At 60.2% G+C, this 41,559-nt stretch carries 38 protein-coding genes; 11 read left to right on the top strand and 27 right to left on the bottom strand.

Annotation, left to right across the window (positions count from 1 at the left end):
* The first annotated feature begins 237 nt into the window (after window positions 1–237).
* The 5 genes from lon to cmoB all read left to right on the top strand — a co-directional run bounded on the left by lon (window position 238) and on the right by cmoB (window position 5,799).
* Window positions 238–2,661, top strand: a complete 2,424-nt coding sequence (gene lon / locus ACW9HX_RS23960) for an endopeptidase La (RefSeq protein WP_457382497.1) — start codon at window positions 238–240, stop codon at window positions 2,659–2,661.
* Between the two features lie 316 nt (window positions 2,662–2,977).
* Window positions 2,978–3,370: a protease inhibitor I42 family protein gene (locus ACW9HX_RS23955; protein ID WP_457382496.1), complete on the top strand. Its 393-nt coding sequence runs from the start codon at window positions 2,978–2,980 to the stop codon at window positions 3,368–3,370.
* Window positions 3,371–3,372: 2 nt separating this feature from the next.
* Window positions 3,373–4,017 (top strand): lysoplasmalogenase, encoded by a 645-nt coding sequence (locus ACW9HX_RS23950; RefSeq protein WP_457382495.1) that lies wholly within the window; start codon window positions 3,373–3,375, stop codon window positions 4,015–4,017.
* A gap of 121 nt (window positions 4,018–4,138) precedes the next feature.
* Complete coding sequence (gene cmoA, locus ACW9HX_RS23945) at window positions 4,139–4,846, top strand: carboxy-S-adenosyl-L-methionine synthase CmoA (RefSeq protein ID WP_457382499.1); 708 nt, start codon at window positions 4,139–4,141, stop codon at window positions 4,844–4,846.
* Window positions 4,843–5,799, top strand: a complete 957-nt coding sequence (cmoB, locus tag ACW9HX_RS23940; protein ID WP_457382494.1) for a tRNA 5-methoxyuridine(34)/uridine 5-oxyacetic acid(34) synthase CmoB — start codon at window positions 4,843–4,845, stop codon at window positions 5,797–5,799. The genes cmoA and cmoB overlap by 4 nt, the downstream gene beginning before the upstream one ends.
* A gap of 166 nt (window positions 5,800–5,965) precedes the next feature.
* Here the strand turns inward: cmoB and tadA are convergent, their stop codons facing one another.
* Both tadA and ACW9HX_RS23930 read right to left on the bottom strand, forming a co-directional pair.
* Window positions 5,966–6,466, bottom strand: coding sequence for a tRNA adenosine(34) deaminase TadA (gene tadA, locus ACW9HX_RS23935; protein ID WP_457382493.1), 501 nt, complete (start codon window positions 6,464–6,466; stop codon window positions 5,966–5,968).
* Entirely contained in the window at window positions 6,466–7,842 is a 1,377-nt protein-coding gene (locus tag ACW9HX_RS23930; RefSeq protein WP_457382492.1) for a multicopper oxidase family protein, read from the bottom strand. The genes tadA and ACW9HX_RS23930 overlap by 1 nt, the downstream gene beginning before the upstream one ends.
* Before the next feature lie 150 nt (window positions 7,843–7,992).
* Here ACW9HX_RS23930 and ACW9HX_RS23925 point away from each other — a divergent pair, with 150 nt between their 5' ends.
* Window positions 7,993–11,133, top strand: a complete 3,141-nt coding sequence (locus ACW9HX_RS23925) for a membrane-targeted effector domain-containing toxin (protein WP_457382491.1) — start codon at window positions 7,993–7,995, stop codon at window positions 11,131–11,133.
* A 208-nt stretch (window positions 11,134–11,341) separates the two neighbouring features.
* On the opposite strand, the gene guaA is transcribed toward ACW9HX_RS23925, so the two are convergent.
* From guaA to ACW9HX_RS23905, 4 genes are all read right to left on the bottom strand, one after another.
* On the bottom strand, window positions 11,342–12,919 hold the full coding sequence (guaA, locus tag ACW9HX_RS23920) for a glutamine-hydrolyzing GMP synthase (protein WP_197868453.1): 1,578 nt from the start codon (window positions 12,917–12,919) through the stop codon (window positions 11,342–11,344).
* Between the two features lie 99 nt (window positions 12,920–13,018).
* Window positions 13,019–14,488, bottom strand: coding sequence for an IMP dehydrogenase (guaB, locus tag ACW9HX_RS23915; RefSeq protein WP_085709413.1), 1,470 nt, complete (start codon window positions 14,486–14,488; stop codon window positions 13,019–13,021).
* Window positions 14,489–14,603: 115 nt separating this feature from the next.
* Window positions 14,604–15,152: a sugar ABC transporter ATPase gene (locus ACW9HX_RS23910; protein WP_192558923.1), complete on the bottom strand. Its 549-nt coding sequence runs from the start codon at window positions 15,150–15,152 to the stop codon at window positions 14,604–14,606.
* 163 nt (window positions 15,153–15,315) lie between these two features.
* Window positions 15,316–16,083: a sulfite exporter TauE/SafE family protein gene (locus ACW9HX_RS23905; RefSeq protein ID WP_457382490.1), complete on the bottom strand. Its 768-nt coding sequence runs from the start codon at window positions 16,081–16,083 to the stop codon at window positions 15,316–15,318.
* A gap of 100 nt (window positions 16,084–16,183) precedes the next feature.
* On the opposite strand from ACW9HX_RS23905, the gene ACW9HX_RS23900 reads away from it, so the two are divergent.
* The 4 genes from ACW9HX_RS23900 (at window position 16,184) to leuA (ending at window position 21,441) form a co-directional block, all read left to right on the top strand.
* Window positions 16,184–17,071 (top strand): LysR family transcriptional regulator, encoded by an 888-nt coding sequence (locus ACW9HX_RS23900; protein ID WP_457382489.1) that lies wholly within the window; start codon window positions 16,184–16,186, stop codon window positions 17,069–17,071.
* Window positions 17,072–17,081: 10 nt separating this feature from the next.
* Entirely contained in the window at window positions 17,082–18,461 is a 1,380-nt protein-coding gene (gene xseA, locus ACW9HX_RS23895; RefSeq protein WP_457382488.1) for an exodeoxyribonuclease VII large subunit, read from the top strand.
* A 3-nt stretch (window positions 18,462–18,464) separates the two neighbouring features.
* The gene (locus ACW9HX_RS23890) at window positions 18,465–19,286 is read left to right on the top strand and encodes a peptidoglycan DD-metalloendopeptidase family protein (RefSeq protein ID WP_457382487.1); all 822 of its coding nucleotides are present in this window, start codon (window positions 18,465–18,467) and stop codon (window positions 19,284–19,286) included.
* A gap of 475 nt (window positions 19,287–19,761) precedes the next feature.
* Window positions 19,762–21,441: a 2-isopropylmalate synthase gene (leuA, locus tag ACW9HX_RS23885; RefSeq protein ID WP_096818584.1), complete on the top strand. Its 1,680-nt coding sequence runs from the start codon at window positions 19,762–19,764 to the stop codon at window positions 21,439–21,441.
* Between the two features lie 202 nt (window positions 21,442–21,643).
* On the opposite strand, the gene ACW9HX_RS23880 is transcribed toward leuA, so the two are convergent.
* The 21 genes from ACW9HX_RS23880 to trmJ form a co-directional block, all read right to left on the bottom strand.
* On the bottom strand, window positions 21,644–22,435 hold the full coding sequence (locus tag ACW9HX_RS23880) for an amidohydrolase (protein ID WP_102620820.1): 792 nt from the start codon (window positions 22,433–22,435) through the stop codon (window positions 21,644–21,646).
* A complete protein-coding gene (locus ACW9HX_RS23875) occupies window positions 22,423–23,571 on the bottom strand; it encodes a pyridoxal phosphate-dependent aminotransferase (RefSeq protein WP_457382486.1) in 1,149 nt (382 codons plus the stop codon). The genes ACW9HX_RS23880 and ACW9HX_RS23875 overlap by 13 nt, the downstream gene beginning before the upstream one ends.
* A 154-nt stretch (window positions 23,572–23,725) precedes the next feature.
* Window positions 23,726–25,198 carry a ribosome biogenesis GTPase Der gene (der, locus tag ACW9HX_RS23870; RefSeq protein WP_457382485.1) on the bottom strand — a complete coding sequence of 491 codons (1,473 nt, stop codon included), beginning with the start codon at window positions 25,196–25,198 and terminating at the stop codon, window positions 23,726–23,728.
* A 141-nt stretch (window positions 25,199–25,339) separates the two neighbouring features.
* Complete coding sequence (bamB, locus tag ACW9HX_RS23865) at window positions 25,340–26,491, bottom strand: outer membrane protein assembly factor BamB (protein WP_096818592.1); 1,152 nt, start codon at window positions 26,489–26,491, stop codon at window positions 25,340–25,342.
* Window positions 26,484–27,125 carry a tetratricopeptide repeat protein gene (locus ACW9HX_RS23860; protein WP_457382484.1) on the bottom strand — a complete coding sequence of 214 codons (642 nt, stop codon included), beginning with the start codon at window positions 27,123–27,125 and terminating at the stop codon, window positions 26,484–26,486. Before ACW9HX_RS23860 ends, bamB begins: the two co-directional genes overlap by 8 nt.
* A 41-nt stretch (window positions 27,126–27,166) precedes the next feature.
* A complete protein-coding gene (gene hisS, locus ACW9HX_RS23855) occupies window positions 27,167–28,456 on the bottom strand; it encodes a histidine--tRNA ligase (RefSeq protein ID WP_192558927.1) in 1,290 nt (429 codons plus the stop codon).
* A 22-nt stretch (window positions 28,457–28,478) separates the two neighbouring features.
* Window positions 28,479–29,588 (bottom strand): flavodoxin-dependent (E)-4-hydroxy-3-methylbut-2-enyl-diphosphate synthase, encoded by a 1,110-nt coding sequence (gene ispG, locus ACW9HX_RS23850; protein ID WP_457382483.1) that lies wholly within the window; start codon window positions 29,586–29,588, stop codon window positions 28,479–28,481.
* A gap of 3 nt (window positions 29,589–29,591) precedes the next feature.
* Complete coding sequence (locus tag ACW9HX_RS23845) at window positions 29,592–30,641, bottom strand: RodZ domain-containing protein (protein WP_457382482.1); 1,050 nt, start codon at window positions 30,639–30,641, stop codon at window positions 29,592–29,594.
* Complete coding sequence (pilW, locus tag ACW9HX_RS23840; protein ID WP_457382481.1) at window positions 30,641–31,399, bottom strand: type IV pilus biogenesis/stability protein PilW; 759 nt, start codon at window positions 31,397–31,399, stop codon at window positions 30,641–30,643. The genes ACW9HX_RS23845 and pilW overlap by 1 nt, the downstream gene beginning before the upstream one ends.
* A 12-nt stretch (window positions 31,400–31,411) precedes the next feature.
* Entirely contained in the window at window positions 31,412–32,560 is a 1,149-nt protein-coding gene (gene rlmN / locus ACW9HX_RS23835; protein WP_096818602.1) for a 23S rRNA (adenine(2503)-C(2))-methyltransferase RlmN, read from the bottom strand.
* Window positions 32,561–32,589: 29 nt separating this feature from the next.
* Complete coding sequence (gene ndk / locus ACW9HX_RS23830) at window positions 32,590–33,015, bottom strand: nucleoside-diphosphate kinase (RefSeq protein ID WP_007916882.1); 426 nt, start codon at window positions 33,013–33,015, stop codon at window positions 32,590–32,592.
* An 88-nt stretch (window positions 33,016–33,103) separates the two neighbouring features.
* Window positions 33,104–33,304, bottom strand: coding sequence for a Fe-S cluster assembly protein IscX (iscX, locus tag ACW9HX_RS23825; RefSeq protein ID WP_027619659.1), 201 nt, complete (start codon window positions 33,302–33,304; stop codon window positions 33,104–33,106).
* Window positions 33,305–33,318: 14 nt separating this feature from the next.
* Window positions 33,319–33,660: an ISC system 2Fe-2S type ferredoxin gene (gene fdx, locus ACW9HX_RS23820; protein WP_003227897.1), complete on the bottom strand. Its 342-nt coding sequence runs from the start codon at window positions 33,658–33,660 to the stop codon at window positions 33,319–33,321.
* Complete coding sequence (gene hscA / locus ACW9HX_RS23815) at window positions 33,660–35,525, bottom strand: Fe-S protein assembly chaperone HscA (protein ID WP_457382480.1); 1,866 nt, start codon at window positions 35,523–35,525, stop codon at window positions 33,660–33,662. Before hscA ends, fdx begins: the two co-directional genes overlap by 1 nt.
* Window positions 35,526–35,576: 51 nt before the next feature.
* Window positions 35,577–36,098 carry a co-chaperone HscB gene (hscB, locus tag ACW9HX_RS23810; RefSeq protein ID WP_457382498.1) on the bottom strand — a complete coding sequence of 174 codons (522 nt, stop codon included), beginning with the start codon at window positions 36,096–36,098 and terminating at the stop codon, window positions 35,577–35,579.
* Window positions 36,099–36,106: 8 nt separating this feature from the next.
* The gene (iscA, locus tag ACW9HX_RS23805) at window positions 36,107–36,430 is read right to left on the bottom strand and encodes an iron-sulfur cluster assembly protein IscA (RefSeq protein WP_003227904.1); all 324 of its coding nucleotides are present in this window, start codon (window positions 36,428–36,430) and stop codon (window positions 36,107–36,109) included.
* Between the two features lie 34 nt (window positions 36,431–36,464).
* On the bottom strand, window positions 36,465–36,851 hold the full coding sequence (gene iscU / locus ACW9HX_RS23800) for a Fe-S cluster assembly scaffold IscU (RefSeq protein WP_003227907.1): 387 nt from the start codon (window positions 36,849–36,851) through the stop codon (window positions 36,465–36,467).
* 101 nt (window positions 36,852–36,952) lie between these two features.
* The gene (locus tag ACW9HX_RS23795) at window positions 36,953–38,167 is read right to left on the bottom strand and encodes an IscS subfamily cysteine desulfurase (RefSeq protein ID WP_007956689.1); all 1,215 of its coding nucleotides are present in this window, start codon (window positions 38,165–38,167) and stop codon (window positions 36,953–36,955) included.
* Window positions 38,168–38,217: 50 nt separating this feature from the next.
* The gene (iscR, locus tag ACW9HX_RS23790) at window positions 38,218–38,709 is read right to left on the bottom strand and encodes a Fe-S cluster assembly transcriptional regulator IscR (protein WP_007956690.1); all 492 of its coding nucleotides are present in this window, start codon (window positions 38,707–38,709) and stop codon (window positions 38,218–38,220) included.
* 169 nt (window positions 38,710–38,878) lie between these two features.
* Window positions 38,879–39,655 (bottom strand): serine O-acetyltransferase, encoded by a 777-nt coding sequence (gene cysE / locus ACW9HX_RS23785; RefSeq protein ID WP_085699842.1) that lies wholly within the window; start codon window positions 39,653–39,655, stop codon window positions 38,879–38,881.
* Between the two features lie 2 nt (window positions 39,656–39,657).
* Window positions 39,658–40,428, bottom strand: coding sequence for a tRNA (cytosine(32)/uridine(32)-2'-O)-methyltransferase TrmJ (gene trmJ / locus ACW9HX_RS23780; RefSeq protein WP_457382479.1), 771 nt, complete (start codon window positions 40,426–40,428; stop codon window positions 39,658–39,660).
* 145 nt (window positions 40,429–40,573) lie between these two features.
* Here trmJ and suhB point away from each other — a divergent pair, with 145 nt between their 5' ends.
* Window positions 40,574–41,392, top strand: a complete 819-nt coding sequence (suhB, locus tag ACW9HX_RS23775; protein ID WP_085709393.1) for a type III secretion system regulator SuhB — start codon at window positions 40,574–40,576, stop codon at window positions 41,390–41,392.
* Window positions 41,393–41,559 lie beyond the last annotated feature (167 nt).

Here is a 41,559-nt window from a genome sequence, read left to right as displayed (position 1 = left end):
TGGTTCCTTTGGGGCGTTTGCCAAAGGGACTCGCCGTAAGGGCGAAACCGCCAGCGGCAACACCCGCAGAAACGGATATTCACCCGAAACCCAGGAGCATGGCCGGCCCAAAGGCCGCCAAGCCCAACCCCAAAACCCTGTCAAAACCCTGAACACACAAGCAGAAACACCCACCCCCATTGAAACCACCCAACCCCTGCCCCATCTAACACCCATACCCAATTGCGCAGGTGCCCCATGAGCGACCAGCAAGAATTCCCCGAGAACCCCGACGACATCACCGAAACCCAGGCCGACCAAATCGAACACCACGTCCCCGGCAAAGGCTTGGCCCTGCCCGGCCAGAACCTGCCGGACAAGGTCTACATCATCCCGATCCACAACCGCCCGTTCTTCCCGGCCCAGGTCCTGCCGGTCATCGTCAACGAAGAACCCTGGGCCGAAACCCTAGAACTGGTCAGCAAATCCGAACACCACTCCCTGGCCCTGTTCTTCATGGACACGCCCCAGGAAGACCCGCGCCACTTCGACACCAAGGCACTGCCGCAGTACGGCACCCTGGTCAAGGTGCACCACGCCAGCCGCGAAAACGGCAAACTGCAATTCGTCGCCCAGGGCCTGAGCCGTGTGCGCATCAAAACCTGGCTCAAACACCATCGCCCGCCGTACCTGGTGGAAGTCGAATACCCGCACCAGCCCACCGAGCCGACCGACGAAGTCAAGGCATACGGCATGGCGCTGATCAACGCGATCAAGGAACTGCTGCCACTCAACCCGCTGTACAGCGAAGAACTGAAGAACTACCTCAACCGCTTCAGCCCCAACGATCCGTCGCCGCTGACCGACTTCGCCGCCGCCCTCACTTCCGCTACCGGCCCGGAGCTGCAGGAAGTGCTCGACTGCGTGCCGATGCTCAAGCGCATGGAAAAAGTCCTGCCGATGCTGCGCAAGGAAGTCGAAGTCGCGCGCCTGCAAAAAGAAATCTCCGCCGAAGTGAACCGCAAAATCGGCGAGCATCAGCGCGAGTTCTTCCTTAAAGAACAGCTCAAGGTCATCCAGCAGGAACTCGGCCTGACCAAGGACGACCGCAGCGCCGACCTCGAACAGTTCGAGCAGCGTCTGGAAGGCAAGGTCCTGCCGACGCAGGTGCAGAAGCGCCTCGAAGAAGAAATGAACAAACTGTCGATCCTCGAAACCGGGTCGCCGGAATACGCGGTCACTCGCAACTACCTCGACTGGGCGACCTCGGTGCCGTGGGGCGTGTACGGCGAGGACAAACTCGACCTCAAGCACGCGCGCAAGGTGCTGGACAAACACCACGCCGGCCTCGACGACATCAAGGACCGGATCCTCGAATTCCTCGCCGTCGGTGCCTATAAAGGCGAAATCAGCGGCTCCATCGTGCTGCTGGTCGGCCCGCCGGGCGTGGGCAAGACCAGCGTCGGCAAATCCATCGCCGAATCCCTCGGCCGGCCGTTCTACCGCTTCAGCCTCGGCGGCATGCGCGATGAAGCCGAGATCAAGGGCCACCGCCGCACCTACATCGGCGCGCAACCGGGCAAACTCGTGCAGGCGTTGAAAGACGTCGAAGTGATGAACCCGGTGATCATGCTCGACGAGATCGACAAGATGGGCCAGAGCTACCAGGGCGACCCGGCCTCGGCACTGCTGGAAACCCTCGACCCGGAACAGAACGTCGAATTCCTCGACCACTATCTGGACCTGCGGATGGACCTGTCGAAAGTCCTGTTCGTCTGCACCGCCAACACCCTGGATTCGATTCCCGGCCCGTTGCTGGACCGGATGGAAGTGATTCGCCTGTCGGGCTACATCACCGAAGAAAAAGTCGCCATCGCCAAGCGCCACCTGTGGCCGAAACTGCTGGAAAAAGCCGGCGTGTCCAAGGGCAGCCTGAGCATCAGCGACAGCGCCCTCAAGGCCTTGATCGACGGTTACGCCCGTGAAGCCGGCGTGCGCCAGCTGGAAAAACAGATGGGCAAACTGGTGCGTAAAGCGGTGATGAAGCTCATCGATGATCCGAAAGCGGTGATCAAGCTTGGGCCGAAAGACCTAGAAGCGTCCCTCGGTCATCCGGTGTTCCGCAACGAGCAGGTGCTATCCGGCACTGGCGTGATCACAGGGCTTGCCTGGACCAGCATGGGTGGCGCGACACTGCCGATCGAAGCGACGCGGATCCACACCCTGAATCGCGGTTTCAAACTCACCGGGCAACTGGGCGATGTAATGAAGGAGTCGGCGGAGATCGCCTACAGCTACGTCAGTTCGCACCTCAAATCCTTTGGCGGCGATCCGAAATTCTTCGACGAGGCATTCGTCCACCTGCACGTGCCGGAAGGCGCCACACCGAAGGACGGCCCGAGCGCCGGCGTGACCATGGCCAGCGCCTTGCTCTCCCTCGCCCGTAATCAGCCGCCGAAAAAAGGCGTGGCAATGACCGGCGAGCTGACACTGACCGGGCATGTACTGCCGATTGGCGGAGTGCGCGAGAAGGTGATTGCGGCGCGGCGGCAGAAGATTTTCGAGCTGATTCTGCCGGAGGCGAACCGGGGTAACTTCGAGGAACTGCCGGATTACCTGAAGGAAGGGATCACCGTGCATTTCGCCAAGAAGTTTTCGGATGTGGCGAAGGTGCTTTTCTGATTTCGTCTTGAGCTATCGAGGGGGGCTGGCATCGCTACCCCCTCACCCCAGCCCTCTCCCCGAGGGAGAGGGAGCTGACCGTGCGATGCTTCAGCCATACACCGACCTGAACGTTATGCGTTGAATCCATAATCGCCTCGATCTAACAGGTCGATGTAACTCGAAATACACCTCGGTCGGCTCCCTCTCCCTCCGGGAGAGGGCTGGGGTGAGGGCCGGCGATGCTGAAGAATGACGCCAAGCCTGGCGTTGTCACACTTTGTCTCATCTTCAGTTATGCTCGCCGTTCGTCGCCAATGCCGGAGCCACTGAATCCATGTCCCCCCTTCGCCTGTTTGTCCCGCTGTCCCTCGCCCTGCTGGCCGCCTGCGCCACGCAACCGAAAACCAACGTGACCGTGGAAAAACAGAGCGAATGCCCGGTACGGCTGACCAACGGGCAAAACCTGATCGTCATGCTGCCGAGCAACCCCACCACCGGCTACCGCTGGGCCATTCAAGACTCGGCCGGCGGCGTGCTGCATGCGCTGAGCCCCGAGGTCTACAGCAGCCCGAAAGATTCCGGCATGGTCGGCGCGGGCGGTTTTTCCACTTGGCGCTTCCAGGCGTTCGCCACGGGCACCGGGCGCCTGCGTCTGACGTCGCAGCAACCCTGGGAGCCTGAAGTCGAGCCGGTGGAAACCTTTGACTGCGCGATCTCGGTGAACTGATCGTGGGCTGGCTGATCCTGGCCCTGATGGGGGCGGTGACCTTTCTTTATGGCGTGAGCACCCATGCGGCGTTGCTGTGTCTGTTGGTCAAACCGCTGCCGGTGCTGGCGCTGCTTGGCTGGCTGCACGATGCGCCGCCAAGCGATTATCGGCGCTGGATCAGCCTCGGTCTGATCTTCTCTGTGCTCGGCGATGTGCTGCTGGCGTGGCCGGGGGATCTTTTTGTGTTTGGCCTGGGTGCGTTTCTGGTCGCTCATCTGGCGTATCTCAAGGCATACCTGAGCGATTGCCGGCGCCTGGCTCTGCTGCCGCTGGTTCTTGCGCTTGGCGTTGGCGCCGTGCTGTTGGGCATATTGATCAGCAGCGGACTCGGGCCGTTGACTGTGCCGGTGATCGTCTACGGCACAGCCATCAGCGCCATGCTCTGGCGCGCCCTGGCCCGCCTCGGCAGCGGCGTACCGCAACGTTCGGCGCTGCTCGCGGCCGGCGGAGCGGTGGCGTTCGTGTTCTCCGACAGCGTGATCGGTATCGACCGGTTTGTCGCACCGTTCCACGCCGCGCCGTACGTCATCATCCTCAGTTACTGGCTGGGGCAGTGGGGCATTGCCGCCTCGGCATTTTCCCAGAGCAAACGTCCGGTCCTTTGATCGGGCGGTTTATCAGACAACCCGCGCATCTGCGCGCCAGTTTGGCTAAAATGCCGGCCTTTTCATCGACACCGCCGGAACCGCCGTGAGCAAAGAACCCGATCGCATTTTCGCCCAGCCGATGGCCCAGGTGCCTGACTTCGCCTTCAACGAAGACGTGGTGCGGGTGTTCCCGGACATGATCAAGCGTTCGGTGCCGGGCTACCCGACCATCGTCGAGAACCTCGGCGTGCTTGCGGCGCAGTTCGCTCAGCCGAACAGCGTCCTTTACGACCTCGGCGCTTCGCTGGGTGCCGTGACTCAGGCCCTGCGCCGCCACGTGCGCACCGACGGTTGCCGAGTGATCGCGGTGGATAACTCGGCTGCGATGGTCGAGCGCTGCCGCGAATACCTCAATGGGCAGGATTCGATGTTCCAGGAGTTATTGCCGGTCGAGGTGATCGAAGGCGACATCCTTGCCCTCGACTTCAAACCGGCTTCGGTAGTGGCGCTGAACTTCACCCTGCAATTCATCGCCCCGGAGCAGCGTTCGGCATTGCTCTCGCGTATTCGCCAATCGTTGCTGCCAGGCGGCGCGCTGATTCTGTCGGAGAAGCTGCGTTTCAACGATGCCGAAGAACACGCGCTGCTGACCGACCTGCACGTCGCGTTCAAGCGCGCCAACGGCTACAGCGAACTGGAAATCGCCCAGAAGCGCAGCGCCATCGAAAATGTCATGAAGCCCGACAGCCTCGAAGAACACCGTGAGCGCCTGCTGGCTGCCGGGTTCTCGAAAGTCGTGCCGTGGTTCCAGTGTCTTAACTTTGCCTCGTTGATTGCCTTGCCATGATTGATCTGTCTCCCCTCGCCCGCCGTCTGGCCGGCACGCCTCTGGCCGAATGGGCCACCACCCTGCAAGCGCAACTCGACAAGAAGATGGAGAAAGGTCACGGCGACCTGGAGCGCTGGCAAAGTGCGCTGGATGCCTTGCCGAAGATCCAGCCGACCGAAGTCGACCTGCTCGACGGCCTGAAACTGGACACCGATTGCGACGACGAAACCCGTGTACAGATGCGCACCGCGCTGATGGGCCTGTCGCCATGGCGCAAGGGGCCGTTCGACCTGTTCGGCGTGCACGTCGACACCGAATGGCGCTCGGACTGGAAGTGGTCGCGGGTCTCCCCGCATCTGGACCTGAAAGGTAAACGCATCCTCGATGTCGGCTGCGGCAACGGCTACTACATGTGGCGCATGCTGGGTGCCGGCGCCGACAGCGTGATCGGCGTTGATCCGAACTGGCTGTTCTTCTGCCAGTTCCAGGCGGTACAGCGTTATCTGTCGGAGCCGAACGCCTGGCACTTGCCGTTCCCGTTCGAAGACCTGCCGCCGAATCTGGAAGGCTTCGATACAGTATTTTCCATGGGTGTGTTCTATCACCGTCGTTCGCCGATCGAGCATTTGCTGGCGCTGAAAGATTGCCTGGTGAAAGGCGGCGAACTGGTCCTGGAGACGCTGGTGGTCGAAGGCGACAAGCATCAGGTGCTGGTGCCGGAAGACCGTTATGCGCAGATGCGTAATGTGTGGTTCCTGCCATCGGTGCCGGCGCTGGAATTGTGGCTGCGTCGTGCGGGGTTCACGGATGTGAAGTGCGTGGATGTGAGCACCACCACCGTTGAAGAACAGCGCGGGACCGAGTGGATGAAGTATCAGTCGCTCAGTGATTTCCTTGATCCGGAAGATCACAGCAAGACGATCGAAGGGTTGCCGGCGCCGATGCGGGCGGTCATCGTCGCTCGTAAGTGACCCAAACGCCCAAACACCGCGGTGAGCCTACCCCTCACCCCAGCCCTCTCCCCAAGGAGAGGGAGCCGATCTTGGAGCTTTTCAAAACTTAAGTTCGACTCGATAACTCAGGTCGGCGGATCTCGCCCATCCAATCCGGTCAGTCCCCTCTCCCTCCGGGAGAGGGTTAGGGTGAGGGGCTTTTTGCTCTGCGGGCACGGAAAAACTCAGTCAACACCGCCCCGCACTCCTCCGCCAACACCCCGCCTTCATACAGCACTCGATGGTTGAGAAAGCCCTGAGTGAAGAACTGCCCCTGACTCTGCACAATCCCGGCCTTGGGCTCCAGCGCGCCGTACACCACGCGGGCAATCCGCGAGTGCACGATCAACCCTGCGCACATACTGCACGGCTCCAGCGTCACATAGAGTGTACTGCCCGGCAGTCGATAGTTGCTCACGGCCTGGGCGGCGGCGCGAATGGCGACCATTTCCGCATGGGCACTCGGATCACTGGCGCTGATCGGGCAATTGAAACCACGACCGATGATCTCGCCATCCTGCACCAGCACCGCGCCCACCGGCACTTCGCCGAGGGCCGCGCCTTTTGTCGCCAGCTCTAGAGCCTCGCGCATGAAATCGCGATCACGGCTGCGGTCGATGATCGCGGCGGGGCGAATCTGGCGCATCACTTCACCTCGATGGCGGCCATCAGGCCGGTTTCCATGTGGTCGATCACGTGGCAGTGGAACATCCATACCCCCGGGTTATCCGCCACCAGCGCCACTTGCGCGCGCTCGTTCTTGCCCAGCAGGTAAGTGTCAGTGAAGTACGGCACGATCTTGTGCCGGTTCGACGCAATCACCTTGAAGCTCATGCCGTGCAGGTGGATCGGGTGCTGGTACTGGGTCATGTTCTTCAATTCGAAAATATAGCTCTGACGCAGTTTCAGGCTGGCGATCGGCCGGTCGGCGCAGGTCTTGTCGGTGATATCCCAAGCCTTGCCGTTGATCTGCCACAGGCTCGGTGGCTTGCCATTGTCGACGTTGACCGACACCGAACCGACCCATTCGAAATTGAAGTTGAGTTTCTCGGCATTGGCCAGGTCCGGCTCCGCCACCGGGTTGGCTGGCAGTGCTTTCGGCCAGTCGGTCGGCGCGTCAGTGTTGGCCACCGAACGCAAGGTTCCCAGACGCACCGGACCGTTGCGCAGCGACAGTTCCTCTCCGGCCGGCGGTGCCTTGATCGCCAGGCAGATGCGCATGCCGGGGCCGAGCCAGTATTCCTTGCCCAGCGGGCGCGGCTCGACCGGGTTGCCGTCCAGCGCATAGATCTGCGCTTCGACGCCGGGAATGTTGATGCGATAGGTCAGGGTGTTGTCGAGGTTGAGCAGACGTACGCGGGTGATCTGCCCGGCCGGCAACTCGATGACCGGCGCAGGCACGCCGTTGATGGTCGACAGCCGCCCCGCCGTACCGCCCCGGGCCGCTTCGCGCGGGATGCTGAACTCGACGAAGTTGCCCTCGTCGTCGATGTGCCAGTTCTTCAGGCTCAGGGTCTTTTCGTATTTGAACCCGGTCGGCTCGCGTTCCTCGACGATCAACGGCCCGACCAGCCCGCGACCGAGTTCCTCGCTGCTGCTGACGTGCGGGTGATACCAATAGCTGCCGGCGTCCGGCACACGGAACTTGTAATCGAAGTATTCGCCCGGCAGCACCGGCAATTGCGACACGTAGGGCACGCCGTCCATCTCCAGCGGCAGGCGGATACCGTGCCAGTGAATGGTCGTCGCCACCGGCAAATGGTTGATGAACCGCACACGCAGCCACTCGCCCTGACGCACGCGCAACTCGGTGCCTGGCGCCGAAGGGCCGAATGCCCAGGCTTCGGTCTTGTGCCCCGGCACCAGTTCGACGTCCAGCGGTGCCGCGATCAACTCGTAGTCATGGCCCGCGTTGGCATCGGCCACTTTGCCCAGCCAGTAACGCGTCGCACCACCGGCTCCCGCGCCAACCACTGCCAGACCGGCCAGGCCACCGAGAATTTGTCGACGGGTAAAGGACATGGACACAACTACCTCACGTATCAGCCGCAGGCCAGAGCGCCCGCAAAAGGCGAATACGATACACCTGCGCTTGCGAAACAGTAAGGGTGACGCGGCGGATGGCCGCAGATCGAGCCGGTGGGTGGTACATAGATACCGCACACTCCTTGAGTGAATGGGCCAACCTGCCAGCCTCTCTCTCAAGGATTAGAGCGAATGACCCCAGCAGAACTCCGTCCACTGCCCGATGCCGCCGACAAGGCCGCCCTCAGGAACATGGCCCTGCAAGTCGTCACGGCTTGCCCGAGCCTGAACGATACAGCCCGTCAGGTTGCCGCCGAAGTACTCGCCAGACACGGGATTACCGGTCTCGACCCCGACCACATCTATTTCCACAGATTCAGAACCGCCCAGAGCCTGTCCGTATCATTCACCGGTTGGCAGCACTATGGCGAAAGACCCTACGAAAGCCTGACCCTGACGCAACTGGTGATTCACCGTTTCCGCGCCACGGATCAGGACAACGCCGACCTGCTGGATCTATACGGCGGTTTTTACACCTCGGGGCCGGAAGCCGAAAACTTCGATGCAACCAATGAAGTGCGCCTGCACGGCAACGAAGTTTTGAATGACTTCTGGAACATCAACTTCAGCGAGCGTTACCGCAACGAGCTGCACACCTACTGGAGCAATCACTCCAGCGAGTTCCGCACTCTGGCCAAATGCAATTTCCTCGTTAAAGCTGTCGAAGCGCGAGAGCTCGGCCACCTGAGCGACGAAGATTTTCAGTCTGCGACCAATGCGCTCACCGGCCCGCTGACCTGGCCAGTCACCCTGCTCACCCTGCAAAACGAATCCAAAGCCGGTCATGGCCTTCGGGTCTGCACGCTGGAGATCGACGGTCATGTCGCCACGAGCATCCTGCGCATCATCGACTCCAAGGGGCGGCAGATCGTTTATGTACCTGGCGACAGCGAGGCGTTCCATGTACTGGACACGCCTGCCGACCTGCACTGGTGGGCCTTGCAACAGTTGAAGGAGAGCGTGCCCCGTGAGCGGTTTCTCCAGCACTTCCCGCTGGCCGACCGGCAATCGATTACCGAGAACATCAGCGATCTGGTCAATCGGCTGGTCAGTACCTGGAGCCACAGCGATCATCACTTGATCAATCCGAATGATCGGGTGCTCACAGAGGATGCGTTCACCTGGCTTCGCAATTCCACCCGAGATGCGATGTTCGCCGAGGCCGACCTTGCCCTGACATCGAATGGTGATCTGCGCAAGAAATTGTGGATCGGCTATCTCAGTGCCGGCCTGAAAGTCTTCGGACCGATGGCCATGGTGGGCTGGCCGATAGCACTGCCGGTGATCGGCGCCAGTCTGGCGAACATGGGGCTGAACATTGACCAGGCCGTCAATGCCAAGACAGCCGAAGAGCGCAAGGCAGGCGTACTCGGGGCGATCCTCAGCGGTATCGATGCGCTGCTCAACATTCCATTTCTGAAGGGGACCGGAACACTGGCGGAGTTCGGTGAGTCTTCGCAAGCGACCGAGGCAGGCGAATTGACTGAAGCCGGCACGGCATCAGAGCTGGAGGCGGAACATCCGAACGAAATCGTCCCGGCAATGGAGGCGTTGCCATCAGAGCCATCCGAAACTGTGCAGATGCCGAGGATTGCGCAGCGCTATCAATCCAACGAAGTGCTGGATGGGCTGACTCCGGTATCGGAGCCTGGCAAGTTCCAAGGGATCTACCGGCTGAACGCCGAGCCTTCCTGCGCCATCGTGATGAACGACACGGCCTACTACGTGCGCTACTTCAATGATTCACAGGGCGGCGGATTCTGGGCGATCGTCGACCCGGTGAAACCCAACCAGCTGATTCATGCATTGCCGGTGCGCTTGAACAGCCAAGGTATCTGGGAGCGGATGACACAACTGGGGCTCAAGGGTGGTGGTCAATGCCTGGGCAAACCATGCATCGTGGAAGTGGCATTGGAACTCGACGCACACGAGCCAGCACCCGAAGAAACGCAACAACCCGTGGAGCAACCCACACCACAGACTTCACTGGCTGCCCATCCTCAGCCCTCGAGTTCGAACGACATCCGCCTGGTCAGGACGCCTTATGCCGTTGATGCAACCCGTCAACAGGAACTGAAGCGGTGGGCCATGCAATTGCGCGAAACGCACATCCAGCTTCAGGTGGGTCCGGATGGTGGGTTAGTCGCACTGGATCAATATGCCCTTAACTTCGCCGACAAGGCCAGAACGCTCCTCGCTTCCGCGAGACGCTTCTACCGGAATCTTTCATGGGCGAGTCTGCCACCACGCCCGCCGATTCCTGCTGTCACCCCCTCTACGACTTTTGCGGATTTTGCAGCGAAGGCACTTGAAGAAGCACCGGGCCTGGTCATCGGCGAAACTCCGGGGCGCATCACCAGTATGCGACTGATGATTCAAAACATGCCCGCCCTGGCGCGCCAAGGGGTCAAGACCCTCTACGTGCGGCGGTTGCTCAGCGACTTCGCCCAGGCTGATCTGAACAGTTACTTCAAGACCGGCGTCATGTCCGATGACCTGCAACAGTACCTGAGCCGCCTCGGCACCGACCCCGCACAGAGATTCGACGAACTGGCGCTGGTGAAAAGTGCCAGACAGAACGGCATTCGGGTCCAGGCCACTGACTGCGCGGCAATGTATCGAAAACCCATTTCACTCACACGGCCTGAAGAACAGATCGCCACCAACCACCTCACCGCCGAGATCATGTTCATGGACAAAAACCTGAATGACGTCGGCAAATGGGTGGTACTGACAGAGGTGGAAAACACCAACACATTCAGGGGCTATGCCGGTATCAGTGAACTGGAAGGTGGCATCGGAGTGCGGATTGAAGAGGTGGCTCCAGGGCAAGCCGAGCGCTTGGCGACGGACCCGGGCATTGACATCGAACGAGGCCCACACACACAGACAGCAATGATGCGCGGGAGCTTCGACACTCAGAACGCCGATGTGCTTCTGCAAATGGAAGCATTGCCGGTGAGCCGGAGCGAGTTGCAAATACATCGCCTGCTTTACCGAGCAGGCATGTATGTGTTCGAACGTTTCCAGGGCACCTACCGCTTGTTTCACCGCAGCGTGAATGGTGAGATCGTGCAAACGCCGGTCCAGACGTACGCCGATGGGCGCTACTACATTGATCGCCCCTCCTGGGGTTCGATCCATCGCATTCCCTACGACAATCTTGAACAGTTATCCGATGCGCTGAAACAAATGGGTCTTCAACTCCAGAGTCGCCTTCCGGGTTGATCGAGCGCCGTGGAAATAGTTTTCAAGACACCGGACAGGTCTCATTCGGCCGGCCCGGATACATACATCACGGCCTTATTGGGGGAGACTCTCGGCACTTTCCACCCAAAAACAAAAATGCCAGTCAGATTAACTGACTGGCATTTTCTATAACCCCTTTTGCGCCTCTGCGAATCCAACCTTGAATTCTAGAAGGCGCGGCGCAGGATCATTCCCACTCAATGGTCGCCGGCGGCTTGCTCGACACGTCGTAGGTGACGCGGGAGATGCCTTCGATTTCATTGATGATACGGCCGGAAACGGTTTCCAGCAGTTCGTAAGGCAGGTGCGCCCAACGTGCGGTCATGAAGTCGATGGTTTCCACGGCACGCAGGGCCACGACCCAGGCGTATCGACGACCGTCGCCAACCACGCCAACCGATTTCACCGGCTGGAACACTACGAAGGCCTGGCTGACCTTGTGGTACCAGTCGGCCTTGCGCAGTTCTTCGATGAAGATGTGGTCGGCACGACGCAGCAGGTCGGCGTATTCCTTCTTCACTTCACCGAGGATCCGCACGCCCAGGCCCGGGCCCGGGAACGGGTGACGGTAGACCATGTCGTACGGCAGGCCCAGTTCCAGGCCCAGACGACGGACTTCGTCCTTGAACAGTTCGCGCAGTGGCTCGACCAGTTTCAGGTTCATCTCTTCCGGCAGGCCGCCCACGTTGTGGTGCGACTTGATCACGTGAGCCTTGCCGCTTTTCGCGCCAGCCGACTCGATCACGTCCGGGTAGATGGTGCCTTGGGCCAGGTACTTGATGTTGTCCAGCTTGCAGGATTCGGCATCGAAAACGTCGATGAAGGTACGACCGATGATCTTGCGCTTCTTCTCCGGATCGGCTTCGCCGGCCAGGTTGTTCAGGAACTGCTCTTCGGCGTTGGCGCGGATCACCTTGACGCCCATGTTCTCGGCGAACATGGCCATCACTTGCTCGCCTTCGTGCAGACGCAGCAGGCCGTTGTCGACGAATACGCAGGTCAACTGGTCGCCGATGGCCTTGTGCAGCAGCGCCGCAACTACCGAGGAGTCCACACCACCGGACAGACCCAGCAGCACGTTGTCGGTGCCGACCTGTGCGCGGATGTTGGCGATAGCATCTTCGGCAATCTTCGACGGAGTCCACAAGGCTTCACAGCCGCAGATGTCGAGGACGAAACGCGACAGGATGCGACCGCCTTGCTTGGTGTGGGTCACTTCCGGGTGGAACTGCACGCCGTAGTAAGCACGCTCGTCGTTGAACATACCGGCGATCGGACAGCTCGGGGTGCTGGCCAGGATGTGGAAGTCGCTCGGCATTTTGGTGACCTTGTCACCGTGGCTCATCCACACGTCGAGGCCGAACAGGCCGTCGGCGTCGATGTGGTCTTCGATGCCGTCGAGCAGACGGCTCTTGCCGACTACATCAACGCGGGCATAACCGAACTCACGCAGCTCGGAACCTTCAACCTTGCCGCCCAGTTGCTCTGCCATGGTCTGCATGCCGTAGCAGATACCGAAGACCGGTACGCCCAGGTCGAACACCGCTTGGGGGCAGCGCGGGCTGTTGGCTTCGTGCACGGACTCGGGACCGCCGGCGAGGATCACGCCTTTTGGCGCGAATTCGCGGATCGCATCTTCGTCCATGTCGAACGGGTGCAATTCGCAGTACACACCGATCTCACGTACGCGACGGGCGATCAGTTGGGTGTATTGCGAACCGAAGTCGAGGATCAGGATGCGGTGAGCGTGAATGTCGAGGGCCATGATTCAGTCTCGTCTAAGTAATTCAGAAACAGTCTTGATTCAGAAACGACTCGGGGCTGAATAAAACAGCCCCGGTCATTTAACGTTTTGCTTGAAGCCTCAACCTACGCGGTAGTTTGGCGCTTCTTTGGTGATCTGCACGTCGTGGACGTGGGATTCGGCCATGCCGGCACCGGTGATCCGCACGAACTCAGGCTTGGTGCGCATTTCTTCGATGTTGGCGCTGCCGGTGTAACCCATCGAGGAACGCAGACCGCCCATCAGCTGGTGAATGATCGCACTCAGGGTGCCCTTGTAAGGAACACGGCCTTCGATACCTTCCGGAACGAGCTTCTCGGCGCCGGCCGAGGAGTCCTGGAAGTAACGGTCGGAGGAACCTTGAGCCTGGGACATGGCGCCCAGCGAACCCATACCGCGATAAGCCTTGTACGAACGGCCCTGGAACAGTTCGATCTCGCCTGGTGCTTCTTCGGTACCGGCGAACATCGAGCCCATCATCACGCAGGAAGCACCGGCAACGATGGCCTTGGACAGGTCACCGGAGAAACGGATGCCGCCGTCGGCGATCAACGGAACACCGGTGCCTTCAAGGGCAGCGGCGACGTTGGCGATGGCACTGATTTGCGGAACGCCGACACCGGCGACGATACGGGTGGTGCAGATCGAGCCAGGGCCGATACCGACCTTGACGGCGTCGGCGCCGGCTTCGGCCAGGGCCTTGGCGGCTGCGCCGGTGGCGATGTTGCCGCCGATCACCTGCACTTCAGGGAAATTCTCTTTGACCCAGCGAACGCGATCGATCACGCCTTTGGAGTGACCGTGAGCGGTGTCGACCACCACCACGTCCACACCGGCATTGACCAGCGCGGCAACGCGGTCACCGGTGTCTTTACCGGTACCGACTGCAGCGCCGACACGCAGACGACCTTGGTCGTCCTTGCTCGCCAGCGGGTAGGCCTTGGCTTTTTCGATGTCTTTGACGGTCATCATGCCTTTGAGGGCGAACTTGTCGTCAACAATCAGGACTTTTTCCAGGCGGTGCTTGTGCAGCAGCTCGCGGACTTCGTTCTTGTTGGCGCCTTCGCGAACAGTGACCAGACGCTCTTTCGGCGTCATCACTTCACGAACGGTGGCTTCCAGACGAGTTTCGAAACGCACGTCACGGGAAGTGACGATGCCGACCAGGTCGCCATCGTGCAGGACCGGAACGCCGGAAATGTTGTGCATGCGGGTCAATTCGAACAGATCACGTACCGTGGCGTCAGCCTCGATGGTGATTGGGTCCTTGACCACACCGGCTTCGAACTTCTTGACCTTGCGGACTTCGGCAGCTTGCTGCTCGATGGTCATGTTCTTGTGGATAATGCCGATGCCACCTTCCTGAGCCATGGCGATTGCCAGACGGGCTTCAGTAACGGTGTCCATGGCGGCAGAAACCAGAGGAATATTCAGTTCGATGCCACGGGTGAGGCGGGTCTTGAGACTGACTTCGTTAGGAAGCACCTCGGAATAACCAGGCACTAAAAGAATGTCGTCGAAGGTCAGAGCTTCTTGGCTGATACGCAGCATCGCGGGGGCTCCCGAGCGGGAAAATGGAAGCGCGCCATTATAGTCAGACACCCCTTCGGGTTCAATGTAAAACTTGTCTTATATCAATGTTGCTGATGTACGGGAAAAGCGGCCCCTACAACTCGACCTTGACCCAGCTCACCGGTTGATCCAGCCAGTCGGCAAATTCATCGATGAAACTCTGCTTGAACCCCGCCTCCAGCCAGTTGTTGAAAATGAAACCGAGGTTGGAAAATCCGCATTCCTGCAAATACAGAAAACCGTTGATGTCGTCTTCATGCCCGCACTCGGGGCAGGTGAAATTGTCGGTGCGACCGGGCATCCAGTCTTCCAGGCTTTCAAACAGCGCTTCGCCGATCTCCTGGCGGCACTCGGCGCAACCGGCCTCTTCGAGAAAGCCTTTGGCCGGGGTGTAGATGCAGCGTTTGGTAACGACCTCCAGGCCATTGATCGGCTCACCGAACGGCAGCGCCTCGGGGTGCAGCACCACCGCGCGGGCACCATCGGCGATGGCGTAGGCCATGCGATTGCCGGTGCGTCCGCAGGTGCTCAGTTCTTCCTTGACGATGTTCTTGCGCACCAGCCAGCGCAGGATCGCCCGGGCCCGGGGTTCGTGCACCGGCAGGTTGGAGATTTTCGGGACGATGATGCTCTGCGAATTCATGAAAAGTCCTGCGGTATGGCTTCTGACGCCTTCGCGGGCAAGCCCGCTCCCACAAGGTTCTCAGTCGCTCACACATCCTGTGTACATCTGAGAAATCTGTGGGAGCGGGCTTGCCCGCGAAGAGGCCCTAAAGGCCGGCAGCTTAATCCCTGAGACAATCCGGTCAAGTGCTTAAATATCGACCGATCAGCGCCAGACCGCTCGCCAGCACCAGCCAGGTCACCAGCCGCACGAAGGCTTCGCGGGACAATCGCATGGTCAGTCGACGTCCAATCCACAGCCCCAGCGCCATGGCCGGCAAAAGGCACAGCGCGAGCATCAACAAGGGTAGCTCGGCATACACCCCGGCGATGGCGAACAGACTCAAACGCACCACCGTGCTGCAACTGATCAGTGCACTTTGCGTGGCTCGTGCCGCCTCTTTGGGCAGTCGACTGTTGAGATAGATCGCATAGAGAAAGCCGCCGCTGCCAAACAGCGCCCCGAACAGCCCGCCCACCGTGCCCATCGGCAACGCCCACGCCGCGGACAACTGCGCCGGCCGGGTCTTGATCCACAAGCTGTAGACCGCGTAGGCACTGATGAACAGTCCCATCAACAGCAACAACAGATCGGACTTGAGGTTAAGCAGGAAAATCACCCCCAACGTGCACCCCACCGCCATGCACGGCAGCAGCCGCAGCAACTCCGGTTTCGCCACGTCGCGCCGCGACGGCAGCAGATTGCCGAACGCGGCGACGAAATCCAGCAGCACCAGCAACGGCACGATCTTCGACAGCGGCATGAACAGAATCAGAATCGGCCCCGCCACCAGCGCGGTGCCGAAACCGGCAATCCCGAACACGATGTAGGCCAGGGCGATCGCCAGTCCGATCACCACCCAGCCCTGCGCGCCCCACGACCATTCGCTCAACAACCCCGCCACACTCATTCGCTCGCTTCCTTTATAAGCCTGCGATGACTTTAGCCAGCGTCGAGAGTTGCGACTAATATCTTCGAAACCGTCAAGCCATCTCGAAAAGGCATATCTTGTGCTTTCAACCCGTCAATTGCGCTACTTCGTGGAAATCGCCGAGTGCGGCAGCTTCAGCGCTGCGGCCGAACGCCTGTTCATTGCCCAGTCGGCGTTGAGCCGGCAGATCAAGGACATGGAAACCCGCCTGCAAACGCCGCTATTCGAACGCACCGCCCGCCAGCCTCGGCTTACAGCCGCTGGCGAAGCATTCTTGCCCCGAGCCAGAAATCTGCTCAACGAACTGAACAAGGCCAGTACCCTGGCCACGGAAATCGGCCAGGGCCAGCGCGGCACCTTGCGCCTGAGTCACTCCAGCACCGTGCCGATCAGTGGCCGATTGTTGCGCGACATGAGCGCTTACCTGGAGCAACAGCCCGGGGTTTCGCTGGACATCGGCACGTTGCCTTCGGAGGCACAGCTTGAAGAACTGGACGAGGGTCGACTCGACATCGGCTTGCTGCGCCTGCCGGTGCTGCGCCAGCGCGAAGGTGTCCAGGTTGTTCCGCTTTACATCGAACGCTTGCTGCTTGCCGTGCCGGCGGGTCATCGACTCGCATCGGCTGATGCAGTTGATCTGGCGCAATTGAAGGATGAAGCATTCATTTCCATCCCGCATCCGCAACGCGGCGGGCTGAACTATTTGTGCGCGGACCTGTGCATGCGTCATGGTTTCTTCCCTCGGGCTGCGCGAGTGATGTCGCGCAAGACCACACAGCTGCAATTGATCCAGGCCGGGTTCGGCATTGCTCTGCTACCAGAATCGATGCAGGACATCGCGCCCGCCGGTGTGAGATTTGTGCCGCTGACCGGCGATTGCCAGAGCACTGTCGCCCTCGCCTTTCGGCAGAATCCCACACCGTTGGTGCAACACTTCCTCCAGACATTCACCGGCGAAAGCCTTTAAACTGCGCCCCATGATTAAAGATCCCTTTGCAAGACTCGGCCTGGACCGCGAAGTCCTGACCGTCAGCCAGCTCAACGGCCGCGCGCGGGTGTTGCTCGAAGACGTGTTCAGCAACATCTGGGTCGAAGGCGAAATCTCCAACCTCGCCCGCCCGGCGTCCGGTCACGTGTACTTCACTCTCAAGGACAGTGGCGCACAGGTGCGTTGCGCGCTGTTCCGCCAGAATGCCGCGCGGGTGCGTCAGGCGCTGAAGGACGGTCTGGCGGTCAAGGTGCGCGGCAAGGTCTCGCTGTTCGAAGGGCGTGGCGACTATCAGCTGATTCTCGACACCGTAGAGCCTGCCGGCGACGGTGCGTTGCGCCTTGCCTTCGATGCCTTGAAGGAAAAGCTCAGCGCCGAAGGCCTGTTCAGTGCCGAGCGCAAGGTGCCGCTGCCCGCGCACCCGCAGCGCATCGGCATCATCAGTTCTCCCACCGGTGCGGTCATTCGCGACATTATCAGTGTGTTCCGACGCCGTGCGCCGCAGGTGCAACTGACGCTGATTCCCACCGCCGTTCAGGGCCGCGAAGCCACCGCGCAGATCGTCCGCGCCCTGAAACTGGCCGACGCCCGTGGCTTCGACGCGCTGATCCTGGCCCGTGGCGGCGGCTCGCTGGAAGACCTCTGGTGCTTCAACGAAGAGGCCGTGGCCCGGGCGGTGGATGCCTGTGTGACGCCGATCGTCAGCGCGGTCGGGCATGAAACCGACGTGTCGATCAGCGACTTTGTGGCGGACGTGCGTGCACCTACACCGTCCGCAGCGGCCGAATTGCTCGCACCGGATTCCAGCCACCTGATCCGTCAGGTCGAAAGCCTGCATCGCCGACTGGTAATGCGCATGCGTGACCGCCTGATGCGCGATCGCCTGCGCCTTGAGGGCGTGGCCCGCCGCTTGCGTCATCCCGGCGAACGTCTGCGCCAGCAGGCACAGCGTCTGGATGATCTGGACATGCGCATGCGCCGGGCGTTCGAGCGCCAGCTCAATACCCGTCGCGAACGCCTGATACGCCTGGAAACCCGCCTCGCCGGGCAACACCCGGGACGTCAACTGGCCCTGTTGCGCCAGCGCCTCGACAGTCTTGCCGAGCGCCTGCCTCGCGCGATCAACGAAGGTCTGAAACGCCGACGCCTGCAATTGCAAAGCCAGATGCAGACCCTGCACGTGGTCAGCCCGTTGGCGACCCTCGGTCGTGGTTACAGCATTCTGCTCGACGAGCGTGGCAACGCGATCCGCGACGCGGCGCAAACCCACACCGGCCAGCGTCTGAAGGCCAAACTGGGCGAAGGCGAACTGCAAGTGCGCGTCGAGGACAACCACCTGACGCCCGTCACCCTTTCTTTACTGGACTGATCCATGCCGCGTTTTCTAGCTCCGCTGTTGTTGCTGTGCCTGACCTTCAACGCCCACGCCGACAGCTACATCACCCGTCTGTTGAACAAACCGGTGCCTGGCGGCGTCGCGGTCATCGATCTGGGCACCGCCGCGCAAGCGCCGAAAGCCACGTACCAGGGCAAACCGGTGCTGGTGGTCAAGGAACAGAACAACTGGCTGGCGATTGTCGGCGTTCCGTTGACCGTCAAACCCGGCACCCAGCAAATCAGCAGCGGCGGCAAGAATCTGAACTTCACCGTTGGCAACAAGAAATACCCGGAACAGCACATCACGCTGAAGAACACTCAGCAGGTCAATCCGAATCCGGCGAACCTCAAGCGCATCGAGGGCGAACTGGCCGAGCAGATCAAGGCTTACCGCAGTTTCAGTCCGAACACGCCGAGCAACCTGCTACTGGACAAACCGGTCAACGGGCCGCTGTCGAGCAAGTTCGGCGTGCGCCGTTTCTTCAACGGTGAAGAGCGCAATCCTCACGCAGGTCTGGATTTCGCGGTGCCGGCCGGCACGCCGATCAAGACCCCGGCGGCGGGCAAGGTGATCCTGATCGGCAATTACTTCTTCAATGGCAACACCGTGTTCGTCGACCACGGCCAGGGCTTTATCAGCATGTTCTGTCACATGTCGAAAATTGACGTGAAGGTCGGCGATCAACTGTCCCGCGGAGCAGTGGTCGGCAAGGTTGGCTCGACCGGCCGGGCCACTGGGCCGCACATGCACTGGAACATCAGCCTGAATGATGCGCGGGTCGATCCGGCGATCTTCATTGGCGCATTCCAACCTTGAATCTGTATTGAGGCCACTGGCCTCTTCGCGGGCAAGCCCGCTCCCACAGGGATCTGAGTCGCTCACAAAACTCGCGTTCACCAGAGAAATCGTGGGAGCGGGCTTGCCCGCGAAGGCGGCCTCAATAGCGCTGAAACCCTCGAAAGCCCTACAAAATCGATTGCGCCCCAATCAAACCTCACGCAAACATCCGAAAGATCACCGGCATATTCCACAATAAAATCTCGCAAAATCCCGCTTTCCGGGTATTTCTCTCAATTTTTTTCGACTGCTTGCCATCCTAATCCCCCGCGGTTAGGGTTGAAGGCATGAAAACCTCTCACACCCTTATTCAGCTTCGCCAGCACCGCAGCCTGTGCCTCGTCAGCGCACGACTGCCGGGCTGAATCGCTGCGCCTCGTCCCAAGCTTCTCCCCGAACATTCGTTCCACCGGCAGGCCGCCTCTTTTCGGCCCAGACAATAAGGAATTTCCCGATGAGCATGCTCAAAGACCCGTCTTCGAAATACCGCGCGTTTCCAGTGATCAATCTGCCGGATCGTACCTGGCCGTCGAAAACCATCGATGCCGCGCCGATCTGGTGCAGCTCCGACCTGCGTGACGGCAACCAGTCGCTGATCGAGCCGATGGACGCGGTGAAAAAGCTGCGCTTCTGGAAAACCCTGGTGCAAGTGGGCGTGAAGGAAATCGAAGCGTCGTTCCCGGCCGCATCGCAAACCGACTTCGACTTCGTGCGTACCCTGATCGAAGAAGGCCACATCCCGGACGACACCACCATCCAGGTGCTGACCCAGGGCCGTGAAGATTTGATCGAACGCACCTTCGAATCCCTGCGCGGGGCGAAGAAGGCGATTGTTCACCTGTACAACGCCACCTCCCCTTCTTTCCGTCGCATCGTATTCAACCAGGACAAGGACGGGATCAAGGCCATCGCCGTGAACGCCGCCAAGCTGTTCGTCAAATACGCAGCGATGCAGCCGGACACCGAGTGGACCTTCGAGTACTCGCCGGAAACCTTCAGCGCCACCGAGCTTGAGTTCGCCAAGGAAGTCTGTGACGCCGTGATCGAGGTCTGGAACCCGACGCCTGAGCACAAGATCATCCTCAACCTGCCGGCCACCGTTGAGTGCGCGACCCCGAACGTCTACGCCGACCAGATCGAGTGGTTCCACCGCAACATCAACCGTCGTGACAGCGTGATCATCAGCCTGCACACCCACAACGACCGTGGCACTGGTGTGGCCGCCACCGAACTCGGCCTGATGGCCGGCGCCGACCGCGTAGAAGGCTGCCTGTTCGGCAACGGCGAGCGTACCGGCAACGTCGACCTCGTCACCGTGGCGCTGAACATGTACACCCAGGGCCTCGACCCGCAACTGGACTTCTCCGACATCGACGGCGTGCGCAAGGTCGTCGAAGAGTGCAACCAGATCCAGGTTCACCCGCGCCACCCGTACGTCGGCGACCTGGTGCACACCGCCTTCTCCGGCTCCCACCAGGACGCGATCCGCAAGGGCTTCGCCCAGCAGAAATCCGACGCACTGTGGGAAGTACCGTACCTGCCGATCGACCCGGCCGACATCGGTCGCAGCTACGAGGCGGTGATCCGCGTCAACAGCCAGTCGGGCAAGGGCGGTATCGCGTACCTGCTGGAACAGGAATACGGCATCAGCCTGCCACGTCGCATGCAGATCGAATTCAGCCAGGTCGTGCAGCGTGAAACCGACCGCCTGGGCCTGGAGATGACCGCCAAGCAGATCCATTCGCTGTTGATCAGCGAGTACCTGCAAGCCAACACCCCGTATGCGCTGGTCAGCCATCGCCTGCAGGAAGAAAACGGCAACAGCGCCGTCGAAGTGGAAGTGGCGAGCAAGGGCCAGGGCGAAACCAACCTGCACTGGCGCGGCAAGGGCAACGGTGCGCTGGAAGCCCTGGTGGCCGGTCTGCCGATTCCGGTGGAGATCATGGACTACAACGAACATGCCATCGGTGCGGGCACCAATGCCAAGGCCGCGGCGTACATCGAACTGCGTGTGAACGGCGAGCGTGCGGTGCACGGCGTGGGCATCGATGAAAACATCACCACGGCCAGCTTCAAGGCACTGTTCAGCGCGCTGAACCGCTCGCTGAGCCAGCCGGAAGCGAAAGCGGCGTAACTGACCGCTGCAAAGCAAAAGGCCCCGGAGTGCGAACTCCGGGGCCTTTTTTATGCCTGCTGGTTTTGAGGGTGTTCGATATGGCCCTTTCGCGGGCAAGCCCGCTCCCACAGGTTTTTTGGGTGTAAATGACATTGAGTACACACCGGTCACTGCGGGAGCGGGCTTGCCCGCGATGGGGTCCGCACTGACAACATAAAACTCAGGTGAACTCGAACGTGTCCGCATCCAGATTCGCCGGGAACCGCTCGCGGTAAGCCGCCAGCGAAGCCGCTTCCAGCACCACCTTGAACACACCGTCCGCCTCCCCCGCCGCCAGCAAGGTTTCGCCCTGGAAATCCAGCACCTGACTGTCGCCGGTGTAGGCAAAGCCCTTGCCGTCGGTACCGACTCGATTGACTGCCGCTACATAACAAAGGTTTTCAATGGCCCGGGCCGGCAACAGCCGGTTCCAGTGCTGACGCCGTGCACCCGGCCAGTTGGCGGTGTACAGCAGCAGATCGGTGTCTTGCGCATCGCGACTCCACACCGGAAAGCGCAAGTCGTAACAGATCAGCGGACGCACTCGCCAGCCCTTGAGTTCGAACTGCACCTGGCGTTCGCCGGGGGTGTAGTGATTGTGCTCGCCGGCCATGCGGAACAGATGGCGTTTGTCGTAATGCAGTACTTCGCCGTCCGGTCGAGCCCACAGCAAGCGGTTGCGATGGCTGCCGTCGGCAGCCTGGATGATCACGCTGCCAGTGACCACGGCATCCAGTTTCGCCGCCTGGGCCCGAAGCCATTTGCTGGTCGGGCCGTTTTCGGCTTCGGCCAGGGTTTCGGACTCCATGGAGAATCCGGTGGTGAACATTTCCGGCAGGATAATCAGATCCGCACCCCGCGCCTGCTCCAGCAAAGCGTCGAAATGCTCAAGGTTGGCCTGACGATCATGCCAGGCCAGACTGGTCTGGATCAGCGCCAGATTGAGATCGGGTAATGCACTCAGATCACGCATAGTTTTGCCGCCGCTTCCCGCAGCGTCTCCTCGCGTTTGGCGAAGCACAGGCGCACCAGGCGCTGGCCTTCGGGTGGATTCTGGTAGAACACCGACACCGGGATACTGGCCACGCCATGCTCGCGGGTCATCCACATCGCCATCTCGACATCGTTCAGGTCGGGACGGATCTGCGAGTAGTCGACCAGTTGGAAATAAGTGCCGGCGACTCGGGTGAAACTGAATCGCGAAGGCTCCAGCAAATCGCAGAACAGATCACGCTTGGCCTGATAGAAGCCCGGCAGCTCTTCAACGTGTTCCGGATGCTCGGCCATGTAATCGGCCAAGGCATACTGCAGCGGTGTCACACCACAGAAGCTCACATATTGGTGCACTTTACGCAGTTCGGCCGTCATGGCCGGAGGCGCCACGACGTAGCCGGTTTTCCAGCCGGTGACGTGATAGGTCTTGCCGAACGAGCTGACCACGAACGCACGCTGATACAGCTCTTCATGGGCCAGCACGCTGACGTGCGGCACACCGTCGAACACCAGGTGTTCATAGACTTCATCGCTGATCACGTAGATGTCGCGATCACGGATCAAAGCCGCCAACTGGTCGAGCTCGGCGCGACTGATCAGCGCACCGCTCGGGTTATGCGGGGTGTTGAGGATGATCATCCGCGTGCGCGGGCTCAAAGCTGCACTGAGCTTGTCGAAGTCGATGGAAAAATCATTCAGGCCCAACTGCACATGCACGCAACGCCCACCGGCCAGTTCCACCGACGGCTCGTAGCTATCGTAGGCCGGGTCGAACACGATGACTTCATCGCCGCTGTGGATAACCGCCTGGATCGCACAGAAGATCGCCTGGGTCGCGCCGGGGGTCACGGTCACTTCAGTGTCGGCATCCACGTTGGCGCCATAGCTGCGAGCGATTTTGGCCGCGATCTGCTGACGCAACGCCGGCAGGCCGGTCATTGGCGAGTACTGGTTATGGCCGCTTGCGATGTGCCGACCGACCGCATCGCGCAACGACTGCGGGCCGTCGAAATCGGGAAAACCCTGGGACAAGTTGATGGCTCCGGTCTGCGCCGCGAGCTGAGACATCTGCGTGAAAATAGTGATGCCGACATTCGGCAGCTTGCTGGTAATCATCGGGGTTCCCTGCTCTGCCCCGGCACTGACGACGGCGCGGGAGAGCCCGAGGATAGCCCATCCGGCGCCCATAAAAAAAGGGCGCCAAACGGCGCCCCTTCTCTCTCGATGATCGTTCCTGTGCTGTGCATGGAAACGATCAACGGGCAGCGACCTACTTCTTGTCGCGGCGCTTCTTGCTGGCCTTCTTGTTGTGCGACATCAAACGACGCTTCTTGTTGACCTGGCGGTCGGTCAGCGTGTTCTTGTTGCCTTCGTACGGGTTCTCGCCACCCTTGAACTCGATACGGATCGGCGTACCGACCAGTTTGAGCACACGGCGGTAAGTGTTTTCCAGATAGCGCACGTAAGACTTCGGCACTTTCTCGATCTGGTTACCGTGGATCACGATGATCGGCGGGTTCGCACCACCCAGGTGAGCGTAACGCAGCTTGATCCGGCGGCTGTTGACCATCGGCGGCTGGTGCTCGCTGACCGCATCTTCGAGGATCTGGGTCAGGCGGCTGGTCGGCCAGCGGGTAACCGCGGACTTGAACGAGTTCTGCACCGAAGCGTAGAGGTTACCCACGCCGGTACCGTGCAGTGCCGAGATGAAGTGGATGTCGGCGAACTCGACGAAGAACAGGCGACGCTGCAGCTCGATCTTCACGAAGTCGCGCTCGCTTGGCGTCATGCCGTCCCACTTGTTGATCGCGATCACCAGCGCACGACCTGCTTCAAGGGCAAAGCCCAGCAGGTTGAGGTCGTGATCGACCACGCCTTCGCGGGCGTCCATCACGAAGATCACCACGTTGGCGTCTTTGATCGCCTGCAGGGTTTTGACCACGGAGAACTTTTCGACTTCTTCGTGGATCTTGCCGCGCTTGCGCACACCGGCGGTGTCGATCAGGGTGTACTTCTCGTCGTTACGCTCGAACGGGATGTAGATACTGTCGCGGGTGGTGCCGGGTTGGTCATAGACGATAACCCGGTCTTCACCGAGCATGCGGTTGACCAGCGTCGACTTGCCGACGTTCGGGCGGCCGATGATGGCGATCTTGATCCCGTCTTTTTCGCTCGGGCCAGGAATGCGCTTGGCTTCCTCGCCTTCGGCAACGATCTCTTCCTCTTCGCCTTCGGCAGGCTCATCGTCATCGCGCGGGAAATCGCTGAGGGCAGTTTCCAGCAGTTGAGTGATGCCACGACCGTGGGCGCCGGCGATCGGGATCGCGTGGCCCATGCCCAGCGGGGCAAATTCGGCGCGGGCCATTTCCGGATCGATATTGTCGACCTTGTTGGCCACTACGTGGGAGCGCTTGTTACGTTTGCGCAAGTGTTCGGCGATCATCTGGTCGGCGGCGGTGAAACCGGCCTTGGCATCTACCAGGAACAGAACAACATCCGCTTCTTCAATGGCCAGCAGCGACTGCTCGGCCATTTTTTCGTCCATACCATGCTCGTCACCGGAGATACCGCCGGTGTCGATCAGAATGTAGGAACGCCCTTGCCACTTGGCCTCACCGTACTGGCGATCACGGGTCAGACCGGACAAGTCGCCGACGATGGCGTCGCGAGTCCTGGTCAGGCGGTTGAACAAGGTGGACTTGCCGACGTTCGGTCGGCCCACCAGGGCGATTACGGGAACCATGCGGCTCTCCACTTCGTTATTTCAGAAAATACAAAAGCCGCTGCGAGGCAGCGGCTGGTGCTCGGGGCAACACCCGTGGGTGCTGCAAACCCTGCAGAAGCAAGGCCGCCTGGGGAATTAACCCCAAGCATAGTCAAACCATTACTTGATGGTCAGGGCTTCCAGTTTGCCGCTGTTGCCATACACATAAATCGTGTCACCCACCACCAGCGGACGGGCACGCAGGCCGTCGCTGTCGATGCGCTCGCGGCCGACGAAACGACCGTCCACCTGACTCAGCAGATGCAGGTAACCTTCCAGGTCACCGACTGCAACGTAGCTGGAGAACACTTCCGGTGCCGACAGTTGACGACGGGCCAGCGAATCGTTGGTCCACAGTGCAGTGGTCGAACGCTCGTCGACGCCTTCAACGGTGCCCGAAGACAGGCTCACGTAGACGTTGCCGAAACCCTGGGCGATACCGGCGTAGCTCGAAGCATCGCGCTGCCACAGTTGACGACCGCTTTCCAGGTCCAGTGCCGCAACGCGACCCTGATAGCTGGCAACGTACAGCGTACCGCCGGACAGCAGCAGACCGCCGTCGATGTCGACAACACGCTCCAGTTCCGAACGACCTTGCGGAATCGCGATCCGTTGTTCCCAGACCGGCACGCCGTTGGAAATGTCCAGAGCGATCACTTTACCGGTCGACAGGCCAGCCACCGCGAGGCGGTTGGTCACGAGCGGTGCGCTGGTGCCGCGCAGAGTCAACACGGCTGGCGTGCTGTCATACACCCAACGCTGTTGACCGGTGGAGGCATCCAGACCGATCAGGCGATCGTCCTGGGTCTGCACGACCACGATGTCACCGTTGTTGGCAGGTGGCGCCAGCACTTCACTGGTCACGCGAGCGCGCCATTTCTCTTCACCGTTGATGGTGTCGAGTGCAATGACTTCGCCTCGCAGGGTGCCGACCAGAACCAGGCCGTAACCTACGCCAACGGCGCCGGAGACAGGCAGGTCAAGTTCCTTTTTCCACTTCACGTCGCCGTTGCTGCGATCCATGGCCATGACGATGCCAGTGACGTCGGCCGCATAGATGGTGTCACCATCGATCGCCGGCACCAGCATGTTGTAGGTTTCGCCCTGACCGTCACCGATCGAGCGGCTCCACTGCTTGTGCAGAACCACTTCTTCCTTGAAATCGGTCAGTTCGGCCGGTGGCAGTTCTTTTTTGCTGTTGCTGCTGCAACCCGCGGCCAGAAGGGCCAGAGCCAGCAATGCTGCATGCTTCCAACGGATCACGTCACGCATCCCCTTTGGCCAGGTCGTCCAGCTTGATTTGAAGGCCACCGACCGCCGCTTCATCCGACAGTGCCGCCTTGGCTTTTTGATACGCCGTGTTCGCTTCATCAGTGCGGCCCAGCTGTACCAGCAGGTCGCCCTTGAGTTCTTCGCGAGTGGCCAGGAACGACTTGTCGGCATCGCCTTCAAGCAGTTTCAAAGCCTCATCAGCCTTGTTCTGTGCACCCAGCACCTGCGCCAGACGCTGACGGGCGATTTCGCCCAGTGCTGCGTTGGCCGGCTTGGCAACGATGGCTTTCAGTTCGGTCGCCGCGTCGTCCAGCTTGCCGCTGTCGACCGCTACCTTGGCCACGAACAGGCTGCCGTACTGCGCGTAGGCAGTCCCGCCGAATTCGCTGTTGAGCTTGCCGGCCAGATCCGCAACGCGTGCGGCGTCAGGCTTGCCGTCCGGGGTCAGCGTGGTTTCCAGCAATTGCTGATAGAGCACCGAGGCGCCTTGCGACTGGTTGCTCTGATACTTGTGAAAAGCCTGCCAGCCGAACACGATGACCAGCGCCAACAGGCCGCCAGTGACCAGAGGTTTGCCGTTGCGTGTCCACCAGTCCTTCAAATCCGCCAACTGTTCGTCTTCGGTACTCGACACCCCAATACTCCTTAATCGCTAAATCGGCTGTTTAGACAGCTTCAACCCTGCACGACGCAGGTGGCCAGGTGTGCAGCGAGCGCATCCCAGGCAATGCTTTGTTGTTCGCCCTGGCCACGCAGGGGTTTGAAACCTACCACTTGCTGGGCCATTTCGTCGTCACCGAGGATCAGTGCGTACAGCGCACCGCTCTTGTCGGCTTTCTTGAACTGGCTCTTGAAGCTGCCGGCGCCGGCATTGACTTGCAGGCGCAGGTTGGGCAGTTGGTCGCGTACACGCTCGGCCAGGGCCAGACCGGCCAGCTCCGCTTCTTCACCGAAGGCGCAGAGGTAGACGTCGACCTGACGGGAGATTTCTTCCGGAATCTGCTCCAGGGTTTCCAGCAGCAACACCAGACGCTCGATACCCATGGCGAAACCGACGCCTGGGGTCGGCTTGCCGCCCATCTGCTCGACCAGACCGTCATAACGGCCGCCCGCGCACACGGTACCCTGGGCGCCGAGCTTGTCGGTGACCCATTCGAATACGGTTTTGCTGTAGTAGTCGAGGCCGCGTACCAGTTTCGGGTTGAGCACGTAAGGAATGCCAACGGCATCCAGACGGGCCTTCAGGCCTTCAAAGTGGGCACGGGATTCGTCATCCAGGTAATCGGCCATTTTCGGCGCATCGACCAGCACGGCCTGGGTGTCGGCATTTTTGGTGTCGAGCACGCGCAGCGGGTTGGTCTTCAGGCGACGCTGGCTGTCTTCGTCCAGTTTGTCGTGGTGCGCCGAGAGGTACTCGACCAGCGCTTCACGATAACGGCCGCGGGACTCGCTGGTGCCGAGACTGTTGAGCTCAAGCTTGACCGCATCGCGGATACCCAGCTCGCCCCACAGGCGCCAGGTCAGCACGATCAGTTCGGCGTCGATGTCCGGACCGTCGAGGTTGAACACTTCCAGACCGATCTGGTGGAACTGGCGATAACGGCCTTTCTGCGGACGCTCGTGACGGAACATCGGGCCGATGTACCAGAGTTTCTGCACCTGGCCACCGCCGGTGATGCCGTGCTCGAGCACGGCACGCACGCACGCTGCCGTGCCTTCCGGACGCAGGGTCAGGGAGTCGCCGTTGCGGTCGTCGAAGGTGTACATCTCTTTTTCGACGATGTCGGTCACTTCACCGATGGAGCGCTTGAACAGCTCGGTGAACTCAACGATCGGCATACGGATCTGCTTGTAACCGTAGTTATCCAGCAAACGCGAAACAGTGCCTTCGAAGTAGCGCCATACCGGCGTCTGTTCCGGCAGGATGTCGTTCATGCCACGAATGGCTTGCAGAGACTTGCTCACAGAAATTCCTTAATTCGTTCGATCAGCCGCGCGCGATAACCGCTGCGTCGGCTTCGACCTTCTCGGCCGCTTTCTCGCGGATCAGCTTTTCCAGCTCGTCCACCAGATTGTCATTCGTCAGCTTATGCGACGGCTTGCCGTCGATGTAAATCAGGTTTGGCGAGCCGCCGGTCAAACCGATATGGGCTTCCTTGGCTTCACCCGGGCCATTGACCACGCAACCGATCACCGCGACATCCAGCGGCACCAGCAGGTCTTCGAGGCGCCCCTCCAGCTCGTTCATGGTCTTGACCACATCGAAGTTCTGCCGCGAGCAGCTCGGGCAGGCGATGAAGTTGATGCCACGGGAACGCAGATGCAAAGACTTGAGAATGTCGTAACCGACCTTCACTTCCTCGACCGGGTCGGCCGCCAGCGAGATGCGGATAGTATCGCCAATCCCCTCGGCGAGCAGCATACCTAGGCCCACGGCGGATTTCACTGTACCGGAGCGCAATCCACCAGCTTCGGTGATGCCCAGATGCAGCGGCTGAACGATTTCCTTGGCCAGCAGGCGATAGGCTTCGACGGCCATGAACACATCAGATGCCTTCACGCTGACTTTGTAGTCCTGGAAATTCAGGCGCTCAAGGTGCTCGACATGACGCAATGCCGACTCGACCAGCGCAGCCGGAGTCGGCTCGCCGTATTTCTTTTGCAGGTCTTTTTCCAGCGAACCGGCGTTGACGCCGATGCGGATCGGAATCCCGCGATCACGGGCGGCATCGACCACGGCGCGTACGCGATCCGGGCTACCGATGTTGCCCGGGTTGATGCGCAGGCAGTCCACACCCAGTTCGGCCACACGCAAAGCGATCTTGTAGTCGAAATGGATGTCGGCAACCAACGGCACCTTGACCAGTTGCTTGATCTTGCCGAATGCCTCGGCGGCGTCCATGTCCGGCACCGAAACCCGCACGATGTCGACACCGGCAGCTTCAAGGCGATTGATCTGGGCGACTGTGGCAGCGACGTCGTTGGTATCGCTGTTGGTCATGCTCTGCACAGCGATAGGCGCATCGCCGCCGACAGGCACGTTACCGACCCAGATCTTGCGTGATTCGCGACGTTTGATTGGAGATTCGCCGTGCATGACTTATTGACCCAACTTCAGGCGAGCAGTCTCGCCACTGGTGAACGGAGCGATATCGACCGGCTGGCCGTTGTAGCTGACTTGCGCGGCACGGGCAACGCCCAGACGAACAGCCAGCGGTGGCTTGCCGGCCACGGAAACGCTGTCGCCCTTGTGCTTGAGACCGCTGAACAACACTTTGCCACTGCCGTCAGTGACCTGAGCCCAGCAATCGGCAGTGAACTGCAATTGAACCTGGCCCTGGCCGGCAACCGGTGCTGCCGGGACAACTGGCGCAGGCGCTGCAGCAGAGACGATCGGAGCAACCGGAGCCGTGACGACAGGCGCTGGCGTAGCCGGAGCGTTCGGTGCAGGCGCGACAGGAGCAGTCACCACCGGAGCCGGCGTGTGAGCCGGAACAGCAGCGGTTACGGCTGGAGCAGGCGTCACTGGAGCAGTTGTCGGAGCGGCAGCCTCGGCACCGGTCGACTCGGCAGCGGTTTCAGCCTGTGGCAGCGCCAGGGCGGTTGCGCCCTCGGTCTCGCCTTCCGCAACGGCCTGGTCTTCCGGCTCGTCAAGCGGGTGAATCTGAGTGGTGCCGTCAGCGCCTTCAACTTCGACGTGCTCGGGCGCCAGCGTGGTCAAGTCCTTGGTCCGCAGCGAGGTCTGATCCTGCCACCAGACGAAACCGCCGCCGATGACCGCAATCAGCAACAACAGGCTGACGATCCGCAAAATGGTGTGGGAAACCCGGACCGGCTCTTCAATCCGGCCCAGGGCGTGGACGTTGCTGCCCTGGGAGTCGGTGCCGGTGGACTGGTCGAACTGCTGGACCAGGACCGCCTGATCCATGCCGAGCAATTTGGCATAGGCGCGAATGTAACCGCGAGCGAAGGTATGCCCCGGCAGTTTGTCGAACGCACCGGCTTCGAGGTTGGTCAGGGAAGTCACGGTGAGGTTGAGCTTGAGGGCCACTTCGGCCAGCGACCAGCCATTGCTTTCGCGGGCCTGGCGCAAGGTCTCACCGGGGTTAACGCGAGTCGCTGCTACAACTTCGGGATGCGCCGCTTTCATCATTGCTCCGACAGGTATTGCTGATATTCCGGCGTACCGGGATAGAGTCGTTTTAATTGCAGGCCCGCACTGGCGGCCTTGTCGCGATCTTCAAACACTTTTGCCAACCGAACCGCGAGCAACAGACTACGTGCATTTTGCTCGGACAGCTGGCTGAAACGGTCGTAATAGTCACGCGCGGGCACATAATGCCTGTCTTCGAATGACAACTCAGCCATTTCCAGCAATGCCCGTGGTTGCTGACGGTTCAAACGCAATGCTTTTTCCAGTTGCTGCTGGGCCAGATCACGCTGACCAAGCTTGGATGCCGTCATGCCGAGGTTCTCGAACACACGCGAACGCTCAGGATACAGGGTATCGGCGGCGGCCTGTTCAAAACGCTCGTAGGCTTCCTTGTAACGCTGTTCTTCGTAGAGAAAACTGCCGTAATTATTGAGGATGCGGGCATCGGCGGGACGGGAGGACAGCGCCTTGCGAAAGTGCTCATCCGCCAGTGCAGGTTCCATCTCGGACTGGAACACCAGCCCAAGGGCTGCGTTGGCGTCGGGATCCGAACTGTCCAGCTCGAGGGCCTTCTTCAACGGCACCTTGGCCCGCTCGGTCATGCCCTGCTGCAAGTATCCCAGCCCCAACTGCACGTAGGCAGCCCGCGCTTCATCGCGACCCTTGCTGGTCTTCATCGGGTTGTAATCGCCCGACAGGACACAGCCAGCACACAGGCTGGCCAACAGCAACAGCAGCGCAAAGCGCAGGGACATAGAGATCCTCTCTTAGTTAGTGTTCGCGGCGTTCTGTGCCAGATCGCTGTCGGCGCTCAATTCGCGCACGGCGATGTAACGTTCGCTGCGACGGGTGCGATCCAGCACCTGCCCTACCAATTGACCGCAAGCCGCGTCGATGTCTTCACCACGGGTGGTGCGCACGGTCACGTTATAGCCTGCCTGGTGAAGCTGATCCTGGAACCGGCGGATGGCGTTGTTGCTCGGCCGCTCGTACCCGGAGTGCGGGAACGGGTTGAACGGAATCAGGTTGATCTTGCAGGGAATATCCTTGAGCAGCTCGATCATTTCCACAGCGTGCTCAAGCTTGTCGTTGACGTCCTTGAGCAAGGTGTACTCGATGGTCAGCACGCGCTTCTCGCCCAGTTCGGACATGTAGCGCTGGCACGACTCGAGCAGCATCTTAAGCGGATATTTCTTGTTGATCGGCACCAATTGGTTACGCAATGCGTCATTCGGTGCGTGCAAGGACAACGCCAGGGATACGTCGATGTGCTTGGCCAGCTCATCGATCATCGGCACCACACCCGACGTGGACAGGGTCACGCGGCGCTTGGAGATCCCGTAGCCCAGATCATCCATCATCAGATGCATGGCGGCCACGACGTTGTCGAAGTTCAGCAGCGGTTCGCCCATGCCCATCATCACCACGTTGGTGATGGCGCGGTCGATGGTAGCCGGAACACTGCCGAAGGATTTGTTGGCAATCCACACCTGACCGATGACTTCGGCGGCGGTGAGGTTGCTGTTGAAGCCTTGCTTGCCGGTGGAGCAGAAACTGCAGTCCAGGGCACAGCCTGCCTGGGACGAAACGCACAGAGTGCCGCGCTTGCCCTGGGGAATGTAAACGGTCTCGACACAGCTGCCGGACGCCACGCGCACCACCCACTTACGGGTACCGTCGCTGGAGATGTCCTCGCTGACCACTTCGGGACCACGGACCTCAGCAATAGCCTTGAGCTTGTCGCGCAAGGCCTTGCTGACGTTCGTCATGGCGTCGAAATCATCCACGCCAAAGTGGTGAATCCATTTCATTACCTGACCGGCACGGAAACGCTTCTCCCCGATTGAGTCGAAGAATTTTTCCATTTCCGGCTGGGTCAGACCCAGCAGGTTGGTTTTAACAGTCGATGTAGTCATGGATTCACCTTCACTCTTTAAGCCAATGCTTAGCGAGTGGTTACTTCAGTAGCTGCGAAGAAGTACGAGATTTCACGAGCAGCAGCGGCTTCGGAGTCCGAACCGTGTACAGCGTTGGCGTCGATGGAATCAGCGAAGTCAGCACGGATGGTGCCGGCAGCAGCTTCTTTAGGGTTGGTAGCGCCCATCAGCTCACGGTTCAGAGCGATAGCGTTTTCGCCTTCCAGAACCTGAACAACAACAGGACCGGAGATCATGAAGGCAACCAGGTCGCCGAAGAAACCACGAGCGCTGTGCTCAGCGTAGAAGCCTTCAGCTTCGGCTTTGGACAGTTGCTTCAGTTTCGAAGCTACAACGCGCAGGCCTGCTTTTTCGAAACGAGTGGTGATCTCGCCGATGACGTTTTTTGCAACAGCGTCAGGCTTGATGATGGAGAAAGTACGTTGAACAGCCATGGTGTAACTCCAGAAACAGTAATTTGCGAAAAATTAAACCCGCGAATTATACGCGGGTTCTTGGGTATTGCCTAACCTGCAAGGACGATCAGTCTACTTCTTCGATCCAGAGAGCCTGGACCGCTTCCAACACCTTCTCGCCGACACGGCCAGAGGTATTGTCGAAATCAGGCAGTTCCATGATCCATCGCTGCAGGTCGACGAAATTGACAGAGAGCGGATCGACATCCGGCTTGGCTTCGGCCAGCTCTTCTGCAATACGTTGAACATCATTCCAACCGTAGCTCATGACAGTCTTACCAGTCAGTGCGGCGCTTCGGCCGCATGGTTAAGCGAATATTTCGGGATTTCGACAGTGATGTCTTCTTCACCTACGATAGCCTGACAGGCCAGACGCGACTGCGCCTCCAGACCCCATGCACGATCAAGGAAATCTTCCTCCAACTCGTCAGCTTCTTCCAGCGAGTCGAAACCCTCGCGAATGATGCAGTGACAAGTGGTGCAAGCGCAGACGCCGCCGCAGGCGCTTTCCATCTCGATATGGTGCTCATGAGCCAGATCAAGAATCGAAGTGCCGGGCTCAGCCTCGACAACCATGCCTTCAGGGCAGAACTTCTCGTGTGGCAGAAAAATGACCTGCGGCATCAGATATCCTCGATTTCATTCAGGTTGCGCCCGGACAGAGCGGCTTTCACCGTCTGATCCATACGACGGGCAGCAAAAGCATCGGTCACTTGCGACAGACGCTTGGTCTGCTGCTCGATGGCGTAACCATCAGTACCTTTCATCAGTTCGGCCAGTTCCTGCACCTGCAGATCGATGACCATGCGCTCTTCGGCATCAAGCAAACGCTCGCCATCTGCCTCCAGAGCCCCCTGCACCGCTTCGATCAGGCGCTGGGCATCAACTTGCTGCTCGCGCAGAACGCGGGCGACCTTGTCGTCATTGGCGTGCTGGAACGAATCCTTGAGCATCTTGGCGATTTCGCCGTCGGTCAAACCATAAGACGGCTTGACCTGAATGCTGGCTTCAACGCCTGAACCCAATTCGCGGGCGGAAACGCTGAGCAGACCGTCGGCATCGACCTGGAAGGTCACACGAATCTTCGCCGCACCCGCCACCATCGCCGGAATGCCGCGCAATTCGAAGCGAGCCAGGGAACGGCAGTCGCTGATCAGCTCGCGCTCGCCCTGCAATACGTGGATCGCCATGGCCGACTGGCCGTCTTTATAAGTGGTGAAGTCTTGAGCTCGGGCAACCGGGATGGTGGTGTTGCGCGGAATCACCTTCTCCATCAGACCGCCCATGGTTTCCAGCCCCAAGGACAGCGGAATCACGTCGAGCAGCAGCAATTCGCCGCCATCGCGCTTGTTACCTGCCAGTGTATCCGCCTGGATCGCAGCCCCGATGGCCACCACTTGATCCGGGTCGATTTCGGTCAGCGGCTGACGGCCGAAGGCTTCGGCGACAGCTTCGCGCACACGCGGAACACGGGTCGAACCACCGACCATGACCACAGCATGCACGTCCTCCAGCTCAACGCCGGAATCGCGAACGGCGCGACGGCAAGCTTTCAGGCTGCGAGCGACCATTGGCTCGATCAGCGCATCGAAGGCTTCGCGGGTCAACTGTGCTTTCCAGTCGCCGTAGGCAACCTCAACAGTGTCGGCATCCGTCAGGGCTTCTTTGGCCGCGCAAGCGGTTTGCAGCAAGCTGCGTTGCGCGCCCGGATCGAGATCAGCGGACAAACCGGCGCTCTCGATGATCCAGCCGGCAATCGCGTGATCGAAGTCATCGCCGCCCAGCGCGCTATCGCCACCAGTAGCCAGGACTTCGAAGACGCCGCCGGTCAGACGCAGAATCGAAATATCGAACGTGCCACCGCCCAGGTCGTAAATGGCGACCAGACCCTCGGCATGCTGATCCAGACCATAAGCCACCGCAGCTGCGGTCGGCTCGTTGAGCAGGCGCAACACGTTCAGACCAGCGAGTTTCGCCGCGTCCTTGGTAGCCTGACGCTGAGCATCGTCGAAATACGCCGGAACGGTGATCACCGCGCCAACCAGCTCACCGCCAAGGGTAGCTTCAGCACGCTGGCGCAATACTTTCAGGATATCGGCGGAAACTTCGACCGGGCTTTTCGGGCCCTGCACGGTGTCGATGAACGGCATGTGCGATTCGCCGCCGACAAAGCGGTACGGCAGCTGATCACCCAATTGCTTGACGTCGGACAGACCACGCCCCATCAGGCGCTTGACCGACAGCACGGTATTCAAGGGATCGGAGGACGCGGCCAGCTTGGCCGACTCGCCGACTTCGACGCGATCGGCGTGATAGCGCACGGCGGAAGGCAGGATGACCCGCCCATCGGCGTCGGCCAGAGGCTCGGAAAGACCACTGCGCAACGCAGCGACCAGCGAATTGGTAGTGCCCAAGTCGATCCCCACAGCCAGACGACGCTGGTGCGGTTGAGGACTTTGGCCGGGTTCGGCGATCTGCAGTAGGGCCATCGTGATCAGGACTTATCTGTATATCAGGCGTGCGACCGGAGCGGCACTGGGTTAATCGTCGAGGCGCTCTTCTAACTGGCGCACTTCGTAGGTGAGCTTGTCGAGGAACTGCATGCGCCGCATCAGGCGTTCAGCCTGCTCGCGCTGCGCTGCATCATCCCAACAGGCTGCGAAGCTTTCGTTCAGCTCATCCTGGGCGGTTTTCAGGCGGCGCTTGAAAGCCGCGACACCGTCCAGATCGGCACTGTCCTGCAAATCTTCGAGCTCTTCGCGCCATTGCATCTGCTGCAGAAGAAACTCGGGATCATGGACCGTGACTTCCATCGGCACTTCATGCCCGCTGATCGTCAGCAGGTAGCGCGCACGCTGGGCCGGGCTCTTGAGCGTCTGATAAGCATCGTTGAGTCGCGCAGACTGCTCGAGCGCAGACCGCTGCTCGCGCTCGGAAGCGTCGGCGAAGCGATCAGGATGAACGCCGCGCGCCAACTCACGATAGCGCGTGGCCAACTGCTCGAGATCCAGACGAAAGCCGGGCTGCAGCTCGAATAAAGCGAAATGACAAGGAATTCCCACGACAAGCCTCAGATGTTGAAGCTTTCGCCGCAGCCACATTCACCGCGCACGTTGGGGTTGTTGAACTTGAAGCCTTCGTTCAACCCTTCCTTGACGAAATCGAGCTCGGTGCCGTCGAGGTAAGCCAGGCTTTTCGGGTCGATAATCACTTTTTCGCCGTGACTTTCGAACACCTGATCTTCTGCAACCACCTCGTCGACAAACTCCAGCACGTAGGCAAGGCCGGAACAGCCCGTGGTGCGAACACCCAGACGAATCCCTTCACCCTTGCCGCGCCCGTCGAGGGAGCGCCGCACGTGTCGAGCAGCCGCTTCTGTCATGCTGATAGCCATCGTTGACTCCTTACTCGTCGCCAAATCTTGAAAGTCAGATCAAGCCTTTCTTCTGCTTATAATCGCGAACGGCCGCCTTGATGGCGTCTTCAGCGAGCACCGAGCAGTGGATTTTCACTGGCGGCAGGGCCAGTTCTTCGGCCAGTTGGGTGTTCTTGATGGTTTCAGCTTCGTCCAGAGTCTTGCCCTTCATCCACTCGGTGGCGAGGGAGCTGGAGGCGATAGCCGAACCGCAGCCGTAGGTCTTGAACTTGGCGTCTTCGATAACACCCTGATCGTTAACCTTGATTTGCAGACGCATCACGTCGCCGCACGCCGGGGCGCCGACCATGCCAGTGCCGACGTCCGGGTCTTCGGCATTCATCTTGCCGACGTTACGCGGGTTTTCGTAGTGGTCGATGACCTTTTCGCTGTAAGCCATGATTCTCAATCCTCACTCATCAGGGCCGCTCTTGAGACCCTGCAACTGCGCTGCGTAAACCGCCGCGTCGCTACAGGATCTGTATCCGGCGGCTTCTATATTTAGTGTGCCGCCCACTCGATCTTCGAGATATCGACGCCGTCTTTGTACATGTCCCACAGCGGCGAAAGAGCACGCAGCTTGGTAACGGCCTCGCAGACTTTCTGCGCGGCGTAATCGATTTCTTCTTCGGTGGTGAAGCGGCCGAAGGTGAAGCGGATCGAACTGTGCGCCAGTTCGTCGTTGCGGCCCAGGGCGCGCAATACGTACGAAGGCTCGAGCGACGCCGAGGTGCAAGCCGAACCGGACGATACCGCCAGATCCTTGAGCGCCATGATCAGCGACTCGCCTTCGACGTAGTTGAAGCTCAGGTTCAGGTTGTGCGGAACGCGGGCAGTCAGGCTGCCGTTGACGTACAGCTCTTCCAGATGCTCGACCTGCTTGTAGAAGCGGTCGCTCAACGCCTTGATGCGGACGTTTTCGGCAGCCATGTCTTCCTTGGCCACACGGAACGCTTCGCCCATGCCGACGATCTGGTGAGTCGCCAGGGTGCCGGAACGCATGCCGCGCTCGTGACCGCCGCCGTGCATGGTCGCTTCGATGCGCACACGCGGCTTGCGGCTGACGTACAGCGCGCCGATGCCTTTAGGGCCGTAGGTCTTGTGAGCGGAGAACGACATCATGTCGACTTTCAGCTTCTGCAGGTCGATTTCGACCTTGCCGGTGGACTGAGCGGCGTCGACGTGGAACAGGATGCCCTTCGAACGAAGCAGCTCGCCGATGGCGGCGATGTCGTTGACGGTACCGATTTCGTTGTTCACGTGCATCACCGACACCAGGATGGTGTCTTCGCGCAACGCGGCTTCGATCATTGCCGGCGTGATCAGACCGTCTTCGGTCGGATCGAGGTAGGTCACTTCGAAACCTTCGCGCTCCAGTTGGCGCATGGTGTCAAGGACAGCCTTGTGCTCGATCTTGGAGGTGATCAGGTGCTTGCCCTTGGAGGCGTAGAAATGTGCCGCGCCCTTGATTGCCAGGTTATCGGACTCAGTGGCACCGGAGGTCCAGACGATTTCACGCGGGTCGGCATTGACCAGATCGGCCACCTGACGACGGGCGTTTTCGACGGACTCTTCGGCCTTCCAGCCGAACACGTGGGAACGGGACGCCGGGTTACCGAAGTTTCCGTCGACCAGCAGGCATTCACTCATTTTTTGCGCAACGCGCGGATCGACCGGGGTGGTCGCAGAGTAATCAAGGTAAATCGGCAATTTCATGGACTATCTCCTAAATCAGGCTGGCTGGCGTGCCGCTAGCTCTCTGGCTGTCATTCGACGGCGGACGCTTCAATCTTGTCCAGGCGCGGCGCCTTGCCATTGCAACGACGCTGATCCTGACGCTGGGCCACTTCCTGCACCTCACGGCGAGTTACGAGGTCGGCCAAGCTGATACCGCTGAGAAATTCGTGAATCTGCAGGCTCAGGTCGCACCACAGGTGATGGGTCAGGCAGGTGTCACCGGAGTGGCAGTCGCCCTGGCCCTGGCATTTTGTTGCATCGACCGATTCGTTCACCGCATCGATCACCTGCGCGACCTGGATGCCCTGCATGTCGCGGGACAACTGGTAGCCACCGCCCGGACCGCGAACACTGGAGACCAGGTTACTGCGGCGCAGCTTGGCGAAAAGCTGTTCGAGATAGGACAGGGAGATGCCTTGGCGCTCGGAGATATCGGCCAGGGACACGGGCCCGTGCTGCGCGTGCAACGCCAGGTCAAGCATGGCGGTCACGGCGTATCGGCCTTTTGTAGTCAGTCGCATGGACAATTACCACGGAGTTCGGAATGGGCGGGAGTATGCAATTCCCGAGCATTTAAGTCAACTATAAGACCTAGTGCTTTAGTCGGGTTTACCCGCAAAAGAGCGCGCGAATGATAGCAGGGTCTGCGGCTTAATGGCACACCGGTCAGCAGCAGCCCCTGCGGGGGCATCAATGGAGCTTGGATTCGTCCTTGCCCTTGACGCAGGCGAAGTCTTCTTCACGCAGTTCTGGCAGATCTTTCGCACAATAATTGCTGCCCAGATCCTTCAGCGCACCGCACATCCCTTCCAGTCGGCCATCGACTGCCTGCAAGTGATCGAGCAATTGACCAATGGCGCGCGCCACCGGGTCCGGCATGTCTTCGCTCACGCCATAAGCATCGAAACCGATCTTCTCGGCCATCGCCTTGCGCTTGGCGTCGACCTCATCATCGGACTTGACGATGATCCGGCCCGGGATGCCCACCACCGTGGCACCAGGCGGTACTTCCTTGGTCACCACAGCGTTGGAGCCGACCTTGGCACCGGCACCAACCGTGAACGGGCCAAGGACCTTCGCGCCCGCCCCGACTACTACACCATCACCCAGTGTCGGGTGACGCTTGCCCTTGTTCCAGCTGGTGCCGCCAAGGGTTACGCCCTGATAAATCGTGACGTCATCGCCGATTTCAGCGGTTTCACCAATGACGATGCCCATGCCATGGTCGATGAAGAAGCGTCGACCGACCTTGGCGCCCGGATGAATCTCGATACCGGTCAACCAGCGACCGAAATTCGATACCAGCCGCGCCAGCCATTTCAGATCGTTGCGCCAGAGCATGCCAGCCAGTCGATGAATCCAGATTGCATGCATGCCGGGGTAGCAGGTCAGGACTTCAAAAGCGTTACGCGCCGCCGGGTCTCGGTGGAATACGCTCTGGATATCTTCACGCAAACGCTCGAACATCATTAATCCTTCCGCTTAAGGAGCTCGCCACGGGCCGCTTTCTGGGTTTCCGTGAGGATGCCACGCAAAATATTCATTTCCGCCCGGCTGACCGAGCTGCGTCCGTACAACCGGCGCAGGCGCGCCATCAAGTGTCGCGGTTTGTCCGGATCGAGAAATTCGATGGCCACCAGGGTCTGTTCAAGGTGCTCATAGAACCGCTCCAGCTCATCCATCGTCGCCAGTTCGGCGCTTTTCACGGAGGCCACTTCTTCCTTCTCGATCTTGGTCGGCTGACCTTGTGCCGCCAGCCAGGCCATGCGCACTTCATAACTCAACACCTGGACCGCCGCCCCGAGATTCAGCGAGCTGAACTCAGGATCGGAGGGGATGTGCACGTGATAGTGACATCGCTGCAGCTCGTCGTTGGTCAGGCCGGAATCTTCACGACCGAACACCAGCGCGATTTCCGCGCCCTGCCCGGCTTCCTCGACCACTTTGGTCCCGCACTCGCGCGGGTCCAGCAACGGCCAGGGAATGCGCCGGTCACGGGCACTGGTGCCGAGCACCAGATTGCAGCCGACCAAGGCGTCTTCCAAGGTGGCGACGACTTGCGCGTTTTCAAGGATGTCTCCGGCCCCCGAAGCACGTGCATCGGCTTCGTGATGCGGAAAGACTCGCGGATCGACCAGCACCAGCCGCGACAGGCCCATGTTTTTCATGGCGCGCGCGGTCCCGCCGATATTTCCCGGGTGGCTGGTGTTGACCAGGACGACACGAATATTTTGCAGCACGGCGGGCGCTCTCGGACTCGGGAAAGGGGTGCAAATCTTACAGAACAGCCTACCGTTAAGCTATGAAAGCGAACAGCGACCTTCACCTGAAGAAAAGTTCTGATAGAATGCGCGGCTTTCTTTAACAACCTTAGGTGACACATCCATGCAGCCCATGCTGAATATCGCGCTGCGCGCCGCCCGCAGCGCCAGTGAACTGATCTTCCGCTCCATCGAGCGCCTGGATACCATCAAGGTCGACGAAAAAGACGCCAAGGATTATGTATCCGAGGTGGATCGTGCCGCCGAACAGAAAATCATCGACGCCCTGCGCAAGGCTTACCCGAATCACTCGATCATGGGTGAAGAGACCGGCATGCACGCCGGTAGCGGTATCGAAGGCGAAGAATACCTGTGGATCATCGACCCACTGGACGGCACCACCAACTTCCTGCGCGGCATTCCTCACTTCGCTGTCAGCATTGCCTGCAAATACCGTGGTCGCCTGGAACACGCCGTTGTTCTGGATCCGGTTCGCCAGGAAGAATTCACCGCCAGCCGTGGTCGCGGCGCTCAATTGAATGGTCGTCGCCTGCGTGTCAGCGGTCGCACCAGTCTGGACGGCGCTCTGCTCGGTACCGGCTTCCCGTTCCGTGACGACCAGATGGACAACCTCGACAACTACCTGGGCATGTTCCGCGCCCTGGTTGGCCAGACTGCCGGCATCCGTCGCGCGGGCTCGGCGAGCCTGGACCTGGCTTACGTTGCTGCCGGTCGTTTCGACGCGTTCTGGGAGTCGGGTCTGTCCGAGTGGGACATGGCCGCTGGCGCTCTGCTGATTCAGGAAGCAGGTGGCTTGGTGAGCGACTTCACCGGTGGTCACGACTTCCTTGAAAAAGGCCACGTCGTTGCCGGTAACACCAAGTGCTTCAAGGCAGTTCTGACGGCGATCCAGCCGCACCTGCCGGCTTCGCTGAAACGCTAAGCTTTTCGCGAAACCCAAAAAAGCACCCTTCGGGGTGTTTTTTTATGCCTCTAATTCGATGCCCTCTGCTTTTCTCGCCCAAATCGCAGACACAAAAAAGCACCCCGATGGGTAATGCCAGTCAGTTAAGCTGACTGGCATTTTTATTTTTGATCGGATACTTCGGG

The sequence above is a fragment of the Pseudomonas sp. SDO52101_S400 genome (assembly GCF_054071635.1).
This window is presented reverse-complemented; position numbering and strand designations above follow the sequence as displayed.

Excerpts from the sequence above, each read along its gene's own strand:
- ispG (WP_457382483.1), bottom strand. The coding sequence starts at position 29,588 with ATGCACGGCGAATCTCCAATCAAACGTCGCGAATCACGCAAGATCTGG.
- ACW9HX_RS23955 (WP_457382496.1), top strand. The coding sequence starts at position 2,978 with ATGTCCCCCCTTCGCCTGTTTGTCCCGCTGTCCCTCGCCCTGCTGGCC.
- cysE (WP_085699842.1), bottom strand. The coding sequence starts at position 39,655 with ATGTTCGAGCGTTTGCGTGAAGATATCCAGAGCGTATTCCACCGAGAC.
- rlmN (WP_096818602.1), bottom strand. The coding sequence starts at position 32,560 with ATGACTACATCGACTGTTAAAACCAACCTGCTGGGTCTGACCCAGCCG.
- leuA (WP_096818584.1), top strand. The coding sequence starts at position 19,762 with ATGAGCATGCTCAAAGACCCGTCTTCGAAATACCGCGCGTTTCCAGTG.
- xseA (WP_457382488.1), top strand. The coding sequence starts at position 17,082 with ATGATTAAAGATCCCTTTGCAAGACTCGGCCTGGACCGCGAAGTCCTG.
- cmoB (WP_457382494.1), top strand. The coding sequence starts at position 4,843 with ATGATTGATCTGTCTCCCCTCGCCCGCCGTCTGGCCGGCACGCCTCTG.
- lon (WP_457382497.1), top strand. The coding sequence starts at position 238 with ATGAGCGACCAGCAAGAATTCCCCGAGAACCCCGACGACATCACCGAA.
- iscU (WP_003227907.1), bottom strand. The coding sequence starts at position 36,851 with ATGGCTTACAGCGAAAAGGTCATCGACCACTACGAAAACCCGCGTAAC.
- ACW9HX_RS23795 (WP_007956689.1), bottom strand. The coding sequence starts at position 38,167 with ATGAAATTGCCGATTTACCTTGATTACTCTGCGACCACCCCGGTCGAT.
- cmoA (WP_457382499.1), top strand. The coding sequence starts at position 4,139 with ATGGCCCAGGTGCCTGACTTCGCCTTCAACGAAGACGTGGTGCGGGTG.
- ACW9HX_RS23875 (WP_457382486.1), bottom strand. The coding sequence starts at position 23,571 with ATGATTACCAGCAAGCTGCCGAATGTCGGCATCACTATTTTCACGCAG.
- iscA (WP_003227904.1), bottom strand. The coding sequence starts at position 36,430 with ATGGCTATCAGCATGACAGAAGCGGCTGCTCGACACGTGCGGCGCTCC.
- ndk (WP_007916882.1), bottom strand. The coding sequence starts at position 33,015 with ATGGCTGTTCAACGTACTTTCTCCATCATCAAGCCTGACGCTGTTGCA.
- bamB (WP_096818592.1), bottom strand. The coding sequence starts at position 26,491 with ATGCGTGACGTGATCCGTTGGAAGCATGCAGCATTGCTGGCTCTGGCC.
- ACW9HX_RS23880 (WP_102620820.1), bottom strand. The coding sequence starts at position 22,435 with ATGCGTGATCTGAGTGCATTACCCGATCTCAATCTGGCGCTGATCCAG.
- tadA (WP_457382493.1), bottom strand. The coding sequence starts at position 6,466 with ATGCGCCAGATTCGCCCCGCCGCGATCATCGACCGCAGCCGTGATCGC.
- iscR (WP_007956690.1), bottom strand. The coding sequence starts at position 38,709 with ATGCGACTGACTACAAAAGGCCGATACGCCGTGACCGCCATGCTTGAC.
- hscA (WP_457382480.1), bottom strand. The coding sequence starts at position 35,525 with ATGGCCCTACTGCAGATCGCCGAACCCGGCCAAAGTCCTCAACCGCAC.
- der (WP_457382485.1), bottom strand. The coding sequence starts at position 25,198 with ATGGTTCCCGTAATCGCCCTGGTGGGCCGACCGAACGTCGGCAAGTCC.
- fdx (WP_003227897.1), bottom strand. The coding sequence starts at position 33,660 with ATGCCGCAGGTCATTTTTCTGCCACACGAGAAGTTCTGCCCTGAAGGC.
- ACW9HX_RS23930 (WP_457382492.1), bottom strand. The coding sequence starts at position 7,842 with ATGTCCTTTACCCGTCGACAAATTCTCGGTGGCCTGGCCGGTCTGGCA.
- iscX (WP_027619659.1), bottom strand. The coding sequence starts at position 33,304 with ATGAGCTACGGTTGGAATGATGTTCAACGTATTGCAGAAGAGCTGGCC.
- guaA (WP_197868453.1), bottom strand. The coding sequence starts at position 12,919 with ATGGCCCTCGACATTCACGCTCACCGCATCCTGATCCTCGACTTCGGT.
- ACW9HX_RS23905 (WP_457382490.1), bottom strand. The coding sequence starts at position 16,083 with ATGAGTGTGGCGGGGTTGTTGAGCGAATGGTCGTGGGGCGCGCAGGGC.
- suhB (WP_085709393.1), top strand. The coding sequence starts at position 40,574 with ATGCAGCCCATGCTGAATATCGCGCTGCGCGCCGCCCGCAGCGCCAGT.
- guaB (WP_085709413.1), bottom strand. The coding sequence starts at position 14,488 with ATGCTGCGTATCAGCCAAGAAGCTCTGACCTTCGACGACATTCTTTTA.
- ACW9HX_RS23845 (WP_457382482.1), bottom strand. The coding sequence starts at position 30,641 with ATGAAAGCGGCGCATCCCGAAGTTGTAGCAGCGACTCGCGTTAACCCC.
- ACW9HX_RS23910 (WP_192558923.1), bottom strand. The coding sequence starts at position 15,152 with ATGAATTCGCAGAGCATCATCGTCCCGAAAATCTCCAACCTGCCGGTG.
- ACW9HX_RS23890 (WP_457382487.1), top strand. The coding sequence starts at position 18,465 with ATGCCGCGTTTTCTAGCTCCGCTGTTGTTGCTGTGCCTGACCTTCAAC.
- pilW (WP_457382481.1), bottom strand. The coding sequence starts at position 31,399 with ATGTCCCTGCGCTTTGCGCTGCTGTTGCTGTTGGCCAGCCTGTGTGCT.